53 protein-coding genes (1 of these 53 running past the window's edge) are annotated in these 57,671 nt (G+C 52.6%); 13 read left to right on the top strand and 40 right to left on the bottom strand.

The genetic code is table 11. The features are described from left to right. The first annotated feature begins 70 nt into the window (after positions 1-70). Positions 71-376, top strand: a complete 306-nt coding sequence (locus tag ABYK60_RS04605; RefSeq protein WP_372870757.1) for a hypothetical protein — start codon at positions 71-73, stop codon at positions 374-376. A gap of 60 nt (positions 377-436) precedes the next feature. Here the strand turns inward: ABYK60_RS04605 and ccoG are convergent, their stop codons facing one another. Continuing rightward, a complete protein-coding gene (gene ccoG / locus ABYK60_RS04610; RefSeq protein WP_372870758.1) occupies positions 437-1,861 on the bottom strand; it encodes a cytochrome c oxidase accessory protein CcoG in 1,425 nt (474 codons plus the stop codon). Positions 1,862-1,952: 91 nt separating this feature from the next. On the opposite strand from ccoG, the gene ABYK60_RS04615 reads away from it, so the two are divergent. From ABYK60_RS04615 to ABYK60_RS04625, 3 genes are all read left to right on the top strand, one after another. Continuing rightward, the gene (locus ABYK60_RS04615; protein WP_372870759.1) at positions 1,953-2,303 is read left to right on the top strand and encodes a hypothetical protein; all 351 of its coding nucleotides are present in this window, start codon (positions 1,953-1,955) and stop codon (positions 2,301-2,303) included. A 104-nt stretch (positions 2,304-2,407) separates the two neighbouring features. Then, complete coding sequence (locus tag ABYK60_RS04620) at positions 2,408-3,310, top strand: 1,4-dihydroxy-2-naphthoyl-CoA synthase (protein ID WP_372870760.1); 903 nt, start codon at positions 2,408-2,410, stop codon at positions 3,308-3,310. A 149-nt stretch (positions 3,311-3,459) separates the two neighbouring features. Next, the gene (locus ABYK60_RS04625; RefSeq protein ID WP_220066185.1) at positions 3,460-3,657 is read left to right on the top strand and encodes a DUF2061 domain-containing protein; all 198 of its coding nucleotides are present in this window, start codon (positions 3,460-3,462) and stop codon (positions 3,655-3,657) included. Between the two features lie 40 nt (positions 3,658-3,697). Here ABYK60_RS04625 and ABYK60_RS04630 read toward each other — a convergent pair whose 3' ends face one another. From ABYK60_RS04630 to mioC, 19 genes are all read right to left on the bottom strand, one after another. Next, entirely contained in the window at positions 3,698-5,134 is a 1,437-nt protein-coding gene (locus tag ABYK60_RS04630; RefSeq protein WP_372870761.1) for a DUF1996 domain-containing protein, read from the bottom strand. Positions 5,135-5,514: 380 nt separating this feature from the next. Then, the gene (gene glmS / locus ABYK60_RS04635) at positions 5,515-7,344 is read right to left on the bottom strand and encodes a glutamine--fructose-6-phosphate transaminase (isomerizing) (protein ID WP_372870762.1); all 1,830 of its coding nucleotides are present in this window, start codon (positions 7,342-7,344) and stop codon (positions 5,515-5,517) included. A gap of 32 nt (positions 7,345-7,376) precedes the next feature. Further along, complete coding sequence (locus ABYK60_RS04640; protein ID WP_372870763.1) at positions 7,377-8,141, bottom strand: DeoR/GlpR family DNA-binding transcription regulator; 765 nt, start codon at positions 8,139-8,141, stop codon at positions 7,377-7,379. A gap of 130 nt (positions 8,142-8,271) precedes the next feature. Beyond that, positions 8,272-10,371: a TonB-dependent siderophore receptor gene (locus tag ABYK60_RS04645; protein ID WP_372870764.1), complete on the bottom strand. Its 2,100-nt coding sequence runs from the start codon at positions 10,369-10,371 to the stop codon at positions 8,272-8,274. Positions 10,372-10,552: 181 nt separating this feature from the next. Beyond that, positions 10,553-11,917, bottom strand: coding sequence for a bifunctional UDP-N-acetylglucosamine diphosphorylase/glucosamine-1-phosphate N-acetyltransferase GlmU (gene glmU, locus ABYK60_RS04650; RefSeq protein WP_372870765.1), 1,365 nt, complete (start codon positions 11,915-11,917; stop codon positions 10,553-10,555). Between the two features lie 137 nt (positions 11,918-12,054). Then, positions 12,055-12,480: a F0F1 ATP synthase subunit epsilon gene (locus ABYK60_RS04655; protein ID WP_372870766.1), complete on the bottom strand. Its 426-nt coding sequence runs from the start codon at positions 12,478-12,480 to the stop codon at positions 12,055-12,057. 35 nt (positions 12,481-12,515) lie between these two features. Beyond that, on the bottom strand, positions 12,516-13,904 hold the full coding sequence (gene atpD, locus ABYK60_RS04660) for a F0F1 ATP synthase subunit beta (protein WP_372870767.1): 1,389 nt from the start codon (positions 13,902-13,904) through the stop codon (positions 12,516-12,518). Between the two features lie 37 nt (positions 13,905-13,941). Beyond that, positions 13,942-14,802, bottom strand: a complete 861-nt coding sequence (gene atpG / locus ABYK60_RS04665) for a F0F1 ATP synthase subunit gamma (RefSeq protein ID WP_372870768.1) — start codon at positions 14,800-14,802, stop codon at positions 13,942-13,944. Positions 14,803-14,852: 50 nt separating this feature from the next. Further along, positions 14,853-16,394 carry a F0F1 ATP synthase subunit alpha gene (gene atpA, locus ABYK60_RS04670; protein ID WP_372870769.1) on the bottom strand — a complete coding sequence of 514 codons (1,542 nt, stop codon included), beginning with the start codon at positions 16,392-16,394 and terminating at the stop codon, positions 14,853-14,855. 14 nt (positions 16,395-16,408) lie between these two features. Continuing rightward, positions 16,409-16,942: a F0F1 ATP synthase subunit delta gene (gene atpH, locus ABYK60_RS04675; protein WP_372870770.1), complete on the bottom strand. Its 534-nt coding sequence runs from the start codon at positions 16,940-16,942 to the stop codon at positions 16,409-16,411. Positions 16,943-16,957: 15 nt separating this feature from the next. Next, positions 16,958-17,428 carry a F0F1 ATP synthase subunit B gene (gene atpF, locus ABYK60_RS04680; protein ID WP_126168845.1) on the bottom strand — a complete coding sequence of 157 codons (471 nt, stop codon included), beginning with the start codon at positions 17,426-17,428 and terminating at the stop codon, positions 16,958-16,960. Between the two features lie 39 nt (positions 17,429-17,467). Beyond that, on the bottom strand, positions 17,468-17,719 hold the full coding sequence (gene atpE, locus ABYK60_RS04685; protein ID WP_011761755.1) for a F0F1 ATP synthase subunit C: 252 nt from the start codon (positions 17,717-17,719) through the stop codon (positions 17,468-17,470). A gap of 65 nt (positions 17,720-17,784) precedes the next feature. Continuing rightward, complete coding sequence (atpB, locus tag ABYK60_RS04690) at positions 17,785-18,579, bottom strand: F0F1 ATP synthase subunit A (RefSeq protein ID WP_372870771.1); 795 nt, start codon at positions 18,577-18,579, stop codon at positions 17,785-17,787. 13 nt (positions 18,580-18,592) lie between these two features. Then, positions 18,593-18,976, bottom strand: coding sequence for an ATP synthase subunit I (locus ABYK60_RS04695; RefSeq protein WP_372870772.1), 384 nt, complete (start codon positions 18,974-18,976; stop codon positions 18,593-18,595). Positions 18,977-19,200: 224 nt separating this feature from the next. Then, positions 19,201-20,079 (bottom strand): ParB/RepB/Spo0J family partition protein, encoded by an 879-nt coding sequence (locus ABYK60_RS04700; protein WP_372870773.1) that lies wholly within the window; start codon positions 20,077-20,079, stop codon positions 19,201-19,203. A 9-nt stretch (positions 20,080-20,088) separates the two neighbouring features. Continuing rightward, complete coding sequence (locus ABYK60_RS04705; RefSeq protein ID WP_372870774.1) at positions 20,089-20,877, bottom strand: ParA family protein; 789 nt, start codon at positions 20,875-20,877, stop codon at positions 20,089-20,091. Between the two features lie 90 nt (positions 20,878-20,967). Continuing rightward, a complete protein-coding gene (gene rsmG / locus ABYK60_RS04710) occupies positions 20,968-21,588 on the bottom strand; it encodes a 16S rRNA (guanine(527)-N(7))-methyltransferase RsmG (RefSeq protein WP_372870775.1) in 621 nt (206 codons plus the stop codon). A gap of 102 nt (positions 21,589-21,690) precedes the next feature. Then, complete coding sequence (gene mnmG / locus ABYK60_RS04715) at positions 21,691-23,580, bottom strand: tRNA uridine-5-carboxymethylaminomethyl(34) synthesis enzyme MnmG (RefSeq protein WP_372870776.1); 1,890 nt, start codon at positions 23,578-23,580, stop codon at positions 21,691-21,693. A 443-nt stretch (positions 23,581-24,023) separates the two neighbouring features. Next, positions 24,024-24,464 (bottom strand): FMN-binding protein MioC, encoded by a 441-nt coding sequence (gene mioC, locus ABYK60_RS04720; RefSeq protein ID WP_372870777.1) that lies wholly within the window; start codon positions 24,462-24,464, stop codon positions 24,024-24,026. Between the two features lie 135 nt (positions 24,465-24,599). Between mioC and ABYK60_RS04725 the strand changes: the two genes are divergently transcribed. Then, positions 24,600-25,490, top strand: a complete 891-nt coding sequence (locus ABYK60_RS04725) for an endonuclease/exonuclease/phosphatase family protein (RefSeq protein ID WP_372870778.1) — start codon at positions 24,600-24,602, stop codon at positions 25,488-25,490. Here the strand turns inward: ABYK60_RS04725 and fghA are convergent. Continuing rightward, complete coding sequence (gene fghA / locus ABYK60_RS04730; protein ID WP_372870779.1) at positions 25,441-26,286, bottom strand: S-formylglutathione hydrolase; 846 nt, start codon at positions 26,284-26,286, stop codon at positions 25,441-25,443. The two genes, ABYK60_RS04725 and fghA, sit on opposite strands and share 50 nt — an antisense overlap. A gap of 13 nt (positions 26,287-26,299) precedes the next feature. Next, on the bottom strand, positions 26,300-27,433 hold the full coding sequence (locus ABYK60_RS04735) for an S-(hydroxymethyl)glutathione dehydrogenase/class III alcohol dehydrogenase (RefSeq protein WP_011758127.1): 1,134 nt from the start codon (positions 27,431-27,433) through the stop codon (positions 26,300-26,302). Between the two features lie 155 nt (positions 27,434-27,588). Between ABYK60_RS04735 and ABYK60_RS04740 the strand changes: the two genes are divergently transcribed. Then, positions 27,589-28,464 (top strand): LysR substrate-binding domain-containing protein, encoded by an 876-nt coding sequence (locus ABYK60_RS04740; RefSeq protein WP_372870823.1) that lies wholly within the window; start codon positions 27,589-27,591, stop codon positions 28,462-28,464. Between the two features lie 218 nt (positions 28,465-28,682). Here the strand turns inward: ABYK60_RS04740 and mnmE are convergent, their stop codons facing one another. From mnmE to rpmH, 5 genes are all read right to left on the bottom strand, one after another. Continuing rightward, positions 28,683-30,044: a tRNA uridine-5-carboxymethylaminomethyl(34) synthesis GTPase MnmE gene (gene mnmE / locus ABYK60_RS04745; protein ID WP_372870780.1), complete on the bottom strand. Its 1,362-nt coding sequence runs from the start codon at positions 30,042-30,044 to the stop codon at positions 28,683-28,685. Between the two features lie 89 nt (positions 30,045-30,133). Continuing rightward, the gene (yidC, locus tag ABYK60_RS04750; RefSeq protein ID WP_372870781.1) at positions 30,134-31,759 is read right to left on the bottom strand and encodes a membrane protein insertase YidC; all 1,626 of its coding nucleotides are present in this window, start codon (positions 31,757-31,759) and stop codon (positions 30,134-30,136) included. A gap of 4 nt (positions 31,760-31,763) precedes the next feature. After that, entirely contained in the window at positions 31,764-32,018 is a 255-nt protein-coding gene (gene yidD, locus ABYK60_RS04755) for a membrane protein insertion efficiency factor YidD (RefSeq protein WP_372870782.1), read from the bottom strand. After that, entirely contained in the window at positions 31,985-32,341 is a 357-nt protein-coding gene (gene rnpA, locus ABYK60_RS04760) for a ribonuclease P protein component (protein ID WP_372870783.1), read from the bottom strand. The genes yidD and rnpA overlap by 34 nt, the downstream gene beginning before the upstream one ends. A gap of 16 nt (positions 32,342-32,357) precedes the next feature. Further along, a complete protein-coding gene (rpmH, locus tag ABYK60_RS04765; protein WP_011758135.1) occupies positions 32,358-32,495 on the bottom strand; it encodes a 50S ribosomal protein L34 in 138 nt (45 codons plus the stop codon). 461 nt (positions 32,496-32,956) lie between these two features. Here rpmH and dnaA point away from each other — a divergent pair, with 461 nt between their 5' ends. The 4 genes from dnaA to gyrB all read left to right on the top strand — a co-directional run bounded on the left by dnaA (position 32,957) and on the right by gyrB (position 39,075). Continuing rightward, entirely contained in the window at positions 32,957-34,333 is a 1,377-nt protein-coding gene (gene dnaA, locus ABYK60_RS04770; RefSeq protein ID WP_372870784.1) for a chromosomal replication initiator protein DnaA, read from the top strand. 20 nt (positions 34,334-34,353) lie between these two features. Further along, positions 34,354-35,454 carry a DNA polymerase III subunit beta gene (gene dnaN, locus ABYK60_RS04775; protein WP_372870785.1) on the top strand — a complete coding sequence of 367 codons (1,101 nt, stop codon included), beginning with the start codon at positions 34,354-34,356 and terminating at the stop codon, positions 35,452-35,454. A gap of 27 nt (positions 35,455-35,481) precedes the next feature. Continuing rightward, positions 35,482-36,564: a DNA replication/repair protein RecF gene (gene recF / locus ABYK60_RS04780; RefSeq protein ID WP_372870786.1), complete on the top strand. Its 1,083-nt coding sequence runs from the start codon at positions 35,482-35,484 to the stop codon at positions 36,562-36,564. A gap of 93 nt (positions 36,565-36,657) precedes the next feature. Continuing rightward, positions 36,658-39,075 carry a DNA topoisomerase (ATP-hydrolyzing) subunit B gene (gene gyrB / locus ABYK60_RS04785; RefSeq protein WP_372870787.1) on the top strand — a complete coding sequence of 806 codons (2,418 nt, stop codon included), beginning with the start codon at positions 36,658-36,660 and terminating at the stop codon, positions 39,073-39,075. A gap of 108 nt (positions 39,076-39,183) precedes the next feature. On the opposite strand, the gene ABYK60_RS04790 is transcribed toward gyrB, so the two are convergent. The 7 genes from ABYK60_RS04790 to pxpB are packed head-to-tail and all read right to left on the bottom strand — an operon-like array spanning position 39,184 to position 44,278. Next, on the bottom strand, positions 39,184-39,585 hold the full coding sequence (locus ABYK60_RS04790) for an NUDIX hydrolase (RefSeq protein WP_372870788.1): 402 nt from the start codon (positions 39,583-39,585) through the stop codon (positions 39,184-39,186). Continuing rightward, on the bottom strand, positions 39,585-40,238 hold the full coding sequence (gene pcp / locus ABYK60_RS04795; protein WP_372870789.1) for a pyroglutamyl-peptidase I: 654 nt from the start codon (positions 40,236-40,238) through the stop codon (positions 39,585-39,587). Before pcp ends, ABYK60_RS04790 begins: the two co-directional genes overlap by 1 nt. Before the next feature lie 11 nt (positions 40,239-40,249). Beyond that, complete coding sequence (locus tag ABYK60_RS04800) at positions 40,250-41,233, bottom strand: DUF979 domain-containing protein (RefSeq protein WP_372870790.1); 984 nt, start codon at positions 41,231-41,233, stop codon at positions 40,250-40,252. After that, entirely contained in the window at positions 41,230-41,970 is a 741-nt protein-coding gene (locus ABYK60_RS04805; protein ID WP_372870791.1) for a DUF969 domain-containing protein, read from the bottom strand. The genes ABYK60_RS04800 and ABYK60_RS04805 overlap by 4 nt, the downstream gene beginning before the upstream one ends. Beyond that, positions 41,960-42,685, bottom strand: a complete 726-nt coding sequence (pxpA, locus tag ABYK60_RS04810; RefSeq protein ID WP_372870792.1) for a 5-oxoprolinase subunit PxpA — start codon at positions 42,683-42,685, stop codon at positions 41,960-41,962. The genes ABYK60_RS04805 and pxpA overlap by 11 nt, the downstream gene beginning before the upstream one ends. Further along, on the bottom strand, positions 42,678-43,610 hold the full coding sequence (locus ABYK60_RS04815) for a biotin-dependent carboxyltransferase family protein (protein ID WP_372870793.1): 933 nt from the start codon (positions 43,608-43,610) through the stop codon (positions 42,678-42,680). Before ABYK60_RS04815 ends, pxpA begins: the two co-directional genes overlap by 8 nt. 2 nt (positions 43,611-43,612) lie before the next feature. Next, positions 43,613-44,278, bottom strand: a complete 666-nt coding sequence (gene pxpB / locus ABYK60_RS04820; RefSeq protein ID WP_372870794.1) for a 5-oxoprolinase subunit PxpB — start codon at positions 44,276-44,278, stop codon at positions 43,613-43,615. Between the two features lie 274 nt (positions 44,279-44,552). Here pxpB and ABYK60_RS04825 point away from each other — a divergent pair, with 274 nt between their 5' ends. Next, positions 44,553-45,623, top strand: a complete 1,071-nt coding sequence (locus tag ABYK60_RS04825; protein ID WP_372870795.1) for an HDOD domain-containing protein — start codon at positions 44,553-44,555, stop codon at positions 45,621-45,623. 83 nt (positions 45,624-45,706) lie between these two features. On the opposite strand, the gene glyS is transcribed toward ABYK60_RS04825, so the two are convergent. Together glyS and glyQ are read right to left on the bottom strand one after the other, a co-directional pair. After that, entirely contained in the window at positions 45,707-47,776 is a 2,070-nt protein-coding gene (gene glyS, locus ABYK60_RS04830) for a glycine--tRNA ligase subunit beta (protein WP_372870796.1), read from the bottom strand. 25 nt (positions 47,777-47,801) lie between these two features. Continuing rightward, positions 47,802-48,707, bottom strand: coding sequence for a glycine--tRNA ligase subunit alpha (glyQ, locus tag ABYK60_RS04835; RefSeq protein WP_126168880.1), 906 nt, complete (start codon positions 48,705-48,707; stop codon positions 47,802-47,804). A gap of 107 nt (positions 48,708-48,814) precedes the next feature. On the opposite strand from glyQ, the gene ABYK60_RS04840 reads away from it, so the two are divergent. Continuing rightward, positions 48,815-49,381 (top strand): DNA-3-methyladenine glycosylase I, encoded by a 567-nt coding sequence (locus tag ABYK60_RS04840; protein ID WP_372870797.1) that lies wholly within the window; start codon positions 48,815-48,817, stop codon positions 49,379-49,381. Positions 49,382-49,465: 84 nt separating this feature from the next. Here the strand turns inward: ABYK60_RS04840 and ABYK60_RS04845 are convergent, their stop codons facing one another. Then, positions 49,466-52,654, bottom strand: coding sequence for an amidohydrolase family protein (locus ABYK60_RS04845; RefSeq protein ID WP_372870798.1), 3,189 nt, complete (start codon positions 52,652-52,654; stop codon positions 49,466-49,468). A gap of 144 nt (positions 52,655-52,798) precedes the next feature. Next, positions 52,799-53,044: a sulfurtransferase TusA gene (gene tusA, locus ABYK60_RS04850; protein WP_372870799.1), complete on the bottom strand. Its 246-nt coding sequence runs from the start codon at positions 53,042-53,044 to the stop codon at positions 52,799-52,801. A gap of 305 nt (positions 53,045-53,349) precedes the next feature. Between tusA and ABYK60_RS04855 the strand changes: the two genes are divergently transcribed. Next, complete coding sequence (locus ABYK60_RS04855) at positions 53,350-55,332, top strand: methyl-accepting chemotaxis protein (protein WP_372870800.1); 1,983 nt, start codon at positions 53,350-53,352, stop codon at positions 55,330-55,332. Positions 55,333-55,411: 79 nt separating this feature from the next. Here the strand turns inward: ABYK60_RS04855 and fadA are convergent, their stop codons facing one another. Together fadA and fadB are read right to left on the bottom strand one after the other, a co-directional pair. Then, on the bottom strand, positions 55,412-56,575 hold the full coding sequence (gene fadA / locus ABYK60_RS04860; protein ID WP_372870801.1) for an acetyl-CoA C-acyltransferase FadA: 1,164 nt from the start codon (positions 56,573-56,575) through the stop codon (positions 55,412-55,414). Positions 56,576-56,594: 19 nt separating this feature from the next. Next, positions 56,595-57,671: the 3' portion of a fatty acid oxidation complex subunit alpha FadB gene (gene fadB, locus ABYK60_RS04865; protein WP_372870802.1), read on the bottom strand. The gene runs 1,074 nt beyond the window's last position; 1,077 of the gene's 2,151 nt are visible here — the last part of the coding sequence; its start codon lies beyond the right edge, outside the window; its stop codon occupies positions 56,595-56,597.

Below are 57,671 nucleotides of genomic sequence, written 5' to 3' on the forward strand. Positions count from 1 at the left end.
ATGAAAACTCCTTCATTGATAAAATCGTTTTGTCGACTTCATCAACCTGCGAGTATCCACACAGATTTGCTTGTCTTATCTGATTTTTAAAGAACATCCGGTCGCGCTTGGCTCACCGGGTCAGGGCTGCGTATTCTACGCCTTCCTGTTGTCGCGTCAAGCAGTTTTTGCAAACTTTCTTGAAGCGCTGTTGAAGTTGGCTTTCGCTCGTTTCAACCACCTTCACAACCCGCTACGCTTGGCACCGCTTGCCGTGTCAGTGGATGCGCATTATAGGGAGCCCAAACTTTTGCGCAAGGGCTTTTTGGAAGAAAACTTATCTTTTTATCCTGTTCGTTTATTTTGCGAGCTAAACGCGCAAAAAAGGGGCATTTAGCCCCTTTTTCCTGTCTTGTTTTCTTTCGCTGGCACCTGTAGCACCTTTTAACGAACCTGATTAAGGCCCGAAGAAACGGGTCTCTTGCACGGCGTCGACGTCAGGAACGTCCTCTGCCACCACCCGGATATTAATCTTGGTTATGGGACGCTTAAGCTCCACCGGATCCACCGCCACACTGACGGGCAGGGTGAGCACTTCACCGGCATTGACCGACACAGTCTGCTCGCCAATCCAGCGATAATTTGGCAAACCTTCTACCGACAGGCGATAGACGTGGTTTACTTCTGTTTTATTAAGGATCTTCAGGGTAAAGGTGTTTTCTATCATGCCACGGTTATCCTGGCGATAAAGCGCGTTACGGTCGCGGATAACATCTATGCGTAATGGTGAAATGGTTGCCGCCAAGCCAACAAAAACCAAAATCATCAGGGTAAGGATAACACCGTAGCCCACCAGCTTGGGCCGCATAACCTTTTCCTGTTTGCCTTCCAGCTTGTTTTCTGTGGTGTAGCTGATAAGGCCTTTGGCATAGCCCATACGATCCATGGTTTGGTCGCAGGCATCGATACAGGCGCCGCAGTTAATACACTCATATTGCATGCCGTTGCGGATATCGATACCTGTTGGGCATACCTGCACACAGAGATCGCAGTCGATACAGTCGCCCAGTCCCATTTCTTTGGGATCGGCTTTGCGTGAGCGTGGACCACGGGTTTCACCGCGAGCCGCATCGTAACCTACTATATAGGTGTTCTTGTCAAACATGGCGGCCTGGAAACGGGCGTACGGGCACATGTGAATACACATGATTTCCCGCATCCAACCAGCATTCCCATATGTTGCCAGAGTGAAGAAGATAATCCAGAAGTAGACCCCACCGCTGGCGTTCAAGGTCAACACATCAAGATACAGCTCACCGGTTGGTACGAAATAGGAAACAAAGGTAGTGGCGGTTAAAAAAGAAATCAGCAGCCAGCTCCCATGCTTGGCCGTTTTGCGCCATATCTTGTCAAAGTTCCAGGGCATCTGATCCATCTTGATGCGCTTGTTACGGGGGCCTTCGAGTTTTTCTTCAAACCAGATAAAAATAAAAGTCCACACGGTTTGCGGGCAAGTGTAGCCACACCACACCCGGCCAAGATAGGTGGTCACGAAGAAAAGGCCAAAGGCAGCAATCATAAACAGTGCCGCCAGCAACGTCAGATCCTGAGGCCAAATGGTTAAACCGAAAATATGAAATTTCTGCTCGGCCAGATTAAACCATACCGCCTGCCTATCACCCCATGGAAGCCAGGGCAAGAGCAGGAAGAACAACATAGCCACCCATCCCATTCTTCGGCGAAGCTTACTCCACAAACCATCAACAGCCCGGACATAAATGCGGTTTCGCGGATTGAATCGGTCTGCCTTACCGGCATCCGGTTGGTGAATTTTGATCCGCTCGGCTTTCGAGTAGTCCCTATTGTTCGAATCTGCGTTCATCTGACAGCCTTTATTACTGCTTTAATATTGCTCGAAAAGTGGCTTATTATAGTCATATATACTGTTCATATTCACTCGATTGGACCAAAAGATGAGAGGATGGATTATTCTTGCAGTCATCGCAGGTGGCCTCTACTACCTGTATACCGAAACCGATAAGCTCGATGAGCCCATCGCAGAAACTCAGGCTGTCTTAAAAAAAATCGAGCGAAAACTCGACTCTTTGACCGGAACCAAGATCATCAGGGTCGATGGACAATTGCAGAATTTAAAGGCTGAAATCGGCAAACGCCTGTCTTCTGCCGAGCTTTCTGAATTTGATACTGTGCTGACAGACAAAAACAGTTTGAGCGATTTCAAAGCGCAATACTGCGGCAGCGCCAGTGCCACCCATCCTGTTTTTGGGAAAGAAAATCTGCAGTTTATCTGCGACAACCTCTGATAATTTTTTGTGGTTGTTCCCATAGCTTTTTCCTTAAAGCATTGACCCCAAACTGACTTGCGCCTAGCCTGTGGCAACTAATGTGAACACAGGCAGGCTCAGTCATGACCCAAAAAGTTTCTGATAATTTTGATCCAGATCTCTGGACAGAAGTACCCGGTTTTGCATTCGAAGACATTACCTACCACAGAGCCAAAGACCAAGGCACTGTGCGTATCGCCTTCAACCGTCCTGATTGCCTGAATGCCTTCCGACCCAAAACCGTTGATGAACTCTTTACTGCGCTGGATCATGCCCGCCAATGGTCTGATGTCGGCTGTGTATTGCTTACTGGCAACGGTCCCTCGGTCAAAGGCCAATATTCATTTTCCTCTGGCGGCGACCAACGCATTCGCGGCAAAGATGGTTACAAGTACGAAGGTGCCGAGCCAGGCAGTGCCGATGTGGCCCGTATGGGCAGGCTGCATATTCTGGAAGTCCAGCGACTGATCCGCTTTATGCCCAAGGTTGTGATTGCCGTTGTGCCCGGTTGGGCTGTAGGAGGTGGCCACAGCCTGCACGTGGTGTGTGACCTGACTCTGGCCTCTAAAGAACACGCGGTATTCAAACAAACCGATCCGGATGTGGCCAGCTTCGACTCCGGTTACGGCAGTGCCTATCTCGCCAAAATGGTGGGGCAAAAACGCGCCCGGGAAATCTTCTTCCTCGGCTTTAACTACACTGCCGATGAAGCGGTCGCCATGGGCATGGTCAATCGCAGTATTCCCCATGCCGAGCTGGAAACCGAAGCATTACGCTGGGCCAAAGAGATCAACTCCAAATCTCCCACCGCCATGCGCATGCTCAAATATGGTTTTAACCTGCCAGATGACGGCTTGGTTGGTCAGCAGCTGTTTGCCGGAGAGGCCACCCGCCTTGCCTATGGTACAGATGAAGCCCGCGAAGGCCGGGATGCCTTTTTGGAAAAGCGCGATCAGGATTACAGTAAGTTCCCCTGGCACTACTGATAGCCGCAGATAATCCCCCCAAGACGCAGCCCCACGCTGCGTCTTTTCCCTTAATCGACCCGCTCGTTTACCTCAATTGAACAATTTAACTTTACTCGCAAGTGATAACTATTATCATTTATAAAAAGTAATCAATTGGGGATTCCACCATGTTAAAGACCATGACCTTTGCCATGCTGCACTTTGGTGTGGCCTTCAGCATCACCTATTTACTCACCGGTAGCCTGCTTATCGGGGGCGCTGTCGCCCTGATTGAGCCAACAATTAACACTGTAGTGTTCTACTTCCATGAAAAAGTCTGGAAGCGCATAGAAGCAAAAAAACAGCTGCCACAACTACTCGCCTGACCACTAAGGCGAGTAGAACCCGGCTCAGTTTCTCCTCACACTATCTCTGATAGCCCATCCCCATATTGATGACGGGAGGCTCAGTCTGGCTACCTGGCCGGGTTCCTGTCAGACGAAATCCATTGGCCAGATTGCCGTCATGGCAATCCAAGCCCTCACGAATACACACGTCCAGCACCGTTTGCAGTACCTCCGGATGCCAGCCATTCATCCAATCCGCATGCAACGACATACCTCCGTGCGAGTCCTGCGTCACCTCATACATGTCAGATGCCAAACGCCAGCCACGGCTACTTTTGGATTGAGGCTCATACACATCCGGCGTCACCCCGAATGCATAGTGAAAACTTACTCTGATAATGGGCACTGGATGAGTTGCAGGGCAAATCATCCCCTGAGTGCCACTGCCCCTGTGTGGGTAGGCCAAGTGGCTTTGATGGTCGGCAGAATCCAAATCTGTGCCATTCCAGCAACTGGGGAAGAATACATCCATCCGCAGCCTGTCGGGGGCAGCACATTCAGGAATTGCGCTGCTCCAACGTGGATTATCGGCATCAGAAGATTCCCATGATTGGCAATGCCAGCGCACAATACCGGTATCCTGTTGCTGGCCTGGGCCTGCTTTGGCGTTACCGGCAATGATCTTCATCCCCACAGGAATGGACTGAATTGCGTCTACATCGTCCACCCCAGCGGAGTAGTAGAAGATTTCGTGGGCTTCATCATCATTTCCCACCACGGCAGGTACGACACGCCAACGCAAGTCACCCTGTTCATCATAAAGAGCTTCACCGGTCGCCGGATTATATTCGGGTGCCAATAATGCAGGCACCCAATACGCAGATCGATTTAAGGTGTTCCCCTGGCAGCTCGACTCACCTTCGGTAAACAACGAATTAATATCGGTTGACTCATCAACAAGGGTATTGCCATAAAAACGGTGTAAATGTGCCGCATTTGTCTTGCCGGGATAAACTATGGGGTCGTTGTAACTGGAATGGGCAAAGTCACAGTTAATTCTGAAGATGCCACGCCAGCTTGCAGGGTCAGCCTTCGAGGGCATAACAGTAGTTTTGATGAGATCAAAGTGGGCATTACCGTCCGCTCCAAAGACGCTGGCTACCTGCCACGACAGCTCCGCCGGATCACTGCGGTCACCATTCTCAGCCAGCGCCCACACCTTTAAGCGATGCTCACCTGCTGTGAGCGGCAACAACAACTGTGGGCTGACACATTCCTGAATATCGCCACGCTCATCACCGCTATCCAGCTGACACTCATAGGACGCGGCAAAATCTGCGCTGAATGCCACCCGGCTGTAGGGTTCGTAAATGATCTCGCCCGGTTTCAGGCTGAAAACCGGCATCGCTGGTTTTGTCACCACAGTTGGTTGTTCAGGCTTGGCAACTGAGTCGCTGCCCCCGCAACCAGAAACCACAGCCATCAACAGCAACATCACATATTGACAGGGTCTCATCATCATCCCCTCGCACAATGCCAGTGATTTCCGTGCTGACGGCATGACCGTACATCTTGCGGACGAACATTTACAATCAATATCTTCGCCGAATGGTGCTCTGCATCGGTGCCATGAATATGCAATGCTGCACGGTCCGTTTTTAATGGCGGCACATGATATGCGCAACCTGTCAGCATAATCACAGGCACCAGAATCCACACAGATAATCCAGGTAAGTTCATCGTCTCAACCTCACATAAAGCAACCCAGAACTCAGTGTATAAAGCCCTGTGTAAAGCAACGTCAGCCGAATGCAAAGGTTAAGTAAAAGTTAAAAACCACAGGATTTCTTCCATAAAAAAACCTCCACAAAGGGAGGCTTTTTGGATTCTGTCGAATTATTCGACGGTAACTGACTTGGCCAGGTTGCGTGGCTGGTCGACGTCAGTGCCTTTAATCAGGGCCACGTAATACGACAGCAGCTGCAGCGGGATGGTGTAGATAAGCGGCGCCATAAACTCATCACAGTGAGGCACTGGGATCACCTTCATGGTGTCGTCCGAGGCAAACTCGGCGTCCTTGTCGGCAAACACATACATCAGGCCGCCACGGGCACGCACTTCTTCCACGTTGGATTTTAATTTTTCCAACAGCTCGTTGTTGGGCGCGACCACAATCACCGGCATATCGGCGTCGATCAGTGCCAGCGGGCCGTGTTTGAGCTCGCCAGACGCATACGCCTCGGCGTGGATGTAGGAGATTTCCTTGAGCTTGAGTGCTCCTTCCATGGCGATGGGGTACTGATCGCCACGGCCGAGGAACAGCGCATGATGCTTGTCGGCAAAATCCTCGGCCAGTGAAGCAATGGCATCGTCCAGGCCCAGTGCCTGCTCAACCTTGGCTGGCAGTGATTGCAGGCTTTGAGTCAAGGAAGATTGCAGTTCGGCAGACATGCCGTTGTTGCGACCAATCACTGCGGTCAGCATCAACAGACCTGCCAATTGCACAGTAAATGCCTTGGTGGAAGCCACACCGATTTCGGCGCCGGCTTTCATCATGTACGCCATGTCAGATTCACGTACCAGCGACGAGCCTGGCGCATTACAGATGGTCAGGGTGGCCTGATAGCCCATTTCTTTGGCCAGACGCAGCGCGGCCAGCGTATCGGCGGTCTCACCGGACTGAGAGATGGTCACCAACAGGCTGTTGGGGAACAGGTGCGACTTGCGATAGCGGAATTCGGAAGCGATTTCCACGTTACAGGACACACCAGCCCATTGTTCCAGCCAATAGCGGGCGGCCATGCCCGCATGGTAACTGGTACCACAGGCGATGATCTGCACGTGTTTGATGTCTTTCAAAAGGTCGGCAGCTTTGTCGCCAAAGGCACTGTCCAACACCTGCATGTTGGCGATGCGGCCTTCCAGGGTACGGGCCAGGGCACGTGGCTGCTCGTAGATTTCCTTGAGCATATAGTGGCGGTATTCGCCCTTGTCGCCGGCATCGTGAGTTACTTCCGATTCTTTGGCTTCACGCTCTACCTCATTGCCATCCACATCGAAGATACGCACGTTACGACGGGTCACTTCGGCCACATCACCTTCTTCGAGGAAGGCGAAAGTGCGGGTCACAGGCAGCAGCGCCAGTTGATCTGAGGCTACAAAGTTTTCACCCAGACCAAAACCTATCACCAGCGGGCTGCCACTGCGGGCAACAACCAGACGCTCTGCATCGCGGCGGTCAATAACTACTGTGCCATAGGCACCTTCCAGCTGCTTAACCGTGGCCTGAACAGCGGCCAGCAGAGTATCAGCACTTTTCAGCTCATGGTGTACCAGGTGGCAAATCACTTCGGTGTCGGTGTCGGAATTGAACTGATAACCCAGGCCTTTCAAACGTTCACGCAGCTTGGCATGGTTTTCGATAATGCCGTTGTGCACCACGGCGATATCACCCTCGGACTGGTGCGGGTGAGCGTTACGCTCACTGGGCTCGCCATGCGTTGCCCAGCGGGTGTGGGCAATACCGGTGCCACCACTCAGTGGTGACTCGGCCAATGCATCGGCCAATTCCTGAACCTTGCCCACCCGACGGGTACGGTTCATTTCTGCATTTTGGATCACTGCCATACCGGCAGAGTCATAACCACGATATTCAAGACGACGCAGGCCCTCTAACAAAATTTCGGCCACGTCCCTTTGCGCCACGGCGCCAACGATTCCACACATGCTTGTATTTCCGTAAGGTCTGTAAAAACTAACTACTGAACATCCGCCAGATACACCTTCACCCCATGGGCCTCTATGGTGGTCACTGCCTCTTTGGGCAATCTGTTATCTGTGACCACAGCACTGACCTGACTCCAGGGCAGCTCGAGATTGGGAATGCGTCGGCCTATCTTATCGGACTCCAGCATGACAATTACCTCCCGCGATACCTCTGCCATCACACGTGACAGACCAACGAGTTCGTTGAAGGTGGTGGTACCGCGGCTGAGGTCTATGCCATCGGCACCGATAAAGAGTTGATCGAAATCGTAAGAGCGCAGCACCTGCTCGGCCACCAGCCCCTGAAAGCTCTCTGAATGCGGATCCCAGGTGCCGCCAGTCATCAGCAGCGTCGGTTCCTGCTCCAATTCGTGAATGGCATTGGCCAGCTGCAACGAATTGGTCATCACCACCAGCCCGCGACGATTGGCAAGCTCGGGAATAAGCCCCAGCGTAGTGCTGCCATAGTCGATGATAATGCGGTTATGGTCGCGGATGAGTTTGGCGGCCTCTTTGGCTATGGCAAGCTTCACTGGGGAGATGGCCACAGCCTGGGCATTCAGCTCCTGGGGCAAAGGCACAGCGCCGCCATAACGGCGAAACAGCAGTCCCGCTTTCTCAAGCTCGGCCAGGTCTTTGCGAATAGTCACCTCGGAGGTGGCAAACTCGCTCGCCAGTTGGTCGACATTCACCTCACCCTGAGCATTCAGAAGTTCGATAATGCTGCGGCGGCGCTGCTGAGTATTGCGTTTTGTCATCCGTTACTTTCAGTTTAACTTTCGAGTCGAAAGATGGATTATATACAAACGAAACAAATTTACCAATAATGAAATTTAGCCAATAAAAAAGGCAGCCTATTGGCTGCCTTGGATTAGCGGAAAACGGGGTTTAAAAACGGGCATTCAACGCCAGGCTGAAGTTACGTTCCTGACCTACGGTCACCATCTGGTAATTGCCACCGTCCAGATATTCGGTATCGAACAGGTTACGCACGTTAGCGCGCACATCGAATTCACTGCCGCCAAGTTGGAAGGTATAAGCGGCGCCCATATCAAAACGCACATAACCGTCTTTGCTGATGCTATTTTGGGTATCGGCAAAACGTTCACCTACATACACGGCACCGAAATTCATCGCAAAGTTATCTGTCAACTCATAGCGGCTCCAGATATTGGCAGACCACTCGGGGGTATCGATTGGCGTTTTGCCATCAAGCGCGTCGGCGGTTTTGAATTTTGCATCCAGATACATCATCGAGGCGGTCATAAACCAGCTTTCGCTAACCTGCCCCTGGGCACCCAACTCAAATCCCTTATGGTGCTGAATACCATCCTGACGGGTTATCTGGGTAGCATCGCCAATTGGCTTATCCAGTTGATGCACAACAATGCGGTTGTCAATTTCGATATCAAACAAAGCGCCGGTCAGCAGCAGGCCACCGTTCATCAGCTCCCACTTGGCACCCAGTTCATACTGAGTACCGTACTCAGGCTCCAGTTCCATCTTGTCATTCAGGTCATTCTCGTTATTCACAGAACCCTGAGGAACAAAGCTCTTGGAGTAGTTGGCATACAGGCTTAAATCCTGCTGCGGCTGCCAAATCACCCCGACCTTGGGCGACAAGGCATTATCGTTACCTGACGCCTCTTTTTGCTCATCGAATCTAACCCCTGCCAGCAATTTCCACTGGTCGTTAATGCTGATAAGGTCCTGCAGATATACGCCATAAAACTCGTACTCACTGGTGTACCAGCTATCGTCGTCATGGTAATCGATATCCGGGCGGGGCAGGGCTGCACCCGGCATCACTGTTTGGCTCTTACCCTTCACCCGCAGCTGAGCATAGCCGTAGTCCAGTTTGTTGGCACCGAGCAACAGCTTGTGCTCCATCCCCGCCAGCTCAAACTCACCATTTAAGTCAACATAAGCCGTCTTATGGCTCCAATCATCGAAACGGTCGAAGGGACTGATCTTGTAGCCTTCGGTCATGGCATTTTCGTTATAGGTTGGCAACGAATCGAAGCGACGACGGTTAAACTGCTGGTCGTTATAGCCAAGCTTCAGGTTCCAGTTGTCGCTCAGCTGCCAGGCAATGTCGGCGCCGAGATTGGTGATGCTGTTATCGGTAAAAGCCCAGGGCATGTCCCAGATTTGCTCACGGCCACCAATCAGGTTGCCGTCTTTATCGAGCCAGCCGCCGACATCGATGCCGGTTCTGTCTTCGGTGCGATCGTAACGCAGCGACAGCAGCAGATTGTCGCTGATGTCATAATCGATGGCCACAAAACCAAGCCAGCGATCACGCTCCTGCTGCTCGGCGGCTTCACCCGCCAGCGGCGAGTAGCTGCGCCAGTATTCAGTATCCTGTTTAACGCCCACCGCACGATATCTTAAGGTTTCAGCCTCATTAATGGCGCCACCGGCATCCAGTTGGAAACGGGTCGAGCCTGAATCGTCGGTATCAAAGCCGAGTTCGAACAGGTTGTCGTAAGTGGGCTTCTTGGTGACCATATTCACCAGCCCGCCGGGGCCAGACTGACCATAGAGCATGGAAGAAGGCCCCTTAAGCACTTCCACCTGACTTAAGATTTCAATTGGCAACACATAATGAGCAAACAGCTGATGACCGTTGGCGAGATAACCTGAGCCAGAGTCCAGCTCAAACCCCCGCAGCGAAAACACCTGACGGTTCCAGCGCTGGGTTCCCGCTGTAATGGAAGAATCATTCACCAGCACTTCAGCCAGGTTGGTGGCAAGCTGCTCATCGGTAACGAAGTCCGGGATTACACTAACCGACTGAGGCGTTTCCAGCAGTGACATGTCACCGCGCATGGCACCATTTGCAGCACCAACCTTATATTCGTTGAAGCTGCGGCCTTTAACTTCAATACGCTCGATGTTGCCATGGTGTGCTTCACTGGCCAGTGCCAGCGGAGATTGCAGCGCGGCCACAACGGCCAGGCTCAGGGTGGATAATTTGAATGACATGCCTACCTCTTTACCAACTCTGTCAAAAAGTCTTACGAAACAGGCAGTACTATAATTGAGAATGGTTCTTATTTAATATTATTTACGGTAATTTACAATTACAGCAGATGGAGATCACGAAAGATCCCCTCTGAAACGAAAAAGCGGCGCAAATGCGCCGCCTTTGACTAAGTCAAAACTGTTACTTTGGTTTTTTCACCGGCCTTTGCCAGCCCTGAATATGGCGCTGCTTAACCCGGGTGATCACCAGCTCGTTCTCGCCCACTTCGCGGGTAATGGTGGAGCCAGCACCGAGGGTCGCGCCCCTGCGGATCACCACAGGAGCCACCAGCTGGGTATCGCTGCCGACAAACACCTCGTCTTCAATCACCGTCAGGTGCTTGTTGGCACCATCGTAGTTACAGGTGATGGTACCCGCGCCTATGTTCACGCCCTTACCAATTTTGGCATCGCCCAGATACGCCAGATGCCCGGCCTTGGAGCCTTCTCCGAGTACGGCTTTTTTCATTTCAACGAAGTTGCCGATATGGGCATCTTTGTGCAGCTCAGCACCGGGACGCAGACGGGCGAACGGGCCGGCACTGGCGCTATCGCCCAGTTTGGCACCTTCGATAATGCTGTAAGGCTTGATGTCAGCGTTATCGGCAATCTCGCAGTCGATGAGGATGGCTCCGGCACCAATGGTGACGTTGTTACCAAGCTTGACCCTGCCTTCAAATATCACATTGACGTCAATCATCACATCCATGCCCACGGTCACATCACCGCGAATGTCAATGCGGGCAGGATCTCGCAGGTTGGCACCATTAAGCATCAACTCTTGGGCGCGACGGGCCTGATAGGCACGCTCCAGCGCCGCCAGCTGCACCCGGTTATTGGCGCCTTCGGTCTCAATCGGGTTGGCGGGATGGGCGGTATCAATCGTCACACCGTCGCTGTGGGCCATGGCAATCACGTCTGTGAGGTAAAACTCGCCCTGAGCATTGTTGTTCTCAAGACGGCCAAGCCAGGCTTTGAGGCGTTTACCGGGCAGCGCCATGATGCCGCTGTTGATTTCGTTGATTTTAAGCTGCTCAGGACTGGCATCTTTTTGCTCAATGATACCAACGACTTTACCGTTTTCGCGCACCATACGGCCATAGCCGGTAGGGTTATCGAGGTGTACGGTCAGCACGGCCACGCCATCGGGCTGACGCACCGCCAGCAGCGACTCAAGCGTTTCTTTGCGGGTAAGCGGCACATCGCCGTAAAGCACCAGCACTGTATCTTCGTCGTTTATGTGGTCAATCGCCTGTGCCACCGCATGGCCGGTACCCAGTTGCTCTGCCTGCAGCACAAAATTCAGTGGCTGCTCACCAAGCTTATTTTTTAAAAGCTCGCCGCCATAGCCGTACACCAGATTGATGTTATCGGCATTAAGTTCGCGGGCCGTGTCTATCACGTGCTGAACCATGGGTTTGTGAGCGACGCTGTGCAGTACCTTGGGCAGATCTGAGCGCATACGGGTGCCTTTTCCGGCGGCAAGAATGACAACATTGAGTGGCATAGGAGGTCCCTTATCTTTTATCTGGCGCAAGTGTACCTGAATAGCATACTTAATTCAGCGTCTGCAGCGTCATTCCCGCTGCTATTCGGCCAATAAAAAAGGCGCCCTCGGGGCGCCTTTTTTGGGACACATTCACCTTATCTGGCAATGTTCTTCTTGATGGTTTCAACCACTCGCAGCTGAGCTACGGCTTTGGCCAGCTCAATGGCTGCCGCGGCATAGTTGAAATCGGCACCGGCTTCGGCCATATGGGCCTCGGCACGACGTTTGGCTTCCAGAGCCGCCTGCTCATCAATGTCTTTGGCACGCAAAGCCACATCAGCCAGCACAGACACAGAATTGGCTTGTACCTCCAGCAAACCGCCGGACAGGTAAAACACTTCTTCTTTACCGTGCTGCTTAACGATGCGCACCATGCCAGGTTTGATAAAAGTCAGCAAAGGGGCGTGACCGGGCATGATGCCCAGCTCACCCTCGCCACCGGTCACTTGCAGGCTTTCTACCAGACCGGAAAAAATGCGAGTTTCTGCACTTACAATATCAAGATGTACTGTCATGGCCATAGCGTTCTCCATTTAAGACTCAGGCAGGGCCCGAATTACTTCTTGTTGGCTTTCTCAACGGCTTCGTCGACAGAGCCAACCATGTAGAACGCTTGTTCTGGAACGTGGTCGAACTCACCATCCAGAATGCCCTTGAAGCCACGGATTGTGTCTTTCAGAGGCACGTACTTACCTGGAGAACCGGTAAACACTTCCGCTACGTGGAAAGGCTGAGACAGGAAACGCTCAATCTTACGTGCACGGGATACGGTCATCTTGTCGTCATCTGACAGTTCGTCCATACCCAGAATAGCGATGATGTCTTTCAGTTCTTTGTAACGCTGCAGTACGTTTTGAACGCCGTTAGCCACGTCATAGTGCTCTTGACCTACTACTTGTGGATCCAACTGACGAGAGGTGGAATCCAGTGGGTCAACCGCTGGGTAGATACCCAGAGAAGCAATTTGACGAGACAGTACCACGGTCGCATCCAAGTGGGCGAAGGTGGTAGCTGGGCTTGGGTCGGTCAAGTCGTCCGCTGGTACGTATACCGCCTGTACGGAGGTGATAGAACCAGTCTTGGTAGAAGTAATACGCTCCTGCAGAACGCCCATCTCCTCAGCCAGAGTAGGCTGATAACCTACGGCTGATGGCATACGGCCCAGCAGTGCTGATACTTCGGTACCGGCCAGGGTGTAACGGTAGATGTTGTCTACGAACAACAGTACGTCTTTACCCTCGTCACGGAACTTCTCAGCCATGGTCAGACCGGTCAGGGCCACACGCAGACGGTTTCCTGGTGGCTCGTTCATCTGACCGTACACCATGGCTACCTTGTCCAGTACACCTGATTCCATCATTTCGTAGTAGAAGTCGTTACCTTCACGGGTACGCTCACCTACACCAGCGAATACTGACAGACCAGAGTGAGCCTTGGCGATGTTGTTGATCAGTTCCATCATGTTAACTGTCTTACCAACGCCCGCACCACCGAACAGACCTACTTTACCACCCTTGGCGAATGGACAAACCAGGTCGATTACCTTGATACCGGTTTCCAGCAGTTCAGTTGTATTTGACTGCTCTTCATAGGAAGGAGCTTCACGGTGAATAACATAACGCTCATCTTCACCGATAGGACCCGCTTCATCCACAGGCTCGCCCAGCACGTTCATGATACGGCCCAGAGTGGCCTTACCAACAGGAACGGCAATAGCTGAACCAGTGTTTTCAACCTCGATACCACGACGCAGACCGTCAGAAGAACCCATGGCGATGGTACGAACCACACCGCCACCGAGCTGCTGCTGAACTTCCAGCACCAGACCGTTACAGGTACCTTCACCTGTGATCTTCAGAGCGTCATATACCTGAGGTACGGATTGCTGTGGAAACTCAACGTCCACAACCGCGCCAATTACTTGGACAACAGTACCTGTGCTCATGATTAATCCTCTAAAACTTGTATTCGTTACCTAAGCCTTAAACCGCTGCGGCACCGGAAACAATTTCCGACAGTTCCTGCGTAATCGCAGCCTGACGGGCCTTGTTATATACCAGTTGCAGGTCATCGATCAGCGTACCGGCGTTGTCAGTCGCAGCCTTCATTGCCACCATACGGGCGGCTTGTTCAGACGCGATATTTTCCACAACACCCTGATACACCTGGGATTCCACATAACGCACCAGCAGAGTATCCAGAAGGTCTTTCGGATCCTGCTCGTAGATGTAGTCCCAGTGATGATCAACGTCATCATCTTCGGATTTAGGCAAAGGCAGCAGCTGCTCGATCACGGGCGTCTGGGTCATGGTGTTCACAAACTTGTTGAATACCACATACAGACGATCCAGTTTGCCTTCGTTGTAAGCCTGCAGCATCACGCCAACAGTCCCGATCAGGTCGGTGAGCTTTGGCGCATCACCGAGGCCTGAGGCGTGGGCTGATACCATTCCGCCAAAAGCTTTGAAGAACTGAACAGAGCGGGCGCCGATGGGGCAGAACTCTACCTCAGCACCTTTCTCTTTCCAGCTTTTCACGTCTGAAACAACCTTTTTAAAGAGGTTGACGTTCAGACCACCACAAAGGCCGCGGTCAGACGCTACAACGATGTAGCCGACCCGCTTGGCTTCTCTCACCTCTAAATAGGGGTGTTTGTATTCAAGAGAACCCTGGGCAACGTGACCGATCACCTTACGCATGCTTTCCGCGTATGGACGGCTGGCAGTCATGCGGTCCTGCGCTCTGCGCATTTTGCTGGCTGCCACCATTTCCATGGCGGACGTGATCTTCTGAGTGTTTTTCACACTCGCGATCTTGGTTTTAATCTCTTTTGCGCCGGCCATCTCTACTCTCCAATCTGGACCTGAGGTGCCTTAAGACACCTCGACGATTTTTACCAGGTTTGGGTTGCCACGAACTTGTCGAGACCAGCCTTCAGCTCAGTTTCGATTTCGGCATTGTAGTCGCCGCTATCGTTGATAAGCTTCATCAGGTTGGCATGCTCGGAGTTCATGAATGCGAGCAGAGCGGCTTCGAAGTCACCGATCTTCTTCAGAGCAATACCCTTCAGGAAGCCTTTTTCCGCAGCGAAGATCACTACGGCCTGTTCGGCTACGCTCATTGGGGCATATTGCTTCTGCTTCATCAGTTCGGTAACACGCTCACCGTGCTCCAGCTGAGCACGAGTTGCATCGTCAAGGTCAGATGCAAACTGGGAGAACGCAGCAAGCTCACGATACTGTGCCAGCGCGGTACGGATACCACCGGACAGTTTCTTAATGATCTTGGTCTGGGCGGCACCACCTACACGGGATACCGAAATACCTGGGTTAACCGCTGGACGCAGGCCAGAGTTAAACAGGTTGGTTTCCAGGAAGATCTGACCATCGGTAATCGAAATTACGTTGGTTGGTACGAACGCAGATACGTCACCAGCCTGAGTTTCAATGATTGGCAGAGCGGTCAAAGAACCAGTCTTACCAGTCACAGCACCGGCGGTGAACTTCTCAACGTACTCTTCGTTCACGCGGGAAGCACGTTCCAGCAGACGAGAGTGCAAATAGAATACGTCACCTGGGTAAGCTTCACGTCCTGGTGGACGACGCAGCAGCAGGGAGATCTGACGGTAAGCAACGGCCTGCTTGGACAGGTCATCGTATACGATCAGGGCATCTTCACCGCGGTCACGGAAGTATTCACCCATGGTACAACCAGAGTATGGTGCCAGGAACTGCAGGGCAGCGGCTTCAGAAGCGGAAGCTACCACTACAATGGTGTTGGCCAGAGCACCGTGCTCTTCCAGCTTGCGTACTACGTTGGCGATAGTAGAAGCCTTCTGGCCTACTGCAACGTACACACACTTGATGCCGGAATCACGCTGGTTGATGATGGCGTCGATAGCCATCGCAGTCTTACCAGTCTGACGGTCACCGATGATCAGCTCACGCTGGCCACGACCGATTGGGATCATGGAGTCAACGGCTTTATAACCAGTCTGTACAGGCTGGGAAACTGACTTACGGTCAATTACACCAGGAGCGATTACTTCAACAGGCGCGAAACCATCATTGTCGATGGGGCCTTTGCCGTCGATAGGCTCACCCAGAGTGTTAACCACACGGCCCAGCAGGCCACGGCCAACTGGAACTTCCAGAATACGACCAGTGGTTTTAACTTTTACGCCCTCAGCCAGATCGGCATAAGGACCCATTACTACGGCACCTACAGAATCGCGCTCGAGGTTCAAGGCGATTGCATAACGGTTACCAGGCAGTTCGATCATTTCACCCTGCATTACATCGGCCAGGCCGTGTACGCGGATGATGCCATCGCTCACCGCAACGATAGTACCTTCGTTACGGGCTTCGCTTACTACGTCGAACTGCTCGATCCGCTGCTTAATCAGATCGCTGATTTCAGTGGAATTCAGTTGCATGCTCAAACTCCCAATTACGATTGCAGCTTATCAGACAGACGGGCCAGCTTGCCGCTGACAGAACCATCGATTACGAGGTCCCCTGCCTTGATAATTACACCGGCGATCAGGCCGGCATCCACGCTGCAATTCAGCTTAACTTTGCGTGCGAGACGTTTCTCAAGGGAAACACTAATCTGCTGTTGTTGTGCTTCGGAAAGCTCGGTGGCAGATACCACGTCAGCTTGAATTTCCTTGGCCCATTCCAGACGGTACTCAGCAAACAGCTGAGCCACAGCAGGCAGTACTTCCAAACGACCGTTTTCAGCCATCACCTTGATCAGGTTTTGACCGTGCTCGTTGAGCTGCTCACCACAAACATCAATAAAGAGTTTGGCGAGCTGGCTACTGGCCATAGAGCCAGCGAGCAGTGGGCGCATGGTTTCATTTTCAGTTACCACTGCAGCAAAACCGAGCATTTCTGCCCAGCTATCCACGGCCTGTTTTTCAACGGCAAAATCAAAAGCTGCCTTTGCATAAGGGCGAGCAATGGTGGTTAACTCAGCCATACCCCTTCTCCCTTATCAAATTTCAGCGACCAGCTTTTCAACTATGTCACTGTGTGCGGCTGCATCAATCGAACGTTCGAGGATCTTCTCAGCACCCACAAGGGCCAGAGTTGCAACCTGCTTGCGCAGTTCCTCTTTCACGCGATTGCGTTCAGCTTCAATTTCAGCTTTACCCTGAGCGATGATACGTGCACGCTCAGCATCAGCCTCGGCTTTTGCTTCTTCAACGATCTGAGCCTTGCGCTTATTGGCAGACTCGATGATTTCATTGGCTGTAGCTTTGGCTTCTTTGAGCTGCTCGGTGGCCTTGGCCTGAGCGAGCTCCAGGTCTTTTGCCGCGCGGTCAGCATTGGCAAGACCGTCAGCAATCCTCTTCTGGCGCTCTTCGATGGCATTCATCAAAGGGGGCCATACATACTTCATGCAGAACCACACGAAGATAATAAAGGCGACCGTCTGACCGATTAGGGTAGCGTTGATATTCACAACAGCCTCCTATTATGAGTTAAGACAGAAGCGGTTTTATTACAGCATTGCGCCCAGTGGGTTGGTGAACAGCATGTACAGAGCAATACCCACACCGATCATGGTTACGGCGTCGAGCAGACCAGCCACGATGAACATCTTAACCTGCAGCATAGGAGCCATTTCTGGTTGACGAGCAGCGCCTTCCAGGAACTTACCACCCAGAAGACCGAAACCGATAGCGGTACCCAGTGCACCCATACCAATCAGCAGAGCAACAGCGATTGCAGTAAAGCCCAGAATAGTTTCCATCTGTATCTCCAGTATCTAAATCTAAATTAGTTGATGATTTAGTTAAAAAATTTCTTCAGCAATCCTTAATGATCTTCATGAGCCATGCTGAGGTAAACAATTGTCAGCATCATGAAGATAAACGCTTGCAGCGTGATAACCAGAATGTGGAAAATCAACCAACCCAGTTGCAGAGTTACACCCAGGGAGGCAATTGCCCAGTTGGCACCATACATCAGCGCAATAAGGATGAAGATCAACTCACCCGCATACAGGTTACCGAATAGACGCAGAGCCAATGAGATTGGCTTGGCGATCAGGGTAACTGATTCCAGCAGGAGGTTGACGGGTATCATTGCCCAGTGGTTAAAGGGCTGCAGTGTCAGTTCCTTCACAAAACCAGACACTCCCTTGACCTTGATGCTGTAGTAAATAATCAGCAAGAACACACCCAGCGCGAGGCTGAAGGTGATGTTCAGGTCAGTCGTCGGAACCACTTTCAGGTAAGGCACACCCAGCAGAGCTGCAGTGTGTGGCAGCCAGTCAACTGGCACCATGTCCATGAAGTTCATCATGAAAACCCAAACGAAGATGGTCAGAGCGAGAGGAGCGATCAGAGCATTGCGACCGTGGAAGGTTTCTTTCACGCTGTTGTCAACGAACTCGACAATCATCTCGACAAAGCACTGAAGCTTGCCGGGAACGCCCGTCGTTGCCTTTTTGCCAACGCTGCGGAAAATCCACAGGAACAGAACACCAAGACCAACCGAAAAGAGCAACGAATCAATATGCCATGTCCAGAATCCTTCACCAACGGAAAGGTTGGTCAGGTGATGCTGGATATAGCCCTGCGGTGTTAACGCTTCACCAGTTGCAGCCATGATTCATCCCACTTTACTTTTGCTTGAAGTATAAAGGCGCTGTCCAATGCACCAGCAGTGCCAGGGCATAACAAACGAAAAGCGGCATAAAGACGACCTTAAGTTTGATAAACACCAGCGAAAACAGCGCAATGGTTAACAGCAACTTTACCGCTTCCCCCCAGTAGAAGGTTTTCAGAACCTTCCCTGATGCACTTGCTCCCGAATGGGAAAAAGCGAGGGTTGCGAATACAAAATTAGGGAGCACAGCTATCAGCGTACCGGCTAAAGCCGATATACCGTATTGCGCTCCCCATACGACGAAGAAGAGAACCGATGCACCTCCGGCTACCGCCGCCTGCATCAACACCAATTTATAGGCTGACCACCGGCCACGACGCGCCAAAACCTTGCTCAATTATCATTCTCCGCATTCGGACTTTTTGTTTCGGTGACCGGACAACAAAATGCCGTAAAAAGTCACAGTACAAAAAGCTTGCGAAAGTATACCTTTTCGGGCCTTCAATGCAACTTAGAGATGCGTAAAATCGCCACTTTTCAGCGGTTCTACGACCAATGATTCAAAATGCAAAGATTAACATTCGTCACAAATTTACATGAAAATCTGTTAACTGCATTAATTCAGCGGATTTTGCTGAGAATCCCGTCTAATTCAGCAAGATTTTGGTAGTTAATTACAATTTTACCCTTGCCTTTACTGCCATGATTTATCGACACCTTGGCACCGAGCTTATCAATCAACTGCTGCTCAAGACGGTTCACATCGTGATCTTTGACGGCTTTTTCAGCTTCTTTGGGGGGATTTAAGCTTCTATTAATTAATCGTTCAGTTTCGCGAACGGTGAGCTCTTTAGCGGCAACTAATCTTGCCAGATTTGTCTGTTCTTCACCCTCTACGGCGAGCAGCGCACGGGCATGACCCATGTCTATATCGCCGTATTCAAGCAAGCGCTTGACGGGTTCGTTGAGACTATTGAGACGCAGCAGGTTAGTAACTGTGGTGCGCGATTTGCCCACAGCATCCGCCACCTGCTGGTGGGTGAGTTCAAATTCTTCCAGCAGGCGTTGCAACGCAATCGCCTCCTCCATGGCATTCAAATCTTCGCGCTGAATGTTTTCAATCAGGGCGATGGCCACGGCTGATTCGTCAGGTACTTGCTTAATAATACAAGGCACTTTCTCGAGCTTCGCCAGTTGGGAAGCACGCCAGCGGCGCTCACCGGCGATAATTTCATACTTTTGCTCGGCGATTTTACGTACCACTATGGGCTGAATGATGCCCTGAGCACGAATGGACTCAGCCAACTCTTCCAGCGCCTCCGGCGACATGTCTTTACGGGGCTGGTACTTACCCGGTTGCAGTAAATCCACATCCAGATGCACCAAATCATCCTGTTTTTCACTGCGCTCGGCCGCCAGTTCCAGCTTCTTACTGGCGGCATGGCTGGTGCTCAGCAGTGCATCCAGTCCCTTACCCAAGCCCCGTTTTTTCAAAGTCATTGCTAATCCTTACGCCTGCTTTTTTGCCTGGGTTTGCTCACCCCGGCGAATAATCTCTCCCGCCAGGGCCAGGTAGGCCTTGGCGCCGGCACTGGATTTGTCGTAGTACATGGCAGGGGCACCAAAACTGGGGGCCTCGGCCAAACGAATATTACGGGGGATCACAGTGCGGTAAACTTTCTCGCCAAAATGCTGCTTGAGCTGATCGGACACATCGTTGGCCAACCGATTGCGAGGGTCGTACATGGTACGCAAAATTCCTTCGATGCCAAGCCCCGGATTAACCATTGAGGCCAGCTTACCTATGGTATCGATAAGAGCAGTGAGGCCTTCCAGTGCAAAGTACTCACACTGCATGGGCACCAACACAGAGTCGGCAGCGGACATGGCGTTCACGGTCAGCATATTCAGGGACGGAGGACAGTCGATAAAGATAAAATCATACTGATCACGAATGGGGGCCAAGGCGTTGCGAAGACGCACTTCACGGGCGAAAAATTCCATCAGTTTTATTTCGGCGGCAGTCACATCACCGTTGGCGGCAATGAGGTCATACTTACCCTGAGTATCGCGGATCACCACTTCATCGAAGGACTTTTCTTCCACAAGCAGTTCATAGGCGGTATTTTCAGTTTCATACTTATCAACACCGCTACCCATGGTGGCGTTGCCCTGGGGATCAAGATCAACCAGCAGGACCTTGCGTCTGGTCGCAGCCAGTGAGGCTGCCAGATTAATGCAAGTAGTTGTTTTTCCTACGCCACCTTTTTGGTTGGCTACGGCAATTACTTTCCCCACAATCTCACCCTGTTGTCGTTGTGTCGTTCATTCCAGGCACAGTGCCTTGCACAAGTTGCTTGATGTTGCGCCCAATTGCAAGGCGCAGACTCACGCTTTAACCAATTTCAGCAGATGGCGCTGCTCATCCAGACCCGGCACTTCCAGGCGGACTGTGTCTGTTAACACGAAACCTTCGGGGATCCCGGCCATCTCTTCATCACTGAGCTGACCTTTGAGCGCATAAAAACTGCCATGCTCGGCAGGCAGATGATGGCACCAGTTGAGCATATCCCCCACAGAGGCAAAGGCGCGGCTCAATACCCCGTCAAAACCTTGCTCCGGCTGGTACAACTCAACACGGCTCTCAACAGAACTGATGTTTTTCAGCCCTAACTCCAGTGCAACCTGCTTTTGGAAGCGAATACGCTTGCCCAGGCTGTCGAGCAGCACAAATTCTTTGTCAGGGTTGATAATGGCCAGCGGAATGCCCGGCAAACCTGGGCCTGTGCCGACATCGATAAAACGATCGCCATTCAAATGGGGGGACACTACCAGGCTGTCGAGGATGTGGCGGGTCAACATCTGCCCCGGTTCTCTTACTGAGGTCAGGTTATAAGCCTTGTTCCACTTGTCCAGCAGCGCCACAAAGGCCAGCAGTTTAGTTTGCTGGTCGGCACTGATTTCAAGACCGGCTTTAGCCAGATCCCGGCTGAGTTTATCGGCTAACACTGGATGATACTCCGTTAATGCCACGTTTGATGGGGCTATTATGAAGGGCAGAAAAAGTGAAGGGAAGGGCAGTGCCTTCCCTTTGATTCAGCTTCGAGCGACTCAAGCACTCTTTCTGAGCAGGCCGCGTTTTTTGAGGTGCACCAGCAAGATTGAAATGGCCGCTGGTGTTACACCGGAAATACGTGAAGCCTGGCCAATCGTTTCTGGCTTGTGGTTGTTCAGCTTGGCAGTTACCTCGTTAGACAGACCCGGCACTTCGCTGTAATCCAAATCCAGTGGCAAACGGGTGTTTTCGTTGCGCTCGGCCTTGGCAATTTCATCCTGCTGACGCTGGATGTAACCGGCGTATTTCACCTGGATTTGCACCTGCTCAGCAGCCAAAGGATCGGTCAACCCAGGCCCAAATCCCTCAATCTGCATCAACGATTCATAGTCCATCTCCGGACGGCGCAACAGATCTTCGAGAGACGCTTCTCGGGTCAAGGGGGCACTGAGCACTTCATTAAGCTCAGCCACCTGAGGTGAATTCACATGAACCCACTGACCGCGCAACCGCTGCTGCTCAGCCTCGATGGAATCACGCTTCTCGTTGAATTTCTGCCAACGGAAATCATCTACCAGGCCAAGTTCACGGCCTTTTTCGGTCAAACGCAGATCAGCATTGTCTTCACGCAGCAGCAGGCGGTATTCGGCGCGGCTGGTGAACATGCGGTATGGCTCTTTGGTTCCCAGGGTCGACAGATCGTCCACCAGTACACCCAAATAAGCCTGATCGCGCTTGGGTGCCCAGGCTTCTTTGCCCTGCACCTGTAGCGCGGCATTCATGCCCGCAAGCAGGCCCTGAGCACCGGCTTCTTCGTAACCCGTGGTGCCATTGATCTGTCCGGCAAAGAACAAACCATTTATCACTTTGGTTTCCAGCGAGTTTTTCAAATCGCGTGGATCAAAATAATCGTATTCGATGGCATATCCGGGACGCACGATTTCGGCATTTTCCATACCACGGATAGAGCGAACAAGATTGATCTGCACATCAAACGGCAGGCTGGTGGAAATGCCGTTGGGGTAAATTTCTGTGGTGGTCAGGCCTTCTGGCTCGATAAAGATCTGGTGAGAATTCTTGTCGGCAAAACGATGAATTTTATCTTCGATGGATGGGCAATAACGAGGTCCAATACCCTCAATGACCCCGGAATACATGGGGCTGCGATCGAGACCGCCACGAATGATGTCGTGGGTTTGCTCATTGGTATGGGTGATGTAGCAGGAGATCTGCTGTGGATGTTGGCTCACGTCACCGATAAACGACATCACCGGCAGTGGCGAGTCGCCTTTCTGCTCAGTCATGGCCGAAAAATCAATGGTACGGGCATCAATACGCGGTGGGGTGCCGGTTTTTAAGCGACCCACGCGCAGTGGCAGTTCCCGTAATCGATGGGCGAGGGCAATGGCAGGCTGATCGCCGGCGCGGCCACCACTGTAGTTTTCCAAACCAATGTGAATTTTGCCACCCAGGAAGGTTCCTGCCGTCAGCACAACAGCTGGCGCTTCAAAGGCCAGACCCATTTGGGTAATGGCACCCACAACACGGCCGTTCTCTACCACAAGATCGTCTACCGCCTGCTGGAAAATACGCAGGTTTGGCTGCAATTGCAGCATATTCAAGATCTTGGCTTTGTACAGTGCTCTGTCTGCCTGAGCACGGGTAGCACGTACAGCCGGGCCTTTGCTGGAATTGAGAGTACGGAACTGGATCCCGGAGAAATCGGTTGCGATCGCCATCGCACCACCAAGAGCGTCAATTTCCTTCACCAGATGGCCTTTACCAATGCCACCTATAGCTGGGTTACAAGACATTTGTCCCAGTGTGTCCACGTTATGGGTCAGCAGCAGTGTCTTGCAACCCATACGGGCTGCCGCCAAGGCGGCTTCGGTACCGGCATGACCTCCGCCGACAACTATTACATCAAACCGTTCATGAAATTGCATGACACTACCCTAAAACGAAAATGAGGACCCTTAGTCGAGCCGCATATTTTAACACTGCTAAAGCCAGAGTTGAACGATCTCTTTCATCATCAAGATCCAAAACGGATCGCCTTATAGATCTTAAGATCTTTATATAGATCTTTTTATATTTATCTCTTATTAGGATCGCTGCTTTCTGTGGTTAAGTCTAAAATTACTTTTAAAACAATGGGTAGTAACGTTTTGATCCTGTGATCAGTAGGAGATCTACTGCGAGAAAAGGTGGGGATAGATCGGGGTTTTATCCACAGGGTGGATCTTCGAGTGGATCGGGTAGTGAGTAATGCAACGGTAGATCAGATCTAAATAATATCTTATCCACAAATTTATTATCAATTAACAAGATTTGTGGATAAGATAGATCTAACTTGTGAGTGAATGGGGATAAGATCCACCGAACGATCTTAAAGGCTGGCAATCCAGGTGTGTAACCACTGAATGGCTGCCTCTTCCGGAACAGGATCTGCCTGAACGTCGATCCGGATCTTATCCACAAATGCTTTTGCACCGGCGTCGTCTAATAAATCGACAAGGGCTTCCGGGCCTTCACAGAAGGTGTCGTAGCTGGAGTCACCAATGGCGCAAAGTGCATAGCGCAACCCGTTCAGATCCGGCATCGCCAACATAAGCTGCTTGGCGAAAGGTTGTAGATTATCGGGCAGATCGCCTGCGCCGTGGGTAGCAGATACCAGCAGCCACAAGGCGCTGATATCCAACTCTTCCAGCGAGGGATCCAAATAGGTATTGCATTCATGGCCAGCATCGCTCAGTACCGCTGCCAGTTCATCGGCTACATATTCGCTGCCGCCCAGGGTAGTACCAATCAGGATTTCTATCTTTGCCATCGTTACGTCCGTTGATGAGAAAAGGGTTGGCGTCATGGTAGCCCAAAGGTGCGGCCGGTGAAATGGATCTGATGGCCGACTGGTGTGTTAGGATGGCCTAAGCCAAGTGCTGTTCAATGGAATGGATACCTTTACATGATCTTAATGCGAAAGTGGGCGTTACCGTTCTTCCTGTTGTCTGCCATCTTGCTGATTATCGTGCTGCGGGAAAACCTGCCTGTGTTTCCACGCAGCGCCTTGCCTCAGCAGAATACCCCTTATATCAAGTCAAATGACAACTGCCTGATCTCAGAGCACGCTGCTGACGTTCTTGACCATGATGGCCAGATCTCTGTGCTGGTGTGGAATATCCATAAACAAGCTGATGGTGATTGGCCTGAGGCGCTTTGGTCGAGCGGAAAACACTGGCATTTGATGCTGTTGCAGGAAGTTGGACAAACTGAAATTTTTCACTCTGCTGTCACCCGCGCGGGTTTTGAGTACGCCAACTTAACCGCTTTTCGGTTTCAAGACGTTGATTATGGGGTGATGACGGCAGCAAAGGCCGCTGCGGCTTGGGTTTGCGGCAGCCTTGCCAGTGAACCTTTTTTACGGCTCCCCAAAGGTGCCCTCAGCAGTAACTATCTGTTAAGCAATGGCCAAACTCTGTTGGTGATAAACCTGCATGGGATCAATTTCGATCTGTTACTCAGTCACTGGGAAGCACAGCTTTCTGACTTATTCAGCCAAATTGCTGCACATAAGGGCCCGGTTATATTTGGCGGAGACTTTAATAGTTGGGGCCAGGACAGGACGGCCAGACTTAAGCAGTTTGTTGAATCTTATGGGTTAATTAACGTGGAATTTCAGCCGGATGAGCGCTTGCATGGAGTAGGGACTGCGTTGGATTGGTTGTTTTACCGTGGTATTGAATTGAAAAAGGCGCAATCACCTGCAACAGAATTGTCGGATCATGCGCCCTTACTGGCTGAGTTTACTATCCCCGGGTCAACCAGTGGTGGTGAAATTCCAGGTGCTCATCAATAAAGCTGGCGATGAAGTAATAGCTGTGATCGTAGCCCGGCTGCATCCGCAGATTTAACGGAAAATCCGCCTGGGCGGCTGCATCCACCAGCCGCTGCGGCATCAGTTCTGTTTCCAGAAAGCTGTCGGCATCACCCTGATCCACCAGCATGGGGATAGGGTCGGCGCTGCGGCTTATTAACTCGCAACTGTCGTATTCGCGCCAGCTTTCCCTGTCTTTCCCCAAATAGTTGCCAAAGGCCTTTTGACCCCAGGGGCTTTGGCATGGATTGCAGATCGGGCTGAATGCCGACACGCTGGCGTAGCGGCCGGGGTTTTTCAGTGCTATGGTCAGGGCACCGTGACCGCCCATGGAGTGACCGGCAATGCTGCGCTTGTTACTGACCGGAAAGTTGGTTTCAATCAGCTTCGGCAGTTCTTTCACCACATAATCGTACATGCGGTAGTGCTGGCTCCAGGGCGCTTGGGTGGCATTGAGATAAAAACCTGCGCCCAGGCCAAAGTCCCAGGCTCCATCGGGATCGTCGGCTACGCCGTCGCCGCGCGGGCTGGTGTCCATGGCTACAATCGCAAGCCCGAGCGTAGCGGCCAGGCGCTGGGCACCGGCCTTCTGCATAAAGTTTTCATCGCTGCAGGTCAGCCCCGATAACCAATAAAGCACTGGCACGCTTTGGGTTTCGGCCTGGGGCGGCAGAAAAATCGCAAAGCGCATTTTGCAATCCAGGCTGGCAGATTGATGGCTGTACTGCTTATGCCAACCGCCAAAGCTGCGATTGGCACTGATAAGTTCCAGAGTCATGGCTGCTCCTTCCTTATTTGCGATCGTAATGGATCACGCTGCGGATGCTTTTGCCTTCGTGCATCAGATCGAACGCTTCGTTAATGGCGTCCAGCCCCATGGTGTGGGTGATAAAGTCACTCAGGGCAAATTCACCGCGCAGGTACTGCTCAACAATGCCCGGTAGTTCGGAGCGTCCTTTCACGCCGCCAAAGGCACTGCCGCGCCACACCCGGCCGGTGACCAGTTGAAATGGACGGGTGGAAATTTCCTGTCCTGCGCCCGCTACGCCAATGATCACCGACTCGCCCCAGCCCTTGTGGCAACACTCCAGCGCGCTTCGCATCACATTCACATTGCCGATGCACTCAAATGAGAAGTCCACGCCGCCGTCGGTCATTTCAACAATTACGTCCTGAATCGGCTTGTCGTAGTCTTTGGGGTTGATGCAGTCGGTGGCGCCAAGTTTTTTGGCCAGTTCAAACTTGCTGTCGTTGATATCTATGCCGATGATGCGGCTGGCACCGGCCATGGTGGCGCCTATCACCGCCGACAAGCCAATGCCGCCGAGGCCAAAAATGGCCACTGTATCGCCTTTTTTCACCTTGGCGGTTTTAAGCACAGCGCCCATGCCGGTGGTGACACCGCAGCCCAGCAGACACACTTCTTCCAGCGGCGCTTCGGGGTTAACTTTGGCGAGGGAGATTTCCGGCAGCACAGTGTATTCGCTGAAGGTAGAGCAGCCCATGTAGTGATAAATCGGCTCGCCATCTTTATAAAAGCGGGTGGTGCCGTCTGGCATCAGGCCCTTGCCCTGGGTGGCGCGCACTGCCGAGCACAGATTGGTCTTGCCCGAGGTGCAGAACTTACATTTGCCGCACTCGGCGGTGTACAGCGGGATCACGTGGTCGCCCACCGCAACGCTGGTCACCCCTTCGCCGACCATTTCCACAATGCCGCCGCCTTCGTGGCCCAAAATCGCCGGGAACACACCTTCGGGGTCATCGCCCGATAGGGTAAAGGCATCTGTGTGGCACACACCGGTGGCGACAATACGCACCAGCACTTCGCCAGCTTTGGGCAACATCACATCCACTTCTTCAACAGATAACGGCTGGCCCGGGCCCCAGGCAATGGCGGCGCGGGATTTAATAAAAGATGCTGACATGGGGTTCCTCCCTTATATGTCGGTTTGGGGCAATTGGCCCGAATGGCACAGCCGCGCTAAGTGCTTTGCGGCAAGCTTGATGGGATTGATTGTATTTCTTTGCTGATGATTGATAATCGGCTGTATTGGTAAATTACTTTTACTGGATAGAAATAATCATGCGCTGGGAAGGGATTTGTGAATTTGTAGCCGTGGCCGAGGCGCAAAGCTTTACCACTGCTGCCGGTCGGCTTGGCATAAGTACCGCGCAGGTGAGCCGTCAGGTGCGCGAGCTTGAAGAGCGTCTGGGCAGCAAGCTTTTGTACCGCACTACGCGCAAGGTGTCGCTTACCGAAGACGGGCAACTGTTTTACCGCCACTGCCGCCAGGTGCTCGATGGTCTGGATGAAGCTGAGCGGGCTGTGTCGTCCCTTAAAAACGAGCCAAGAGGGCTTATCCGCATGACTGCGCCTGTTACCTACGGCGAGCAATATGTGATGCCGATAGTGCTCGAGTACATGCAGCAATTTCCGCAGGTGGAAGTACAGTGTGCGCTGACCAATCAGCAGCTGGATTTGGTGCAGGGCGGCTTTGATTTGGCGATTCGCCTCGGGGTGTTGCCGGATTCCTCTATGATGGCGCGTAAGCTGGCCGAGCGTGTGCAGTATCTGGTGGCATCGCCGGACTATATCAGCCGCCATGGTGCGCCCCATTCGCTGTCGGAGCTCAGTCGTCATCAATGTTTGCTCGGCAGCTTGCCATTTTGGCGTTTTCAGGAAGAGGGCAAGCTTCGCAGTCTCAAGGTGAAAGGGCGCCTCAGTTGCAGCAGCGGCAACACCCTGCTGGCGGCGGCATTGGCAGGCATGGGGATAGCCCAGCTGCCCGGCTACTATGTGGATGAAGCGATTCGTGACGGCCGCTTGCTGGTGCTGCTCAAGCCATTTCAGGAACCCAAAGAAGGAATTTGGGGCTTGTATCCCCATAATCGGCAGCTCTCGCCCAAGATTGGCCATCTGATGAATATGCTGGCCGACAAGTTGCCCAAAGCCTGATGTGAGCTGGCGTTAATATAGAAATATTTCAAATAATTGAAATGCCTTAGCATAATTGTGTGGCACAGGCACAGGCACAGGCACAGGCAGTTTCGCTGCATGCAGATATTGGCGGCACGGATTTTAAGTATGTGAAGCAGATGAGTACAGACAAAGCCGCTGACAGTAGCTGATACGCTTATTGTCAGTTCGAAGATAACTGCCAGCGGGCTTTGTAATTATTTACCGATACAGAAGGAGCTGAAGATCTTGCCCAGCAAATCGTCTGAGGTAAATTCGCCGGTGATTTCTGAAAGCGCCTGCTGCGCCATTCTCAGTTCTTCGGCCAGCAGTTCTCCCGCCAGATACACTTCCAGCTGCACCTTGCCCAGTTGCAGGTGCTCAGAGGCTTGCTCCAGTGCTTCAAGGTGACGTCGACGGGCGATAAAGCCACCCTCGAGGTTACTCTGATAACCCATCAGGGATTTGAGGTGCTGCTTTAGCTCATCCACCCCCAGGCCTGTTTTGGCCGAAATCCGATACACGCTGTAGCCTTGCTCTTCAGTGGCTTCTAAAGCTTCACCCGTGAGGTCGGCCTTGTTACGCACCACGGTAACGCCCATGGCTTTGGGCAGGCGGTCGATAAAATCGGGCCAAATCTCGTGTGGGTCAACTGCAGCGGTATCCGTACCATCCACCATAAACAGCACCCGATCGGCAGTGGCTATTTCGCTCCAGGCACGCTCAATACCAATACGCTCCACCTCGTCTGTGGTGTCCCGCAGACCGGCGGTATCGATAATGTGCAGTGGCATGCCGTCGAGGTGAATGTGCTCGCGCAGTACATCGCGGGTGGTGCCGGCAATGTCGGTCACAATCGCTGACTCTTTCCCTGCCAGAGCGTTGAGCAGGCTGGACTTACCGGCGTTGGGGCGCCCGGCAATCACCACCTTCATGCCTTCACGGATAATGCTGCCTTGCTTGGCGCTGGCCTGCACTTCATCAAGCTGGTCGATAATGGCGTAGAGGGCGGCGGCAATTTTGCCGTCACTGAGGAAATCCACTTCTTCGTCGGGAAAATCGATGGCGGCTTCCACATACAGACGCAGGTTGGTGATTTTGTCCACCAGGGTATGCACCTGAGTGGAGAACTCGCCTTGCAGCGAGTGCAGGGCGCTCTTGGCTGCCTGTTCGCTGGTGGCATCAATCAAATCGGCAATGGCTTCGGCCTGAGTCAAATCCAGCTTGTCGTTCATAAACGCCTGCTCGCTGAACTCGCCGGGGCGGGCAATGCGCACCCCTTTGACCTTGAGCACGGCGCGAATGAGCATATCCATCACCACCTGGCCGCCGTGGCCCTGCAGTTCCAGTACATCTTCGCCGGTAAAGGAATTGGGGCCTTTGAAGAACAGGGCTATGCCCTGATCAATCACGTTGCCATCGGCGGCTTTGAAATCGCAGAAATCGGCATAGCGTGGTTTGGGCAGGTGTCCCAGCAGGGCATTGGCTACATCGCTTGCCTGTTTGCCTGAAACCCGGATGATGCCTACGCCGCCCCGACCGGGCGCGGTGGCCTGTGCCACTATGGTGTCTGTCGTCACGTGTCTTTCCGCTTAAATGGGTTACTTCAAAATGGAAACAAAAAGGCGACCTCAGGTCGCCTTTTTAGTGTATCGCCTGAAAAATGGGCTTATTTTAAGCCTTTTTTCTCCAGTGAGGCATAAATAATCTTCTGTTGGATGATGGCAACAATGTTACCCACCAGCCAGTACAGTACCAGACCTGCCGGGAACCACAGGAAGAATACGGTAAAGATTACCGGCATCCACTGCAGCATCTTCTGTTGCATAGGATCCATGTTGGGGGCCATTGGCTGCATCTTTTGCATCATCCACATGGAGGCACCCATCAGCAGCGGCAGTACATAGTAAGGGTCCTGCACTGACAAATCGTGGATCCATAACATGAATGGTGCATGGCGCAGTTCTACGCTTTCCAGCAGCACCCAGTACAGGGCGATGAAGATTGGCATCTGCAGCAGGATGGGCAGACAGCCGCCCATGGGGTTAACTTTTTCCTTCTTGTACAGTTCCATCATGGCCTGACCCATCTTCTGACGGTCATCACCAAAGCGGTCCTTCAGATCCTGCAACTTGGGCTGCAGATTGCGCATCTTGGCCATGGACACATACTGGGCCTTGGTTAGCGGGTACAGGAGACCACGCACTGTCAGGGTAACCAGAATGATGGCCATACCCCAGTTGTGCACCAGGCTTTGGAAGAACATCAGCACCCAGTGGATAGGTACGGCAAGCCACCAAAGGAAGCCATAATCTACTACCAGATTGAGCGTATCAGACAATGCAGAAAGAGCAGCCTGATCCTTCGGACCCACGTAGAAGGTGGCTGAAATGGATTCGGTTGCCCCGGGGGCTACATCGTGAACGGCACTCTTAAAACCAATGTTGGCCATTCCGCCGGCACTGACGGAAGAAAACAGGGTGTTCTTGTCAGAGGCAGCAGGTACCCAGGCTGATACGAAGTAGTGTTGAAGCATGGCTACCCAACCACCTAAAGTGGATTGGTCGAGATCTTTTTTACCCATGTCTTCAAAGCTGTATTTCTCATAACGCACATCTGCGGTAGAGAAAGCTGCACCACGGTATGTTGGCATCATCATGCTGCTTTCATTGGCAGCAATGGTGTGCTTAATCTGGCCGTACATTTGCAATTGCAGCGGATTGGCGCTGTTGTTGGTTACGCGATAATCCACGCCCACATCAAACTTGCCACGCTTGAAGACAAATACCTTGGTAAAAGTCACGCCGTTGCTGTTGGTCAGGGTCAGTGGTACTTCCAGAACGTCCTGACCATCGGCAAGGATAAATTCGGGGGATGAGGCGCTGAAGTTGGCGCGGCCACTGGCGGCACTGTCTATACCATCACGACCAATCAAGCCGCTTTGGGCGATATAGGTAAAGCCATTTTTCTGATCAAGCAGTACAAATGGCTCTTCTTTACCTTGTTCCAGTTTGTGGGTCAGTAATGCAGCATGAACAATGTCACCACCAACTGGATTAATCAGTATATCCAGCTGATCAGTTTTTACACTAATCAGATTCTGGGTAGTCACTTCAGTGGCTGGTACACCGGCATCGGCTGTTGGAACGTCACTGTTGATAGCCTGATCGTGGATTTGGGCCGCCGCAGTTACTTCTGTGGCTGGCTTGGGTGCCTTGTCGGATTCCCACTGTTGCCAGATTAAAAAACTGACAAACAGCAGGCCGATGAGCAATAGATTGCGTTGTGATTCCATAGCCTTATTTATTACACCTGTCTTTTTTCGGAGGGACGGGGTCATTGCCGCCCGGATGTAAAGGGTGACATTTTAATATGCGTTTGATTGCAAACCAACTGCCTTTTATAACTCCGTGAACCTGGATGGCTTCAATGGCGTAATGAGAGCAGGTGGGGTTAAAACGGCACTTTGGCCCAAGGAATGGGCTGATAAAGACTTGATAGCCGCGAATAAGCTTGGTGGCTAGCCATTGAAACGGCGACTGAGCTTGCGCCATAACTTGTCTACCAGCTTGTGCAGGGCTTCGTTATCCAAATCCATTACCCCTTTGCGCACCAGTACTACTATATCCAGTGAGGGGAGTTCATGTTGCTGCAATCTGAAACGTTCTCGGATGACGCGTTTAACTCTATTACGGTCATGAGCCCGTTTAACCTGTTTTTTGGGCACGGTTAAACCCACACGAGGATGTTCTTGTGTGTTTGGGATGGCAAGCAAAGTGATTTCAGCAGAAGAAGCTTTGATGGGGTTGGAGAAAACAGCTTGAAATTGCGCGGGAGTTAACAAACGTAACTCCCGCGTAAAGGTGTAGCTAGTCACCTAGACGTCAACCTGATTAGGCAGACAGACGAGCACGACCCTTGGCACGGCGACGAGCCAGTACCTTGCGGCCGTTAGCTGTAGCCATACGAGCGCGGAAGCCGTGAGAACGCTTGCGCTTCAGGTTGCTAGGTTGAAAAGTACGTTTACTCATGGTGGCAATCCGTCTTTACTGGTTAACATTCCTTGACGCTGTCATCAGTTTCCTGAATTAAGAGACAAGGGCATAAAAAAGAGGCCGAATTGTAATCACCTAAACGCCATTCGTCAAGAACTCTGACGGACCAGAGATACATTACAGCCAATATTTTTCCTCTATCGCTTGGCAAAGAACCCTACAGAATGTGGATAACTCTGTGCATCTACACAATATCTGGTGGATCCAGCCAGTGTAAAACCGATCAAAGGTCGCGCATTATAGATCAAGGTGGATCCCTTTAGAAAGCAGGATTTCTGTATTATCCCCATTTAAAAGATCTAATTCGATCTTGACTGATCCAAGTTATTCAGATCTTCGGATCTTCCTGTTGATAAATCTATTTTAAGGATAGCGATCCGACTTGAGTCCCGATAGAATACTCCTCCTTTGGACAGATCTTTTTGGGGATGGAACAGGTGGCGGTTTCACTTTGGCAACAGTGTATCGGCAGGCTGCAGGATGAACTTTCTGCACAGCAATTCAGCATGTGGATCAGACCGTTACAGGCCGAAATGGATGGGGATACCCTGGTGCTTTATGCGCCAAACCGCTTTGTACTCGATTGGGTACGCGACAAGTACATCAATTCCATCAATCAGTTCTTTACCGAGCAGATGGGCGACGACGCCCCCAAGCTGCGTTTTGATATTGGCAGCCGTCCATCTGCCAAGCCACAGGTCAGTGCACCTATTGCCACAGTGAAGGCGACACCGTCACAACCAAAGCCTGGTGCTGCTTTTGTCAGCCAGCCTGAACCAGCAGCTAGCAACCATCGCAGCAATATTAATCCCACCTATCAGTTCGACAACTTTGTTGAAGGTAAGTCAAACCAACTTGGAAAGGCCGCAGCATTGCAAGTGGCTGAAAATCCCGGTGGTGCTTACAACCCGCTGTTTTTGTATGGCGGTACAGGCTTGGGTAAAACCCACCTGTTGCATGCAGTAGGTAATGGCATTATAAAAAATAAACCCAATGCCAAGGTGGTTTATATGCATTCCGAGCGGTTTGTCCAGGATATGGTCAAGGCGCTGCAAAACAATGCTATCGAAGAATTCAAGCGTTACTACCGCAGTGTGGACGCACTCTTTATTGATGACATTCAGTTTTTTGCCAACAAAGACAGATCTCAGGAAGAATTCTTTCATACCTTTAACGCGCTGCTGGAAGGCAATCACCAGATCATTCTGACGTCAGATCGCTATCCGAAAGAAATTGACGGGGTAGAGGACAGGCTAAAGTCCCGTTTCGGTTGGGGCCTGACCGTTGCCATTGAGCCGCCTGAGCTTGAAACCCGGGTAGCGATTTTGATGCGTAAAGCGCAGGAGAGTGGCATCAACCTGCCTGATGAAGTCGCCTTCTTTATTGCAAAGCGTTTGCGTTCTAACGTACGTGAATTGGAAGGTGCACTGAATCGGGTGATTGCCAACGCCAATTTCACCGGACGACCCATTACCATCGATTTTGTGCGTGAAGCCCTGCGCGACCTCTTGGCTCTGCAGGAAAAATTGGTCACTATAGACAACATTCAGAAGACGGTGGCCGAATACTACAAGATCAAGATGGCTGATATGCTGTCCAAGCGCCGCTCACGCAGTGTGGCGCGTCCCAGACAGATGGCCATGGCCCTCTCCAAGGAATTGACCAACCAGAGCTTGCCGGAAATAGGTGATGCCTTTGGTGGCCGCGATCATACGACTGTGCTGCACGCCTGTCGCAAGATTGCCCAACTCCGTGAAGAGAGCCACGATATCAAAGAAGATTACGCCAACCTGATTCGTACCTTATCTTCCTAAAAGACAGGGACCTGGACACAATGAAATTTTCTATCGATAGGGATGCGCTGTTAAAACCCTTACAACTGGTAAGTGGGGCTGTGGAACGTCGCCATAACCTGCCTATTCTGGCGAATCTTTTGGTGGAAGTAAGTGGCCACTCACTTAAGATGACCGGTACCGATTTGGAAGTGGAACTGGTGGGTGAAGCCACAGTGCACGGTGATATTCAGGAAGGCCGCACCACAGTGCCTGCCAAGAAATTGCTGGATATCGTCAAATCCCTACCGGAGCAGTCTGAGCTCAAGGTTGAGCAACAGGAAAATAAATGGCTGCTGCGCTGCGGCCGCAGCCGTTTTTCACTGGCAACCTTACCTGCTGAAGAATACCCCAATGTCGAGGCCTTTTGCCCGGACATCGAATTTACCCTCAAGCAGGGCACTATCAAATCTTTGATAGATTCCACTCAGTTTTCCATGGCCAACCAGGATGTGCGCTACTACCTCAATGGTTTGCTGATTGAAACCGAGGGGAATGTTCTGCGTGCCGTCGCCACCGACGGTCATCGTCTGGCATTGAGCCATCGTATGATAGAGGCTTCTCTGCCCGAAAAGCAGGTGATTGTGCCCCGCAAAGGTGTGGTGGAGTTGCTGCGTCTTTTGGATGGAGAAGATCAGGATATCACCCTGGCCATTGGTGAAAGCGCGATTCGTGCCACTACTGCCAGCGCCGTATTTACCAGTAAGCTGGTGGACGGCCGTTTCCCCGATTACCGTCGGGTGCTGCCAAAGGGTGGCGATAAAATCGTGATTGCCAGCCGTAACCAGCTCAAACAGGCGCTGTTGCGGGCATCGATTTTGTCGAACGAGAAGTTCCGTGGTGTGCGTATTCTGCTGGAAGATGGGCTGCTGAAGATCACCGCCAATAACCCAGAGCAAGAAGAAGCGGAAGAAATCATCGACGTAGATTACAACTCCACCACCCTGGAAATTGGCTTTAACGTCTCCTATCTGCTGGACGTACTCAACAGCCTGCGTTCCGATGAAGTGCGTGTCACCCTCATCGACAGCAATTCCAGCGCCCTGATTGAAAACCACGTGGAAGAAGATTCCATGTACGTCGTTATGCCGATGAGGCTCTAAGACCGTCGCTGACGAGTCTTTGTTGGTATGAGCCTCAGTCGTCTTTCCATCGACGCGTTTCGCAATATTGATTCAGCCCAGCTTGCCCCAGGCGCCGGGCTGAATCTCATTTATGGCCACAATGGCAGTGGCAAAACCAGTATTCTTGAAGCCATTTACTTTTTGGGCATGGGCCGCTCGTTTCGAAGCCATTTGTCCCAGCGGGTTATTCAAAACGATGCAGACTGCCTGACACTGTTTGCCATTGCAGCGGGTCAGCAGGGGGAAAGCCGCATTGGTCTTCGCCGTCATCGCAGCGGCGATACCGAGGTTAAAATCGATGGCGATAAGGTGAAACGCCTGTCGCAATTGGCCGAGGCGCTGCCTATTCAGGTGATCACCCCGGAGAGCTTTTCGTTGCTGTTTGAAGGCCCGTCCGCCCGGCGTCAGTTTATCGACTGGGGCGCCTTTCATGCCTCAAGACAGTTCCATTTGGCCTGGATGAACACAAGGCGAATTTTAAAACAGCGAAATCAGCTGCTTAGAGACGGTGCCCGCTACGATCACATCGCCTTCTGGGACCAGGAATTAGTTCGCTATGCCCTTGAAGTCACAGACATAAGAAACCATTATGTAGGCTCGTTAAATGCCGTGCTTAAGGGTATAATCGGGGAGTTTTTACCCGATGTGGATATCCGGGTTTCTTTCACCCGTGGCTGGGACAGCAAAACGGAGTTTTCCGACCTGCTTAAAGCCCAGTACTCGCGGGATTTGGCCATCGGTCATACGGTCAGTGGCCCCCACAAGGCAGATCTTCGTTTGCGGGTTGGTAATCTGCCCGCACAGGATGCGCTGTCCCGTGGGCAATTGAAATTATTGGTGTGTGCTCTGCGCATTGCTCAGGGCAGGTTACTTAAGCAACAAATTGATAAACATAGCATCTATTTGGTGGACGATTTGCCCTCCGAGTTGGATGCCAAGCACAGGCAACTGTTGCTGAAAGAGCTTATAGAGACCGGCGCTCAGCTGTTTGTTACCGCCATCGAGCCTTCAGCCATTGTGGATTCCTTGCCTGTGCCCCCCGACAGAATGTTCCACATACAGGCTGGCCGGGTAACAGAGACTAAATAAGGAAGGTGCGGGACTCGCGGGTGCTTCCCATGAATGCCCACGCAGTGCTTTTTGGGACTTATTAGCCCCTTCCATAACCGACGAGAGAGAAATATGTCAGAGAATACTTACGATTCGTCGAGTATTAAGGTACTTAAGGGCCTTGATGCAGTACGCAAAAGACCAGGGATGTACATTGGTGACACCGACGATGGTACGGGTCTGCATCACATGGTATTTGAAGTCGTCGATAACTCCATCGACGAGGCGCTTGCCGGTCACTGCAGTGAAATCACTATCACCATCCATGTGGATGGCTCTGTTTCTGTAAAAGACGATGGCCGTGGTATTCCTGTGGCAATTCACCCGGAAGAAGGCGTGTCTGCCGCCGAGGTGATCATGACAGTGCTGCACGCCGGTGGTAAGTTCGACGACAACTCCTACAAGGTGTCAGGTGGTCTGCACGGTGTGGGTGTGTCTGTGGTGAACGCCCTGTCCAAGAAGCTGCAGCTGACCATTCGCCGTGACGGCAAGGTACACGAGCAGTTCTATACCCACGGTGTACCTGACGCGCCTATCAAGGTTGTTGGTGATGCCACCAAAACCGGTACCGAAGTACGTTTTTGGCCAAGCGAACAAACCTTCTCCGATACCCTGTTCCATTTCGATATTCTCGCCAAGCGTGTGCGTGAGCTGTCGTTCCTGAACTCAGGTGTGGGTATTCGTCTGGTTGACGAGCGCGACAACAAAGACGAATTCTTCAAATATGAAGGTGGTATCAGTGCGTTCGTTGAGTACCTGAACCGCAACAAGACGCCGGTAAACAAGGACATCTTCCACTTCGCCCAGGAGCGCGAAGACGGTATCACAGTAGAAGTGGCCATGCAGTGGAACGATGGTTTCCAGGAAAACATCTACTGCTTTACCAACAACATTCCCCAGCGTGATGGTGGTACCCACCTGGCGGGTTTCCGCGGCGCGCTGACCCGTAACCTCAACAATTACATGGAAGCTGAGGGTTACAACAAGAAGAACAAAACCAACGCCACAGGTGACGATGCCCGTGAAGGCCTGACCGCCGTTATTTCGGTCAAGGTGCCTGATCCCAAGTTCAGCTCCCAGACCAAAGACAAGCTGGTATCCAGCGAAGTAAAAGGTGCGGTAGAGCAGACCATGGGTGAGAAGCTCGGTGATTACCTGCTGGAAAACCCAGGTGATGCCAAGCTGATTGTTGGCAAGATCATCGACGCGGCCCGTGCCCGTGAAGCGGCCCGTAAGGCTCGTGAAATGACCCGCCGTAAAGGCGCGTTGGACCTCGGTGGTCTGCCAGGCAAGCTGGCTGACTGTCAGGAAAAAGATCCCGGACTCTCCGAAATCTACATAGTGGAGGGTGATTCGGCCGGTGGCTCTGCCAAACAAGGCCGAAACCGTAAAAACCAGGCGATTCTGCCACTGAAGGGTAAAATCCTTAACGTAGAAAAAGCCCGTTTCGACAAGATGCTGTCTTCTCAGGAAGTGGCGACCCTTATCACCGCCCTGGGCTGTGGTATCGGCCGCGACGAGTACGACCCGGACAAGACCCGCTACCACTACATCATCATCATGACGGATGCTGACGTGGACGGTTCTCACATTCGTACCCTGCTGCTGACCTTCTTCTTCCGTCAGATGCCTGAACTGATTGAGCGCGGCTACGTGTATATCGCCCAGCCACCACTGTACAAGGTGAAAAAGGGTAAGCACGAGCAGTACCTGAAAGACGATCCGGCCCTGACCGAGTTCCTCACCACAGGTGCACTCGACGGCGCTTCTATTCACCCATCACAGGGCGCGCCCGGCATGAGCGGCGAGCCACTGGAAAAACTGGTTAATCAGTACCGCGAAGTGGAAGGCATCATCGCCCGTCTGGATCTGCGTTACCCAGAAGTGCTGACCGATCGCATGCTGTATCACCCAGTGCTGAATAACGAGATGCTGGCCGACCAGGCCAAGGTACAGGCCTGGTGTGATGCCTTTGTGGCCGATCTGGTTGAGCGTGAAAGCAGCGGCGTACTTTACAACGCAGTGGCCGAGCACGACCCAGAGCGTCAGGTGTACGTACCCAAGGTGACCCTGCGTCGCCACGGTATCGACCATGAGTATCTGTTCAGCTACGACTTCTTCCAGTCCAGCGACTATCGCAAGATGGGCGCTCTGGCCAATGCCCTCGATGGCCTGATAGAAGAAGGTGGTTACGTACAGCGTGGTGAGAAAGTGAAGCCGGTGACCAGCTTTATCGAAGCCCTAGACTGGCTGGTGGGTGAGTCCAAGCGTGGCCTCTACATCCAGCGCTATAAGGGTCTGGGTGAGATGAACCCTGAGCAGTTGTGGGAAACCACCATGGATCCTGAAAGCCGCCGTATGCTGCAGGTAACCATCGAAGATGCTATTGCTGCCGACCAACTGTTCACCACCCTGATGGGTGATCAGGTAGAACCGCGCCGCGACTTCATCGAGGCCAACGCGCTCAACGTGGCTAACCTCGACGTGTAGGTAAGTATCCGGTTCGGAACAAAAAGGGAAAGCAGCTGCTTTCCCTTTTTTTGTTCCTTGCATTGGTGCTTTTATCACAGTGCAAGCGAGGACTGTCAGCCATAGCCATCAAAAAGCGGCACTGACAACCTTGCCATTAAAGTTCAGGCATTCTCGCACTCTGCGCTGCTGCACCGCTGACAGGCCGTCTATCTCGAAGAAACCATAGTCGCTGTGTTCGCTGCTTAAGATGATGTTGGGGCTGCTGAGTGTGACCCGAAAGATAAAGGCCTGGGACTCGTATGCCCCGTGGTAATACACGCCGCTGAGGTATTGGATTTGCACCTCTTGCCCCAGTTCTTCGAGGCATTCGCGCTCCAGCGCCTGATGTATAGTCTCTCCTGGCTCGAGTGCGCCGCCGGGAAGACCCCAATGATGATTGCCGTAGCTCGCTTTGAGCAGCAATACCTTGCCTTCATCATCGGTGATCACCGCGTGGCTGCTCAGGCGGAATCTGTCGTCGAATGCCATCAGTGGGTTACACCTGCGCTCTCGTGGATGTCGGTGGCCGTAGTTATAGCAGTGGCCAGCATCAGTCGCAGACCGTGGATTACGGTTTCCAACGCCATAGATGGGGTTCCAGGTTGGCGTGAGGCCTGGTCGGGTGCTAGGGGGATATGCAAAAAGCCGCCGCGGCATTCTGGGGTTTGGCTCAGCTGATGCAGCATGCCATAGAGCACATGGTTGCAAACGAAAGTGCCCGCGGTGTTGGAGACCGCTGCGGGGATCCCGGCCTCTTTCAGGTCGCGCACCATGGCCTTGATGGGCAGGGTGGCAAAGTAGGCCGCTGGACCATCGGCTATCACGGGTTCATCGATTGGCTGCTGGCCACGATTATCGGCAATACGGGCATCGTCAATATTGATGCCAATACGCTCAAGGGTCAGCTCACTGCGTCCGCTTGCCTGGCCAACACACAGCACCAGCGCTGGCTGGTGGTAATCTATGGCTTCGTTGAGTTTTGTCAGCGCATCGTGGAACACGCAGGGCAGCTTGATGGCTTTGATCCTGTGGCGGCAGATAAGCTCGCCATCGAGGTTTTTTACCGCCTCCCAGGATGGGTTAATTATCTCGCCACCGAAAGGTTCAAATCCGGTGAGCAAAATCAGTGGCACGGGTTTCATAATGGGCTCGCTCAGTCAAAAACGATGAAATACATCAGCAAAATGTTGGTTGTCAGCAGCGCCAGCGCCGTGGGGATCTGCACCTTAATGACATGATATTTATCGTCAAGGTCGAGCAGCGCTGCCGGCACTATGTTGAAGTTGGCCGCCATGGGAGTCATCAGGGTGCCGCAATAACCCGAGTACATGCCAATGGCCATCAAGGGCGCCGGACTGGCGCCTTGCCCCTCAATCAAAAACGGCAGGGCAATACCGGCGGTCATCACTGGGAAGGCGGCAAAGGCATTGCCCATGATCATGGTAAACAGCGCCATCCCCACACAGTAAATAACCACCAGTCCAAAGCGATTATTGGGGTCAACAAACAAACTGACCAGCGCCTTGATGCTGTCGCCGGTTTGAGCCACCACAAACACGCCGCCCAGCATAGCCAACATTTGTGGCAGAATAGCTGCCCAGCCGATACTGTCTACCAGTCGGCGCGACTCGGCCACCGCCTTGAGCGGGTTATCGCCGGTCAGACGCCAGCCCACCAGCAGGGCGATGCCGCATGCCAGCGCCAGTGCCGCCAGGGTTTGATGTTTGGGGTCGAGCAGCAGCACATCACCGACGCGGACACCGGCAAGCAGCAGGGTAGCCGCTACCGTCAGCAGGGGGATAATCAGTGCCGGCAAAAATATGCGATTACCCAGACGCTCGGCGCTGGCTGCTTTCTGCGCCGGACTGGTTTCCTGATAGCTGCCTAGGCTGACCCAGCCCATTCCCGCCAGCAAGGCGATGCCAATCACCATGGCGCCGGCAATCTGGTGCGCCAATTTTGCGCCCAGGGCATCTACCGCCAGATCCCCAAACAGGAACAGGCTGCCGAACAGCCCCCAAAACAGGGCTGTGGTCAGCCGTTTGGGATGCTGTTTGTCTTTCAGGGTCAGTATCACCAAAATGGCCACTACCAGCCCAATCAGCAGGTAGATATCATTGATACTGATAAGGCTCATGCTTCGGCCTCCTGTTGATCTACGTCTTCTGTTGCCTGCCATTGGGCGATATCACGGCAAATGCCGGCTTCCAGCCTTGAGAGCCGGAACAGATGAATAATCAGCGCCGCTATGGCAGTGGGAATTGCCCACAGGCCTATGTGTAAAGGCTCGATACCTTGAATGCCGTTTTCTTTGAGGAAGGCATCCATGAGCAGCACGGCACCGAAGGCGATAAAAATGTCTTCACCAAAGAACATGGCCACATTGTCACAGGCTGCGGCGTGGGCAGCGATTTTGTCGCGAATGGGTTTGGGCAGTGGCCCGTAGGCATTGATGGCTGCGGCTTCGGCCATGGGGGCCAGCAGGGGTCTCACCGTTTGGGCATGGCCACCAAGGCTTAACAGCCCCAGCGCGGCGCTGGCTTCCCGCACAACAAAGTAGAGCGACAAAATGCGCGCCGTAGTGGCGCTTTTGATGGTGGCAATCCAGCCCTTGGCACGCACCCTGAGACCGTGCCGCTCCAGCAGGGCTATCACCGGCAGGATCAGTAGAAAAGACGCCAGCTGACGGCTGGAGAGAAACTTCTCGCCAAAGGTCTCCAGCAAAGTCGCAGCATCCATGCCCACGGCCCAGCCGGTAATCAGCCCCGCGAGGGTAACAACCAGCAAGGGGTTGAATCTCAAAGCGAAGCCCAGCACCACCACGGGTATACCAATCAGCGGCCAGTAGTTGAGGGCGAGCAGCTCATTCAGCATAGCTTGCCTCCAGCAATGCCCGTATGCGGCGGGCAAACTGCAACGCCTCAGGATTGTCACCGTGCAGGCACAGGGTGTCGGCCTTTAACCTGAGCGGGGTGCCATCGATACTGGTGAGGTTGCCCGACATTAACGCCTGCACCTGTGCCAGCGCTTCGGCTTGGTCGTGGATTACGGCCCCCTGTTTTTGGCGCGACACCAGGGTCGCGTCGGCCTCGTAGCGGCGGTCAGCAAAGGCCTCCGCCTGCACCTGAAGGCCAGCCTCACGGGCCCATTGCAGCAGTGGGCTCGCCGCCAACCCCATTAATACCAGCTTGGAGTCTACGGCCTGTATCGCCCCAATAAGGCATGTGGCTAACTCTTTATCAAAAGCAGCCTGATTGTAGAGGGCGCCATGGGGTTTCACGTGAAACATGGCTGCACCGTCTTCATCGCAAATCTGCTTCAGGGCCTGAATTTGGGCGATAAGGCTGGTGGTCAGTGCGGTGGCATCCATGTTCATAGGTAAGCGGCCGAAGTTGGCTCTATCTGGGTATGATGGATGGGCGCCAATCAGGCAGCCGTTTGCCATGGCAAGCTTTACCGTGGCGCGCATGCTGTCTGAGTCGCCGGCGTGGCCTCCGCAGGCAATGTTGGCGGCATCCAGCAGCGCGAGGATCTCGGCATCAAAAGGATAGCCTTCGCCCACATCGGCGTTTAACTGAAGATTAGACATGGGCTTCTCCGCTGCCCAGGGCGCGGCCAAGGCGATAAAAATATTGTTTCCAGCGTTCACACGCCGCCAGCGCTTCGGCGCGGTCGACCAACACAAATTGCAGTGATTGCCCTGGCCGCGCCTGGGCGAGTTTCCACAGGTCGGCCTCAATCACAGTGGCCACAATCGGATAACCACCGGTGGTTTGTGCATCGTTTAACAGCACTATGGGTTGTCCCGATGGCGGCAGTTGGATAACCCCGGGGAATACGCCCTGGGAGGCCATCTCCAGCGGCTTGCTGAAATGCAGCGCTGGCCCTGTCAATCTGGCACCCATACGATTGCTGCTTGGCTGTAGTTGCCACATAGATTCTGTAAGTATTGAGGCTTCGGCGAGCAGAGGATATTGCGGCCCTGGCAGCACCCTTATCTGATTGTCCCAGGGGCTTTGCATAGCGCCTACCTGATGCTTCAGCGACCGTTCTGGCCCAAGCTCAAGTCGGTCGCCGGACCTCAGCGCTCGTCCTTCAAGGCCGCCCAGGCCACTGGATAAATCTGTACTGGCTGAGCCCATAAACAGGGGCACCTGAATACCGCCATCCACCGCCAGATAGGCTCGCATGCCCGCCTTGGGGCCGCGCAGGCTAAGTGTCTGTCCGGCTTTAATCAGGCTGCGCCAGCCACTCCAGACCGGCTTGGCATCGATTCGGGCATCGAAGTCGGCACCGGTGAGCGCAATCCAGGCATCGCGGTTAAATCTAAGGCTCGACTGACCCAGAGTAAATTCGAGGCCAGCAGTGTTATCCGGATTCCCCAGCAACCGGTTGGCGAGCAGCAGGGCCTGACGGTCCAACGCGCCACTGCGGGGCAGGCCCATATGAGCGACGCCTGTTCGGCCGAGGTCCTGCACTGTGGTTTGAATACCTGCCTGCAGCACTTCCAGCATGATCAGGAATCCTCCCTGACAAACTGGATCCTGTCGCCCGGTGCAAACAGGCAAGGGGGCTGCTGATTAGCATCAAACAGTGGTAATTCGGTCCGGCCTATCAGTTGCCAGCCGCCCGGAGCCTGACAGGGATAGATGCCGGTTTGGGCGCCGCCAATACCCACGCTGCCCGCGGGCACCTGTTGCCGTGGTACCTCCAGCCTGGGGGTATGCAATTGGCCTGGTAGTCCGGATAGGTAGGCAAAGCCCGGCAAAAAGCCCAAAAACATTACCCGATATTCGGGGGTGCTGTGGGCGCGGATAATCTCTTCGGCGGATGTGTTGTGAAAGTGGGCAACGGCTTCCAGATCCGGGCCGGTGTCATTGCCGTAACACACAGGTACCCGATGTAGCCGGCCCTCTGGTATTTCAACTGGCAAATTCTGCCAGAGCTTCATTATCCAATGTCGCCACGCATCGGGATCCTGATTGCCACCGAGGCACAGGGTGAGGTTGTTCATACCGGGTGTAACATCAGCTAAACCGTCGCGGTTGCGACACTTATTCGCAAGCGCCCAGATTCTTGCCTGCGTGGCCAGTATTGAAGCTTCATCAGCAATCGGTTTCACCGTTAATAGCAGGTGGTGTTCACCGATAATGTGAATGTCGGGAAATGGCGGCTCGCGCATGATGATGTTGGCAATTAACAGGTATCATCCGACCCTAAGAAACGGCTGTGGCTATGTCAACAGATTGCTTCGTAATTGTTGTTTTTTCTGTAACTTATTAAGGTGCGGTCAAGGTGTGTAATCCTGGTTACACACATGACAGAAGACGGCAATGAAGGAGTGGCGAAATTGGCTGTAATGCCTAGTATTGAACAGAGCCTGCCATCGACTATTTTTGCCCGAGTTCTTTCGGCCAAATTCGTCATTTTTGCATATTTATTCCGAGGCGAAAGCTATGGGTTTTTTCAATAGGCTGTTTAATATCAGAGACAATATTATTGTTGAGCGGCCACGCAGCTTAAGCGGGGATAGGCTGGCTGAAAGTACCGTTGAACAGGTCTCAAGGGTTCAGCTTAACCGTAATTCAGGTGTGGTGGCAGAACCTGCAAGGGAAGAAAAGCAGCTGGCTTCTGTTGATGTATCTGCACTGTTTTACAGTTTGCTCTTTGCCGGAGGTAAAGACACAGGTGGGGTTGCCAATAATCTCGAAAAGGAAGTCATGAGTAATGTTGAGCGCGCATTGGCCCATCCCAGTGGGATAGCGGATAAGGTACTTAAATTACCCCATGACATTATTGAACTGGACAGGCAGTTAGCTGACCCCGAAGTTGATACCTGTGATGTTTTGAAGCACATCAAGCGGGATCCTGTCCTCAGTGCCGAGGTGCTTAAGCTATGTAACACCCCCGCATTCCGTCGCGGTACTAAAGACATTACCAGTTTGCAACAGGCGGTAGTAAGTCTTGGCCGGGAACAACTGCGGCGCTTTGTTACCAGCGTCAGGGTTCGGGAGGTTATAGAAATCAAGCCCATTTATTACCGACGCTTTGGTTCAGAGGTGTGGCGCCACTCTCTGCAGGTGGCCTATCTTGCCGCCGAGTTACACCCTGAAGAACAAGAAACTGCATTTATGCTAGGACTGCTACATGATGTTGGTAAAATCGCTATATTTCAAATGCTTATAGATGCATTTGCCAAATCTGAACCTGGCGAACAGCCCAGTTCCTGGTTGTTCCGTCAGGTGATGACGTCAAAGTCGCTGCTATTGAGTGCGGTATTGGTTAACAGCTGGGAGCTTCCCCCCTTACTGGCTCGTTCATTGGCGACATTGGCAAACGTAAACCATATTCCGTCAGATGCGTTGTCGAAAGCCATTTGGACTGCCAATCATATCAGTGAGTGTTCCATGTTGTGGCAAGCCGGAAGGCTGGAGGAGCTTCAACTCAGAGCTTTACTGGAGCGAATTGATATCGATAAAGATACTTTTGATGATTTGCACGAAAGGTTGGTGCAATTATCAGGATGAAGCAGGATAGGTGATTGCCAAACCAATAAAAAACGCGCCCAGGGGCGCGTTTTTTATTGTGCAAAAAGAACAGGCAGAAGCCGTTATTGCAGCAAAGAGATGTCGGCGACGTGCAGGAACTGGTCGCGCAGGTTGCCAAGCAGTGCCAGACGGTTGTTACGAAGCGCCTGGTCGTCGGCCATGACCATCACGTCTTCGAAGAACTGATCCACGCACTCGCGCAGGGCAGCGAGTTCAGTCAGTGCCTGTTGGTAGTTACCGGCCGCAAACAGCGGGGCAATCACTGGCGTCACTTCGGCAAGCTTGGTGGCGAGTGCCTTTTCAGCGGCTTCACTCAGCAGTGCAGCATTGATGCTGGCTGGCAGTTCACCTTCAACCTTGGCGAGGATGTTGGACACACGCTTGTTGGCGGCGGCCAGCGCTGCGGCCTGCTCCAGGGTGCGGAAGTGGCTTACTGCCAGGATCCGGTCATCAAAATCTGCAGGGCGGGTTGGACGACGGGCCAGCACTGCGAGGATAACATCGGTGCTGATGCCTTTGTCCTGATACCAGGCGCGGAAGCGGGCCATCAGGAACTCCAGTACTTCATCAGCAGCCTGGGCATTGCTGAGGTTGGCGCCGTGCAGTTCGACAGCTTTGGCAATCAAATCAACCAGATCCAGCGGCAGCTTGTTCTCAACTATGATACGCAGCGCACCAATGGCGGCACGGCGCAGTGCGAACGGGTCGGCAGCGCCTTTCGGCGCCTGACCGATACCGAAGATGCCAGACAGGGTGTCGAGCTTTTCAGCCAGTGCCACGGCGCAGGAAACACCGGCGCTTGGTACGCTGTCACCGCTGAACTTGGGCTTGTACTGTTCTTCCAGCGCCACGGCTACTGCTTCTGCTTCACCGTCGAGACGTGCATAGTGCATGCCCATGGTGCCCTGAGTATCGGTAAATTCCATCACCATGTTGGTCATCAGGTCACATTTGGACAAGAGGCCCGCGCGGGCAGCTTCTTCGCTGCTGGCGCCAATTTGACCTGCGATAAAGCCGGCGAGGGCAGAAATACGCTCGGCGCGGTCTTTCAGGGTGCCCAGTTGCTTCTGGAATACCACGGTTTCCAGACTCGCCAGACGGCTTGCAAGCGTGTGCTTCTTGTCGGTGTTGAAGAAGAATTCGGCGTCGGCCAGACGTGGGCGCACCACCTTCTCGTTACCGGCAATGATTTGCGCCGGATCTTTGGACTCAATATTGGCCACAAAGATGAAGTTGGGCAGCAGTTTGCCTTCATTGGAGAATACAGGGAAGTATTTCTGGTCACCTTTCATGGTGTATACCAGGGCTTCGGCGGGCACGGCCAGGAACTTGTCTTCGAAGTGGGCGGTGAGTACCACTGGCCACTCAACCAGCGAGGCCACTTCTTCAAGCAGGGTTTCTTCGATGTCGGCGTTACCACCAATGATGGTGGCGGCTTTCTCCGCATCGGCCTTGATGGTGGCTTTACGGGCCTGATAGTCGGCGATAACTTTGCCGCGCTCTTTCAGGGCTGCCAGGTAGTTGTCGGCATGATCCAGACTGAAGCTGGACTCGCCCATAAAGCGGTGGCCGCGAACGATGCGGTCAGACTGGATACCAAGCACTTCACCGGCAATCAGTTCGCTGCCAAGCAGCAGGGTAACTGTGTGTACAGGGCGGATAAACTGAGTGCTGTTGCTGCCCCAACGCATTGGCTTGGGGATAGGCAGCTTGTCCAGTGCGCGCTGGGTCATGGCTGGCACCAGTGCTGCTGTTGGCTCACCGGCGACATTGGCACGATAAACCAGCCATTCGCCTTTGTCAGTGGCCAGACGCTCAGCTTCGGCAACGGTAATGCCGTTACCACGGGCCCAGCCTTCGGCGGCCTTGGTGGGGTTACCCTCGGCATCGAAGGCGGACTGCACGGCAGGGCCGCGCTTTTCAACGACTTTGTCTTCCTGAGCGGTAGCCAGACCCTTAACGTACAGGGCCAGACGACGCGGAGCTGCATACCATTCGATAGATTCAAATGGCAGTTCGGCCTTGGTCAGCTCTTCGCTGAAGTTGGCCTGAAAGGATTCGGCCAGGGTGCGCAGCGCTTTCGGTGGCAGCTCTTCGGTACCGATTTCGATGAGCAGGTTTTCGAATTTCATTTAATCTTCCTCTTATTTGCACTGCTTATTTGCACATGGGGAAGCCGAGGGCTTCACGGGCCTTGTAGTAGGCTTCGGCAACCGCCTTGGCCATGGTGCGCACACGCAGAATGTAGCGCTGACGTTCTGTCACAGAGATAGCGTGACGGGCGTCCAGCAGGTTGAATGCGTGTGAGGCCTTCATGACTTGCTCGTAAGCGGGCAGAGGCAGAGGAGTTTCCAATGACAACAAATGCTGACAGGCTTTTTCGCATTGGTCGAACATGCCGAACAGGAAGTCCACATCGGCGTGCTCAAAGTTATAGGTAGATTGTTCTACTTCGTTCTGGTGGAACACATCGCCATAGGTGATGCGACCCATAGGGCCGTCGGTCCAAACCAAGTCGTAAACGCTGTCTACGCCCTGGATGTACATGGCCAGACGCTCAAGACCATAGGTGATTTCACCGGTCACTGGGCTACATTCGATACCGCCCACTTGCTGGAAGTAGGTGAACTGAGTCACTTCCATGCCGTTGAGCCAGACTTCCCAGCCCAGACCCCAGGCGCCCAGTGTTGGCGATTCCCAGTTGTCCTCTACGAAGCGAATGTCGTGGATTTGGGTGTCGATACCCAGGGCTTGCAGCGAGCCCAAGTAGAGTTCCTGAATGTTATCGGGGGACGGTTTCAATACGACCTGGAACTGGTAGTAGTGTTGCAAGCGGTTAGGGTTTTCACCGTAGCGACCATCGGTTGGGCGGCGTGAAGGCTGCACATAAGCACTGCTCATTGGCTCGGGGCCGAGGGCGCGCAGGAAGGTCTGGGGGTGGAAGGTACCGGCACCGACTTCCATATCCAGTGGTTGGACAATGGCACAGCCTTGCTGAGCCCAGTAATCTTGCAGGGTCAAAATAAAGCCCTGGAATGTCTTTACGTCGTATTTCGTCGTCATGTCTACTGCTGTCAGCTGAAAATAGAAAATGGGTTCGATTATACCTTGTAGATCTGTGGTTATGTAGGCTATTTTTGAGCGAATTTACGGCTAAATAGGGACTTTGAATGGCAGATAACAAAGTGAGATGCGCTTGGGTCAGCGATGATGAGCTGTACCAGCAGTATCACGATGACGTTTGGGGCAGGCCGGTTTACGATGCCAAAGAGCTGTTTGCCAAGCTCTGCCTCGATGGTCAGCAGGCCGGTTTATCCTGGATTACCATCCTCAGAAAGCAAGCCAGTTACGAGGCCGCGTTTGCCAATTTTGAACCTGCTATCATAGCTTGCTTTGATGAAGCTAAGGTTGAAGAGCTGCTTCAAAACCCGGGTATAGTCCGTAACCGTGCCAAGGTGAACTCCATTATCCGCAATGCTCGGGCATATCTGAATTACGTTGATGCTGGCAACGACTTCTCGGTGTTTCTGTGGAGCTTTGTTGGTGGTAAACCTAAGGTCAATCGGTTTGCGTCCATTTCGGAGGTGCCCGCCCAGACAGCGGAATCCGAAGCCATGTCCAAGGCACTTAAGAAGCTTGGCTTTAATTTCGTCGGCCCTACCATTTGTTACGCCTTTATGCAGGCGGTCGGCATGGTTAACGACCACACCATGGACTGCCATTGTTATCAGCAATAGGGTGACGTCAGTTTTCAGACGCGCAATAAAAAAGGTGTTCCACGTGGAACACCTTTTTTCAGGCGTTTTCTTTAGGCGCTAATGTCAGATTTTCTCAAAGAAGAAGCGTTGGCGTTTTCGCTTGTCACCATTGAGTTGGTTCATGGTTTCGGCATCGTACAATTTGCCATTTACCATAGTATGAGTCACCTTGTCGGTCACTCGGATATCGGCCAACGGGTCGCCATCAATAACGATTAGGTCAGCGAGTTTGCCAGCCTTGATCGAACCCAGCTGGTGATCCATGGCGAAGGTTTTGGCAGGATTGATAGTGGCTGTTTTCAGCACGTCCATATTGCTCATGCCACCCTGGGCAAACATCCACATTTCCCAATGGGCTGCCAAGCCTTCGCGCTGACCGTGGGCACCAATGTTTGGCACTATGCCCAAATCATTCACCTCTTTAGCAACGCGAGCCACGTTGAAGTGATTGTAATGCTCATCCGGTGCAGTCGGTCGACGCATGGAACGCGCATCCAGCAGGTCGCTTGGTACGTACTTTGACAAACGTGGGTGAGCCCAAACTTCTGTCTTGTCGTACCAATAGTTCTCACCGGAGATACCACCATAGGCCACTACCAGAGTAGGTGTGTAGGCAACCTTGGTTTGGCTCCAGAACTGCTTGATGTCGTTGTAAATGGCACCAGCTGGCAGCGAATGCTCTATGGTGGTGTGGCCATCGGCGATCATTGTTATGTTGTGCTGCAGCAAGCTTCCGCCTTCCGGCACTACCATCATTTCCAGTTCACGGGCAGCCGCTATCACCTGTTGGCGCTGGTTACGGCGTGGCTGGTTGTAGCTCTTCACGCTGAATGCACCAACTTTTTTCAGGCGTTCCAGGTGGAACTTGGCATCGTCAACAGAGTCTATGTGGCTGGTGTAGCCGGGCAGGTTGGCACCGTACAGAATGGTACCGGTAGAGAAGATCCTCGGGCCCACGATTTTACCGGCCTTTTGTTGCTCAGATGCAGCGAAGATTTCGGTCGTGTCGTTTGATGGGTCATGGATGCTGGTTACACCCAGCGAAAGGCCTGCATACAGGTTCCAGTTCTGCTGAGGAATAATTTCATCCTCACCCTGGGAACCGTGGGCGTGTGCATCGAACAGGCCGGGCATAATCGTTTTGCCGCTAATATCGATAACTTCAGCCGATGCAGGAATGGTTACAGCATCCTTACTGCCTACAGCTGAAATTTTGTTATCTGTCACTATCACCACACCATTGTCGATTACCCGGTCGTTTTCCATGGTAATCACCTTACCGCCAACAAAGGCAATGGTTCCACGTGGAACATCTGCCTGCTTCTCAAAGCCGATTTGAGTGATCTTAGGTTCAACCTTGGACTCTTTGTCTTCGACTTTGGCGTAGCTGGCATCAACCGGCATTTGATACAGCTCTGGGCCAAGGGTCCAATAAAGCTGATTGCTCTTGTTGTTCCAGCTCAGGCTTTCACCGGCGCGTACGCTCAGTTGTGTTACAGGCAGATTGCCGGCCTTGGGACCAATTTCTACGGTCTCACCATGCTTAGCGAAGGGGGTAACAAAGACTTTGAAGCGCTCTGCGAAGGCCAGTTGTTCACCATCGGGGGAGATGCGGAATTCTGTTGCATGCTTGCTGGTGTAGTGAGTGCGCTTTTCAAATCCACTCATGTTGATGGATGAAAACTGCGGCGTCTCGCCACTTTCCATAAAGTAAACCCGGTCATTGTCAGCGCCAAATTGGGGTTGAAAACCCATGGCACTGATACGTGTGTTCTTTTTGGATTTGATGTCGGCCTTATACAAACCCGGGTCGTTGGACCAGGTTGGTGGGGTAATGTAGCCACCACTGGCTTTGCGGTACACCAGAGTATCACCCTTTGGAGAGAACACCGGCTCGACATATTTGCCGGGGTGTTCGCTAATCTTGGTGACTTTGCGGCCATTTAGGCTGATAACCTGAACCGTACCCTGGTTCTTGTCATTCCAGGTGGTGAATGCCAGTTGCTTACCATCACGGGACCAGGTCGGATAGAGTTCGGCAACGTCATCGGCAAGTTTGGTTAATCGGCTGACCTTTCCATCCGGCAATGATTTAAGCCATAGTTTGCCAAGGGCCTCATACACGACCTGCTTACCGTCGGGTGATACCTGCGCCATGCGCAGCATTTTCACGTCAAACTTTTCCTGATCCAGGTTTTGGGTGAATCGCACCGAAGGCTGGATATCCATCTGGGTTTTTACATGGAACGGAATGTCAGTGACCTTGTTGTCAGCAATATTCAGGCGCTGGATTTTCCCCTTGGCCCAGAACAGCAGTTGTTCGCTGTCTTTGTCCCAGGCCATGGTGGGGTACACGCCATGAATGGCCCAGGTTTCCTGCATGTCGCGGTCAAGCTCGCCATAAACTTTCCGTTTCTCACCAGACTCTAAATCCAATAAATACAGGGTCGATTGGAAGCCATCGCGGCGGATGAAGGCGAGCTTTTTGCCATCAGGGCTTGGTGTTGGACGAATGGCACCGCCGGTGCCTTCAATCAGTACTTCGATATCACCGGTTTGGGTATCGTAGCGTTTAATCTTGTAAATGCCTTGAACTGAATCTTTTGAATAATGGAAGGTCTTGCCCGGGGTGTCATCCTGACTGAAGTAAATGTATCTACCATCCGGGGAATAGGCCGGCTCACCCAAATCTTTTTGGTCATTTGGACGGGCTGTAAGCATTATACCTTCACCACCCGTGATGTGATAAAGCCATACTTCACCTGCACCTAGGCTACGGCTGGCGGTGAAATGCTTACGGCCTACCAGATATTGGGAGTCAGGGCTCCAGGCTGGGCTGTTGATTAGCCGGAAGGTTTCCTTTGTTACTGCGCGGGCATTTTTGCCGTCGGCATCCATCACCCAAAGGTTATCGCCGCCGTCTTGATCTGAAGTGAAGGCGATGTATTTGCCATCAGGGCTATAAACTGGCTGCATCTGCCAGGCGATGCCGCTGGCCAGCACTTCGGCCTCGCCACCCTCGGCCGGGATACGGTAGATGTCGCCTAAGAGGTCGAACACTATGTATTTGCCATCTGGACTCAGGCTTAGGTTCATCCAGGTGCCCTCGTTGACATCCACTGTGACTTTTTCGAGAGAGGCGTTTTGTGGAGCATTGACTTGCCAGGTTTCGGCTTCGTCATTAGCAAAAGCGGTGGGCGTTATAGCCAAAGCCACCGCAATCATGCACGGTTGCAGACGGGGTTTGAACATTTGGGTTTCCTAATCGTTATAGTTATTGAGATAACGCTGGGCACAACGTGATGCCCAAGGCAAAAATAATCAGGTTGTTATCTCATAAATTATCGGTCAGTAAAACCCTATTTCTGTTTCAAATAATAATCTTCAGAGCTGCGATTACAGCCCCTTTTTGATGAGGTAACGATAAGGGGTGGCTGAGGTGTCACAGGCTATCAGAGTGTGATCCATGAATTCGCAAAAACTGGGAATATCCCGCGTCGTAGCCGGGTCGTCGGCAATAATCAGCAAGGTTTCACCATCAGCCATATGGCGCACCGTTTTACGCACCATCATCACTGGTTCCGGGCATCGTAAACCAAGGGCATCCAGCTCTCTATTTGCAGTGGCGAAAATTTCAGTCATTGGCTCTTTCTCTGGGTGTAACAGTTGACGCTAATGTTACTCCACGGTTCAGTAATCACCAAGTAAGCGCGATCCAAAATGTGGACTTTGATGTTTCACGTGGAACATTTTCGAGGGATTCATATGAATCATGGGGGAGGAATCTTCGAAATCGAAGTCACCAAACCGATTTGTGTTGAATTAATGTTGCTTTTCAGTTGGTTGCATATGAAATAACAGAAAATTTGTTGCGACTATAACTGCCTGTGCTAGGGTATCGACAGTTGGTTAATAATAATCATTTTCATCCATGGAAGTGGAATAAGATGTCATTTAAAAAAACACTATGGTTTGGCTTATTGGGAATTGGGTTAATTCCTCTACTGCTCACTGGATCTATTCTTCAAAAGTTTGCATCTGATGCGTTAGCTGAGCAGGCGTTTAATAAACTTCTTGCTGTGCAACAACTAAAGTTGAATCAGCTCAAATCCTATTTTGCTGGCAGCTACGCCGACCTCACAATGCTCTCTGCTGCTGTATCCGACATGATCATCTATAGCGATGGTTCTTCGCTGAATACGATTATTCAATCTCACCATGAATACTTTGATCAGATGGCCAAGGAGTATGGTTATTACGATGTATTCGTTATTGACCTTGAAGGCAATGTTGTTTACACCCAAGCCAAAGAGGCTGACTTCGGGTCGAATCTGGTAACAGGAGCATTTCGTGATAGTAATTTGGCAAAGCTATACCAGCAGGTAATAGCTAGCCAGTCATCTGAAATGGTGGATTTTGCACCTTATGCTCCAAGCAAGGGAGAGCCGGCGGCATTTATTGGACGGCCGGTAATGGTAAACGGAAAGATGATTGCAGTGGCAGCACTTCAGCTCTCCATCGAAAAAATCAACAGTTTGATGAACCAACGGGCGGGTATGGGGCAGACAGGTGAAAGTTATCTTGTGGGGGCTGACTATCGAATGCGATCTGATTCCTTTTTGGATCCCCATGGTCGAAGTGTGTCAGCCAGTTACGCAGGGACAGTAGAGGCTAATGGGGTTAATACCAAGGCGTCCAATACTGCATTAAGGGGGGCTGAGGGCCTCGAAATTATCCTCGATTATAATCAGAATCCGGTGCTGTCAGCATACATGCCTGTTTCGCCGGATTTGGGGCAAAGGATTCGTTGGGCTTTAATTGTGGAAATCGATCAGGCTGAAGCGCTCGAATCTGTTGTGCTTATTAAAAATAGCCTGTGGATAGCTTTGGGGATTTCCGCTTTCGTGGTGATGGGTTTTGCCGTCATTATGCTGCGTGCGGTTTTACGTCCTCTTGGGGGAGAACCGAAGGTGATGCAGTCTGTTTCTGAGCGAATAGCCGAAGGCGATCTTGCGATTGACTTTTGCGAGGGAAATAAGACCGGTGTGTATCTGGCAATGCAGTCTATGTCGGTTAATCTTCGGGAAATAGTTTCCCGTATGGTGGGGATTACTTCGCAGCTTTCTGCCGCATCCGAGCAGACGCGGGTTGCTAGTGAAGAAACCAACCAAAGCCTGTTCCAACAACAAAGCAACATAGAACGGGTGTCAGCGTCGATTCATGAGATTTCTGCCTCAATAGCTGAGGTTGCCCGCAACGCACGCCAGGTAGCAGACTCAACCCAGTCAGCCTATGGACGGTCACAAATCGCCGATACGCAGGTTCGTAGTAATATAAACATAATCAATGGATTAGCGTCAACCATCAGTGATGCGACTGATGTGATCCGTAATGTGGAGTTGCAAAGCCAGAGTATCAGCAAGGTGCTGGAAGTTATCCGCGGTATTGCCGATCAGACGAATTTATTAGCCTTGAATGCAGCCATTGAGGCGGCGAGGGCCGGTGAGCAGGGGCGTGGCTTTGCTGTGGTTGCCGATGAGGTGCGCCAGTTAGCGCAAAAAACCGCTCAATCGACCCAAGACATTGAGGAGATGATAGTTCTGCTCCAAAAAGGGACTCAAGATGCGGTGGGTGTGATGGGGCAAAGCACGATTCACCTTAAACAGACGGTAGACAGCGCTGAGTCGACTGCCGAGGCGATTCGAAACACACATATTGAGATAGAGTCCATTGCCACCAACGCTGATCAAATAGCCACGGCTGCGGGGCAGCAAACTTTGGCTGCTGAAGAAATCAGTCAGAGTTTGTCGGTGATAAGTGATGCTGCCACGGTTAATGCTGCCAGTTCTGAACAGACGGCGGTGGCATCGACGCAATTGAGTGAGCTTGCTATGGATCTCAAAGCCATCACCGGCAGTTTCAAAACCTGAACAGGTTGAAAAGCGAGGTTTCACGTGAAACATAAAAAAGCCGACCATCAGGTCGGCTTTTTATTACGACTAATTCGAGTTACACGCGCTCGAACACGGTGGCAATGCCCTGACCCAGACCGATACACATGGTGGCAAGACCCAGGGTAGCGTCCTTGTGTTCCATCAGGTTGATTAGGGTAGTGGAGATACGGGCACCGGAGCAGCCCAGTGGGTGACCCAGGGCGATAGCGCCGCCGTTGAGGTTCACCTTATCTTCCACGACGTCCATCAGGCCGAGGTCTTTTACGCAAGGCAGTGACTGAGCGGCAAAGGCTTCGTTCAGCTCAATCACATCCATATCCTGGATGCTGAGACCGGCACGGGCCAATGCTTTTTGGGTGGCGGGAACCGGGCCGTAACCCATGATGGCGGCATCGCAGCCGGCAACGGCCATGGAGCGTACCCGGGCGCGGATTGGCAGACCGAGGGCGCGGGCTTTTTCTTCTTCCATCACCAGCATGGCGGCAGCGCCGTCAGACAGAGCAGAAGAAGTACCAGCGGTCACAGTGCCATTGGCTGGGTCGAACACAGGGCGCAGGCTGGCCAGTGACTCCAGAGAGGTCTCTGGGCGGATAACTTCGTCGTAATCGACTTTGATCAGGCCGCCGTTGGCGTCGTGGCCTTCGATGGCATAAATCTCTTTGGCGAAGCGACCTTCGAGGGTTGCGGCGTGGGCGCGTTGGTGTGAACGCACGGCAAACTGGTCCTGCATTTCACGGCTGATGCCATGCAGCTTGCCCAGCATCTCGGCGGTCAGACCCATCATGCCCGAGGCCTTGGCCACATTGGCGGCGAGGCCTGGGTGGAAGTCAACACCATGGTTCATCGGCACGTGGCCCATGTGCTCAACCCCACCGATGATAAAGGTGTCGCTCATGCCGGTCATGATGGCACGGGAGGCCTGGTGCAGGGCTTCCATGGAAGAACCACACAGACGGTTAACGGTAACGGCACCGGCAGTCTTGGGGATGCCGGCCAGAAGCGAGGCGTTACGGGCAATGTTAAAGCCCTGTTCCAGGGTTTGCTGCACGCAGCCCCAAATCACGTCTTCGATGCTGTTGGGATCCAGGCCTGGGTTGCGCAGCAGCAGCGCCTTCATCAGCTCGGCAGACAAGGTCTCGGCGCGAACATTACGGAATACACCACCCTTGGAGCGGCCCATGGGGGTACGGATGCAATCTACAATAACGGCTTGTTTCATTTTGATGTTCCTTCCCTAATCAGGCCTTTGGATAGTAGCTGCCATTGCTGCTCGCGAGGGCGCGCATGGCGTCTGTGACCTGATACAGGCCGCCCAGATGGGCATATTTATCGGCCAGTGCCACGAAGTTGGCTACGCCCATGGTATCCAGATAGCGGAACACGCCGCCGCGGAATGGAGGGAAGCCAAGGCCATATACCAGACCCATATCGGCTTCGGCCGGGCTGGCGATAATGCCTTCTTCGAGACAACGAACGGTTTCGATGATCATGGGGATCATGGTGCGGGCAATAATCTCATCGGCATCAAAGGCTTTCTGCTCACCAAAGGCTTCGGCCAGCATGGTGTAGGAAGCCGGGTCCACATCTTTCTTCGGCTTGCCGCGCTTATCGATGCTGTATTGATAGAAACCTTTGCCGTTTTTCTGGCCCAGACGACCGGCTTCATACATGACGTCGATTGCGTCTTTGCCGGATTTACCCATGCGATCAGGGAAGCCTTCGGCCATCACCGCCTGAGCGTGGTGGCCGGTGTCCAGACCCACAACGTCGAGCAGGTAAGCCGGGCCCATTGGCCAGCCGAATTGCTTCTCCATTATCTTATCGATGGCTGCGAAGTCGCCACCGTCAGCCAGCAGACCGTTGAAGCCGGCAAAGTAGGGGAACAGCACGCGGTTTACAAAGAAGCCGGGGCAGTCGTTCACCACGATTGGGGTTTTGCCCATCTTGCTGGCGTAAGCAACGACAGTAGCAACGGTTTCTTCGCTGGTGTCCTTACCGCGGATCACTTCCACCAGTGGCATCTTGTGAACCGGGTTAAAGAAGTGCATACCACAGAAGCGTGCAGGATTCTTCAGGCTCTTGGCCAGGAAATCGATGGAGATGGTGGAGGTATTGGAGGCGATGATGGCATCGTCAGCCACCAGACCCTCTACCTCGGCAATTACCGCGGATTTTACTTTTGGATTTTCCACTACGGCTTCAACTACCACGGCAGCATCTTTAATCGGTGCGTAGTCCAGCGCAGGGGTGATGTTGTTCAGCACCTTGGCCATTTTCTCCGGCGTGGAGCGACCACGGGATACCTGAGCAGTAAG

It is taken from the genome of Shewanella sp., from assembly GCF_041630135.1.
Classification (GTDB): domain Bacteria; phylum Pseudomonadota; class Gammaproteobacteria; order Enterobacterales; family Shewanellaceae; genus Shewanella.

What these genes read in the sequence shown, in the direction of transcription:
- ABYK60_RS04815 (WP_372870793.1), bottom strand. Translation starts at nt 43,610, where the DNA reads ATGCTGGAAGTGCTGCAGGCAGGTATTCAAACCACAGTGCAGGACCTC.
- atpB (WP_372870771.1), bottom strand. Translation starts at nt 18,579, where the DNA reads ATGGCTGCAACTGGTGAAGCGTTAACACCGCAGGGCTATATCCAGCAT.
- ABYK60_RS04725 (WP_372870778.1), top strand. Translation starts at nt 24,600, where the DNA reads ATGATCTTAATGCGAAAGTGGGCGTTACCGTTCTTCCTGTTGTCTGCC.
- glmS (WP_372870762.1), bottom strand. Translation starts at nt 7,344, where the DNA reads ATGTGTGGAATCGTTGGCGCCGTGGCGCAAAGGGACGTGGCCGAAATT.
- ABYK60_RS04640 (WP_372870763.1), bottom strand. Translation starts at nt 8,141, where the DNA reads ATGACAAAACGCAATACTCAGCAGCGCCGCCGCAGCATTATCGAACTT.
- mioC (WP_372870777.1), bottom strand. Translation starts at nt 24,464, where the DNA reads ATGGCAAAGATAGAAATCCTGATTGGTACTACCCTGGGCGGCAGCGAA.
- pcp (WP_372870789.1), bottom strand. Translation starts at nt 40,238, where the DNA reads ATGAAACCCGTGCCACTGATTTTGCTCACCGGATTTGAACCTTTCGGT.
- ABYK60_RS04620 (WP_372870760.1), top strand. Translation starts at nt 2,408, where the DNA reads ATGACCCAAAAAGTTTCTGATAATTTTGATCCAGATCTCTGGACAGAA.
- yidD (WP_372870782.1), bottom strand. Translation starts at nt 32,018, where the DNA reads ATGGCGCAAGCTCAGTCGCCGTTTCAATGGCTAGCCACCAAGCTTATT.
- ABYK60_RS04645 (WP_372870764.1), bottom strand. Translation starts at nt 10,371, where the DNA reads ATGTCATTCAAATTATCCACCCTGAGCCTGGCCGTTGTGGCCGCGCTG.
- gyrB (WP_372870787.1), top strand. Translation starts at nt 36,658, where the DNA reads ATGTCAGAGAATACTTACGATTCGTCGAGTATTAAGGTACTTAAGGGC.
- glyQ (WP_126168880.1), bottom strand. Translation starts at nt 48,707, where the DNA reads ATGACGACGAAATACGACGTAAAGACATTCCAGGGCTTTATTTTGACC.
- ABYK60_RS04790 (WP_372870788.1), bottom strand. Translation starts at nt 39,585, where the DNA reads ATGGCATTCGACGACAGATTCCGCCTGAGCAGCCACGCGGTGATCACC.
- atpH (WP_372870770.1), bottom strand. Translation starts at nt 16,942, where the DNA reads ATGGCTGAGTTAACCACCATTGCTCGCCCTTATGCAAAGGCAGCTTTT.
- atpG (WP_372870768.1), bottom strand. Translation starts at nt 14,802, where the DNA reads ATGGCCGGCGCAAAAGAGATTAAAACCAAGATCGCGAGTGTGAAAAAC.
- fadA (WP_372870801.1), bottom strand. Translation starts at nt 56,575, where the DNA reads ATGAAACAAGCCGTTATTGTAGATTGCATCCGTACCCCCATGGGCCGC.
- atpE (WP_011761755.1), bottom strand. Translation starts at nt 17,719, where the DNA reads ATGGAAACTATTCTGGGCTTTACTGCAATCGCTGTTGCTCTGCTGATT.
- ABYK60_RS04630 (WP_372870761.1), bottom strand. Translation starts at nt 5,134, where the DNA reads ATGAGACCCTGTCAATATGTGATGTTGCTGTTGATGGCTGTGGTTTCT.
- ABYK60_RS04655 (WP_372870766.1), bottom strand. Translation starts at nt 12,480, where the DNA reads ATGGCCATGACAGTACATCTTGATATTGTAAGTGCAGAAACTCGCATT.
- dnaN (WP_372870785.1), top strand. Translation starts at nt 34,354, where the DNA reads ATGAAATTTTCTATCGATAGGGATGCGCTGTTAAAACCCTTACAACTG.
- ABYK60_RS04700 (WP_372870773.1), bottom strand. Translation starts at nt 20,079, where the DNA reads ATGACTTTGAAAAAACGGGGCTTGGGTAAGGGACTGGATGCACTGCTG.
- ABYK60_RS04625 (WP_220066185.1), top strand. Translation starts at nt 3,460, where the DNA reads ATGTTAAAGACCATGACCTTTGCCATGCTGCACTTTGGTGTGGCCTTC.
- ABYK60_RS04855 (WP_372870800.1), top strand. Translation starts at nt 53,350, where the DNA reads ATGTCATTTAAAAAAACACTATGGTTTGGCTTATTGGGAATTGGGTTA.
- ABYK60_RS04840 (WP_372870797.1), top strand. Translation starts at nt 48,815, where the DNA reads ATGGCAGATAACAAAGTGAGATGCGCTTGGGTCAGCGATGATGAGCTG.
- atpD (WP_372870767.1), bottom strand. Translation starts at nt 13,904, where the DNA reads ATGAGCACAGGTACTGTTGTCCAAGTAATTGGCGCGGTTGTGGACGTT.
- tusA (WP_372870799.1), bottom strand. Translation starts at nt 53,044, where the DNA reads ATGACTGAAATTTTCGCCACTGCAAATAGAGAGCTGGATGCCCTTGGT.
- pxpA (WP_372870792.1), bottom strand. Translation starts at nt 42,685, where the DNA reads ATGTCTAATCTTCAGTTAAACGCCGATGTGGGCGAAGGCTATCCTTTT.
- recF (WP_372870786.1), top strand. Translation starts at nt 35,482, where the DNA reads ATGAGCCTCAGTCGTCTTTCCATCGACGCGTTTCGCAATATTGATTCA.
- pxpB (WP_372870794.1), bottom strand. Translation starts at nt 44,278, where the DNA reads ATGCGCGAGCCGCCATTTCCCGACATTCACATTATCGGTGAACACCAC.
- ABYK60_RS04805 (WP_372870791.1), bottom strand. Translation starts at nt 41,970, where the DNA reads ATGCTGAATGAGCTGCTCGCCCTCAACTACTGGCCGCTGATTGGTATA.
- glmU (WP_372870765.1), bottom strand. Translation starts at nt 11,917, where the DNA reads ATGCCACTCAATGTTGTCATTCTTGCCGCCGGAAAAGGCACCCGTATG.
- fghA (WP_372870779.1), bottom strand. Translation starts at nt 26,286, where the DNA reads ATGACTCTGGAACTTATCAGTGCCAATCGCAGCTTTGGCGGTTGGCAT.
- yidC (WP_372870781.1), bottom strand. Translation starts at nt 31,759, where the DNA reads ATGGAATCACAACGCAATCTATTGCTCATCGGCCTGCTGTTTGTCAGT.
- ABYK60_RS04825 (WP_372870795.1), top strand. Translation starts at nt 44,553, where the DNA reads ATGGGTTTTTTCAATAGGCTGTTTAATATCAGAGACAATATTATTGTT.
- rpmH (WP_011758135.1), bottom strand. Translation starts at nt 32,495, where the DNA reads ATGAGTAAACGTACTTTTCAACCTAGCAACCTGAAGCGCAAGCGTTCT.
- ABYK60_RS04800 (WP_372870790.1), bottom strand. Translation starts at nt 41,233, where the DNA reads ATGAGCCTTATCAGTATCAATGATATCTACCTGCTGATTGGGCTGGTA.
- mnmG (WP_372870776.1), bottom strand. Translation starts at nt 23,580, where the DNA reads ATGCAATTTCATGAACGGTTTGATGTAATAGTTGTCGGCGGAGGTCAT.
- atpA (WP_372870769.1), bottom strand. Translation starts at nt 16,394, where the DNA reads ATGCAACTGAATTCCACTGAAATCAGCGATCTGATTAAGCAGCGGATC.
- glyS (WP_372870796.1), bottom strand. Translation starts at nt 47,776, where the DNA reads ATGAAATTCGAAAACCTGCTCATCGAAATCGGTACCGAAGAGCTGCCA.
- ccoG (WP_372870758.1), bottom strand. Translation starts at nt 1,861, where the DNA reads ATGAACGCAGATTCGAACAATAGGGACTACTCGAAAGCCGAGCGGATC.
- ABYK60_RS04615 (WP_372870759.1), top strand. Translation starts at nt 1,953, where the DNA reads ATGAGAGGATGGATTATTCTTGCAGTCATCGCAGGTGGCCTCTACTAC.
- ABYK60_RS04845 (WP_372870798.1), bottom strand. Translation starts at nt 52,654, where the DNA reads ATGTTCAAACCCCGTCTGCAACCGTGCATGATTGCGGTGGCTTTGGCT.
- ABYK60_RS04735 (WP_011758127.1), bottom strand. Translation starts at nt 27,433, where the DNA reads ATGTCAGCATCTTTTATTAAATCCCGCGCCGCCATTGCCTGGGGCCCG.